Origin of the sequence: Bacillus sp. FSL L8-0099 (assembly GCF_038006385.1) — a bacterium.
Taxonomy (GTDB): domain Bacteria; phylum Bacillota; class Bacilli; order Bacillales; family Bacillaceae_G; genus Bacillus_A; species Bacillus_A toyonensis.
The window spans coordinates 3,044,972-3,102,642 of the sequence record NZ_JBBOVC010000001.1 but is presented as its reverse complement, the minus strand read 5'-3'; the positions used below and the strand labels follow the sequence as shown (position 1 = coordinate 3,102,642).

Annotated in this window: 37 protein-coding genes and 6 pseudogenes (1 of these 43 cut by a window edge); 30 read left to right on the top strand and 13 right to left on the bottom strand. The window is 32.6% G+C overall.

Annotation, left to right across the window (positions count from 1 at the left end):
- Positions 1-168 precede the first annotated feature (168 nt).
- Positions 169-638, top strand: a pseudogene (locus MHH42_RS15660) (MarR family winged helix-turn-helix transcriptional regulator).
- A 224-nt stretch (positions 639-862) separates the two neighbouring features.
- Complete coding sequence (locus tag MHH42_RS15655; protein WP_000423209.1) at positions 863-1,741, top strand: LysR family transcriptional regulator; 879 nt, start codon at positions 863-865, stop codon at positions 1,739-1,741.
- 296 nt (positions 1,742-2,037) lie between these two features.
- On the opposite strand, the gene MHH42_RS15650 is transcribed toward MHH42_RS15655, so the two are convergent.
- The 4 genes from MHH42_RS15650 to ycaC form a co-directional block, all read right to left on the bottom strand.
- Complete coding sequence (locus MHH42_RS15650; RefSeq protein ID WP_340893579.1) at positions 2,038-3,873, bottom strand: amidohydrolase; 1,836 nt, start codon at positions 3,871-3,873, stop codon at positions 2,038-2,040.
- Between the two features lie 13 nt (positions 3,874-3,886).
- Positions 3,887-4,480, bottom strand: coding sequence for an antibiotic biosynthesis monooxygenase (locus MHH42_RS15645; RefSeq protein WP_070173437.1), 594 nt, complete (start codon positions 4,478-4,480; stop codon positions 3,887-3,889).
- The gene (locus MHH42_RS15640; protein ID WP_340893577.1) at positions 4,477-5,121 is read right to left on the bottom strand and encodes a hydrolase; all 645 of its coding nucleotides are present in this window, start codon (positions 5,119-5,121) and stop codon (positions 4,477-4,479) included. Before MHH42_RS15640 ends, MHH42_RS15645 begins: the two co-directional genes overlap by 4 nt.
- 180 nt (positions 5,122-5,301) lie before the next feature.
- On the bottom strand, positions 5,302-5,946 hold the full coding sequence (ycaC, locus tag MHH42_RS15635) for an isochorismate family cysteine hydrolase YcaC (RefSeq protein ID WP_000131223.1): 645 nt from the start codon (positions 5,944-5,946) through the stop codon (positions 5,302-5,304).
- A gap of 512 nt (positions 5,947-6,458) precedes the next feature.
- Here ycaC and MHH42_RS15630 point away from each other — a divergent pair.
- From MHH42_RS15630 to MHH42_RS15620, 3 genes and pseudogenes are all read left to right on the top strand, one after another.
- Positions 6,459-7,295, top strand: coding sequence for an alpha/beta fold hydrolase (locus MHH42_RS15630; protein ID WP_070173435.1), 837 nt, complete (start codon positions 6,459-6,461; stop codon positions 7,293-7,295).
- A 445-nt stretch (positions 7,296-7,740) separates the two neighbouring features.
- Positions 7,741-9,330: a bifunctional metallophosphatase/5'-nucleotidase gene (locus tag MHH42_RS15625; RefSeq protein ID WP_340893575.1), complete on the top strand. Its 1,590-nt coding sequence runs from the start codon at positions 7,741-7,743 to the stop codon at positions 9,328-9,330.
- 179 nt (positions 9,331-9,509) lie between these two features.
- A pseudogene (locus MHH42_RS15620) lies at positions 9,510-9,782 on the top strand (M15 family metallopeptidase); the annotation flags it as partial.
- A 205-nt stretch (positions 9,783-9,987) separates the two neighbouring features.
- Here MHH42_RS15620 and MHH42_RS15615 read toward each other — a convergent pair.
- Positions 9,988-10,407: a DUF1259 domain-containing protein gene (locus MHH42_RS15615; protein WP_001178953.1), complete on the bottom strand. Its 420-nt coding sequence runs from the start codon at positions 10,405-10,407 to the stop codon at positions 9,988-9,990.
- A 713-nt stretch (positions 10,408-11,120) separates the two neighbouring features.
- Between MHH42_RS15615 and MHH42_RS15610 the strand changes: the two are divergent.
- The 5 genes and pseudogenes from MHH42_RS15610 to MHH42_RS15590 all read left to right on the top strand — a co-directional run.
- Positions 11,121-11,462: pseudogene (locus tag MHH42_RS15610) on the top strand (Y-family DNA polymerase); the annotation flags it as partial.
- Between the two features lie 140 nt (positions 11,463-11,602).
- Positions 11,603-12,751: a tyrosine-type recombinase/integrase gene (locus MHH42_RS15605; RefSeq protein WP_340893572.1), complete on the top strand. Its 1,149-nt coding sequence runs from the start codon at positions 11,603-11,605 to the stop codon at positions 12,749-12,751.
- A 9-nt stretch (positions 12,752-12,760) separates the two neighbouring features.
- Complete coding sequence (locus MHH42_RS15600; RefSeq protein WP_340893570.1) at positions 12,761-14,989, top strand: tyrosine-type recombinase/integrase; 2,229 nt, start codon at positions 12,761-12,763, stop codon at positions 14,987-14,989.
- Positions 14,961-16,586 carry a tyrosine-type recombinase/integrase gene (locus MHH42_RS15595; protein WP_340893569.1) on the top strand — a complete coding sequence of 542 codons (1,626 nt, stop codon included), beginning with the start codon at positions 14,961-14,963 and terminating at the stop codon, positions 16,584-16,586. The genes MHH42_RS15600 and MHH42_RS15595 overlap by 29 nt, the downstream gene beginning before the upstream one ends.
- 34 nt (positions 16,587-16,620) lie before the next feature.
- Positions 16,621-17,112 carry a DUF6262 family protein gene (locus MHH42_RS15590; RefSeq protein ID WP_340893567.1) on the top strand — a complete coding sequence of 164 codons (492 nt, stop codon included), beginning with the start codon at positions 16,621-16,623 and terminating at the stop codon, positions 17,110-17,112.
- A 1,179-nt stretch (positions 17,113-18,291) separates the two neighbouring features.
- On the opposite strand, the gene MHH42_RS15585 is transcribed toward MHH42_RS15590, so the two are convergent.
- Positions 18,292-19,143 (bottom strand): chemotaxis protein, encoded by an 852-nt coding sequence (locus tag MHH42_RS15585; protein WP_340893566.1) that lies wholly within the window; start codon positions 19,141-19,143, stop codon positions 18,292-18,294.
- 211 nt (positions 19,144-19,354) lie between these two features.
- Here MHH42_RS15585 and MHH42_RS15580 point away from each other — a divergent pair, with 211 nt between their 5' ends.
- From MHH42_RS15580 to MHH42_RS15555, 6 genes and pseudogenes are all read left to right on the top strand, one after another.
- Positions 19,355-20,848: a hypothetical protein gene (locus MHH42_RS15580; RefSeq protein WP_340893565.1), complete on the top strand. Its 1,494-nt coding sequence runs from the start codon at positions 19,355-19,357 to the stop codon at positions 20,846-20,848.
- A 29-nt stretch (positions 20,849-20,877) separates the two neighbouring features.
- Entirely contained in the window at positions 20,878-21,648 is a 771-nt protein-coding gene (locus tag MHH42_RS15575) for a hypothetical protein (protein ID WP_340893564.1), read from the top strand.
- The gene (locus tag MHH42_RS15570; protein WP_340893562.1) at positions 21,645-22,523 is read left to right on the top strand and encodes a hypothetical protein; all 879 of its coding nucleotides are present in this window, start codon (positions 21,645-21,647) and stop codon (positions 22,521-22,523) included. The genes MHH42_RS15575 and MHH42_RS15570 overlap by 4 nt, the downstream gene beginning before the upstream one ends.
- Before the next feature lie 13 nt (positions 22,524-22,536).
- A complete protein-coding gene (locus MHH42_RS15565) occupies positions 22,537-23,481 on the top strand; it encodes a hypothetical protein (RefSeq protein WP_340893560.1) in 945 nt (314 codons plus the stop codon).
- Positions 23,482-23,879: 398 nt separating this feature from the next.
- Positions 23,880-27,602: a hypothetical protein gene (locus tag MHH42_RS15560; protein ID WP_340893559.1), complete on the top strand. Its 3,723-nt coding sequence runs from the start codon at positions 23,880-23,882 to the stop codon at positions 27,600-27,602.
- A gap of 252 nt (positions 27,603-27,854) precedes the next feature.
- Positions 27,855-28,369 (top strand): annotated as a pseudogene (locus MHH42_RS15555) (hypothetical protein).
- Positions 28,370-29,217: 848 nt separating this feature from the next.
- On the opposite strand, the gene MHH42_RS15550 reads toward MHH42_RS15555, so the two are convergent.
- Together MHH42_RS15550 and MHH42_RS15545 are read right to left on the bottom strand one after the other, a co-directional pair.
- Positions 29,218-30,648: an IS4 family transposase gene (locus MHH42_RS15550; RefSeq protein WP_340893558.1), complete on the bottom strand. Its 1,431-nt coding sequence runs from the start codon at positions 30,646-30,648 to the stop codon at positions 29,218-29,220.
- A 230-nt stretch (positions 30,649-30,878) separates the two neighbouring features.
- On the bottom strand, positions 30,879-32,309 hold the full coding sequence (locus tag MHH42_RS15545) for an IS4 family transposase (RefSeq protein ID WP_199692109.1): 1,431 nt from the start codon (positions 32,307-32,309) through the stop codon (positions 30,879-30,881).
- 605 nt (positions 32,310-32,914) lie between these two features.
- Here MHH42_RS15545 and MHH42_RS15540 point away from each other — a divergent pair.
- The 8 genes and pseudogenes from MHH42_RS15540 to MHH42_RS15505 all read left to right on the top strand — a co-directional run bounded on the left by MHH42_RS15540 (position 32,915) and on the right by MHH42_RS15505 (position 45,427).
- A complete protein-coding gene (locus MHH42_RS15540) occupies positions 32,915-33,340 on the top strand; it encodes a DUF6037 family protein (RefSeq protein WP_340893557.1) in 426 nt (141 codons plus the stop codon).
- 756 nt (positions 33,341-34,096) lie between these two features.
- Positions 34,097-35,170 (top strand): ComEC/Rec2 family competence protein, encoded by a 1,074-nt coding sequence (locus MHH42_RS15535; protein WP_340893556.1) that lies wholly within the window; start codon positions 34,097-34,099, stop codon positions 35,168-35,170.
- Positions 35,171-35,179: 9 nt separating this feature from the next.
- On the top strand, positions 35,180-36,550 hold the full coding sequence (locus tag MHH42_RS15530; protein WP_340894747.1) for an ABC-three component system protein: 1,371 nt from the start codon (positions 35,180-35,182) through the stop codon (positions 36,548-36,550).
- Positions 36,534-37,121, top strand: a complete 588-nt coding sequence (locus MHH42_RS15525; RefSeq protein WP_340893554.1) for an ABC-three component system middle component 1 — start codon at positions 36,534-36,536, stop codon at positions 37,119-37,121. The genes MHH42_RS15530 and MHH42_RS15525 overlap by 17 nt, the downstream gene beginning before the upstream one ends.
- A complete protein-coding gene (locus MHH42_RS15520) occupies positions 37,114-40,248 on the top strand; it encodes an AAA family ATPase (RefSeq protein WP_340893553.1) in 3,135 nt (1,044 codons plus the stop codon). The genes MHH42_RS15525 and MHH42_RS15520 overlap by 8 nt, the downstream gene beginning before the upstream one ends.
- A gap of 813 nt (positions 40,249-41,061) precedes the next feature.
- Positions 41,062-43,344 carry a type I restriction endonuclease gene (locus MHH42_RS15515; RefSeq protein WP_340893551.1) on the top strand — a complete coding sequence of 761 codons (2,283 nt, stop codon included), beginning with the start codon at positions 41,062-41,064 and terminating at the stop codon, positions 43,342-43,344.
- A gap of 815 nt (positions 43,345-44,159) precedes the next feature.
- Positions 44,160-45,089, top strand: a pseudogene (locus MHH42_RS15510) (DinB/UmuC family translesion DNA polymerase); the annotation flags it as partial.
- Complete coding sequence (locus MHH42_RS15505) at positions 45,086-45,427, top strand: YolD-like family protein (protein WP_000786245.1); 342 nt, start codon at positions 45,086-45,088, stop codon at positions 45,425-45,427. The pseudogene MHH42_RS15510 and the gene MHH42_RS15505, both read left to right, overlap by 4 nt.
- A 463-nt stretch (positions 45,428-45,890) precedes the next feature.
- On the opposite strand, the gene MHH42_RS15500 is transcribed toward MHH42_RS15505, so the two are convergent.
- The 3 genes from MHH42_RS15500 to MHH42_RS15490 all read right to left on the bottom strand — a co-directional run bounded on the left by MHH42_RS15500 (position 45,891) and on the right by MHH42_RS15490 (position 50,016).
- The gene (locus MHH42_RS15500; RefSeq protein ID WP_070173432.1) at positions 45,891-47,564 is read right to left on the bottom strand and encodes a ribonuclease J; all 1,674 of its coding nucleotides are present in this window, start codon (positions 47,562-47,564) and stop codon (positions 45,891-45,893) included.
- A gap of 88 nt (positions 47,565-47,652) precedes the next feature.
- Positions 47,653-48,507, bottom strand: coding sequence for a manganese catalase family protein (locus tag MHH42_RS15495; protein ID WP_070173431.1), 855 nt, complete (start codon positions 48,505-48,507; stop codon positions 47,653-47,655).
- 375 nt (positions 48,508-48,882) lie between these two features.
- The gene (locus MHH42_RS15490) at positions 48,883-50,016 is read right to left on the bottom strand and encodes a zinc-dependent alcohol dehydrogenase (protein ID WP_097838142.1); all 1,134 of its coding nucleotides are present in this window, start codon (positions 50,014-50,016) and stop codon (positions 48,883-48,885) included.
- Between the two features lie 252 nt (positions 50,017-50,268).
- On the opposite strand from MHH42_RS15490, the gene sasP reads away from it, so the two are divergent.
- Both sasP and MHH42_RS15480 read left to right on the top strand, forming a co-directional pair.
- Positions 50,269-50,481, top strand: a complete 213-nt coding sequence (sasP, locus tag MHH42_RS15485; protein ID WP_016108716.1) for a small acid-soluble spore protein, SasP family — start codon at positions 50,269-50,271, stop codon at positions 50,479-50,481.
- Between the two features lie 293 nt (positions 50,482-50,774).
- Positions 50,775-51,290 (top strand): DUF3231 family protein, encoded by a 516-nt coding sequence (locus MHH42_RS15480; RefSeq protein WP_000512128.1) that lies wholly within the window; start codon positions 50,775-50,777, stop codon positions 51,288-51,290.
- Between the two features lie 33 nt (positions 51,291-51,323).
- Here the strand turns inward: MHH42_RS15480 and MHH42_RS15475 are convergent, their stop codons facing one another.
- Positions 51,324-51,806 (bottom strand): YndM family protein, encoded by a 483-nt coding sequence (locus tag MHH42_RS15475; RefSeq protein WP_070173430.1) that lies wholly within the window; start codon positions 51,804-51,806, stop codon positions 51,324-51,326.
- 274 nt (positions 51,807-52,080) lie between these two features.
- On the opposite strand from MHH42_RS15475, the gene MHH42_RS15470 reads away from it, so the two are divergent.
- Positions 52,081-52,293 (top strand): alpha/beta-type small acid-soluble spore protein, encoded by a 213-nt coding sequence (locus MHH42_RS15470; protein ID WP_000069658.1) that lies wholly within the window; start codon positions 52,081-52,083, stop codon positions 52,291-52,293.
- A gap of 625 nt (positions 52,294-52,918) precedes the next feature.
- Here the strand turns inward: MHH42_RS15470 and MHH42_RS15465 are convergent.
- The gene (locus MHH42_RS15465) at positions 52,919-53,776 is read right to left on the bottom strand and encodes an MBL fold metallo-hydrolase (RefSeq protein ID WP_070173429.1); all 858 of its coding nucleotides are present in this window, start codon (positions 53,774-53,776) and stop codon (positions 52,919-52,921) included.
- 499 nt (positions 53,777-54,275) lie between these two features.
- Here MHH42_RS15465 and MHH42_RS15460 point away from each other — a divergent pair.
- From MHH42_RS15460 to ppsA, 3 genes and pseudogenes are all read left to right on the top strand, one after another.
- A pseudogene (locus MHH42_RS15460) lies at positions 54,276-55,968 on the top strand (leucine-rich repeat domain-containing protein); the annotation flags it as partial.
- A complete protein-coding gene (locus tag MHH42_RS32445; RefSeq protein ID WP_445661855.1) occupies positions 55,965-56,372 on the top strand; it encodes an LPXTG cell wall anchor domain-containing protein in 408 nt (135 codons plus the stop codon). The pseudogene MHH42_RS15460 and the gene MHH42_RS32445, both read left to right, overlap by 4 nt.
- 432 nt (positions 56,373-56,804) lie before the next feature.
- Positions 56,805-57,671, top strand: partial view of a phosphoenolpyruvate synthase gene (gene ppsA, locus MHH42_RS15455; protein ID WP_070173427.1) — the start only. The gene runs 1,737 nt beyond the window's last position; 867 of the gene's 2,604 nt are visible here — the first part of the coding sequence; the start codon lies at positions 56,805-56,807; its stop codon lies off the right edge, out of view.

Here is a 57,671-nt window from a genome sequence, read left to right as displayed (position 1 = left end):
ACTTGCGTTAGAAAACAAGCTCTCTTTAAAAGAAATAACGTAATTGAGATACTTATATAGTAACAATTGTTTTCTTCAAATTCCATATGTCTTATGTTGAGAAATAAATTATAAGTGGCTTGATATAGTTAAAATGAATGATTGACATAATATTTTGACGATAATATAATGAATCTCGAATTCAAGATAAGTTGTAAAGGATTGGTAATTACAAGCGTGATTAACGATGAGAGCTTATCTTTAAAGTTATTTGTTATATTATCAAGGGATTTACAGTCAATCACTAAGCGTATTGAAGAGGATATAAAAAGTTATGGACTTAATCCAACTGAATTTGCAGTGCTTAAGCTACTATACAGTAAAGGCGATCAGCCTATACAAAAAATTGGAGACAAAATATTACTTGCAAGTAGTAGTATCACGTATGTAGTGGATAGGTGGGAAAAGAAGAGATGAAAACTATGTCCTAAAGACCGCCGTGTCACGTATGCATCAATTACTTCAGAAGGTATTGGATTGTTGGATACTATTTTTCCTCAGCATAAAGAGGGGATTCGGCAAATATTTGGTAGTTTGGACTATATTGAGAAAAAATGATAATTAAACAGTTGAAAAAGTTAGGATATTACGCACAGTAATTGTGAGTTTTTAGAGGTTATTTCTGTTTAGTAATATCCTAATTACATATAAATTAAATAAATAGGAGGAAAAATTAATAAGTGGTAGTAAATATATTGTAATACAAAATTAATAAATCATATAATTTCAAGTGGTATAGTGAGAAATGAGATTGTTATATTAATGTATACATATTATCCTTTTCATTATAAATCTTTCATAAAGCGGAGAGTGGGTATCAAGAATGGAATTACGTCATTTAGAGTATTTTATTCAAGTTTGTAATAATAATAGTTTTACTAAAGCTGCGGAAGTTCTAGGTATTTCACAGCCGACTTTAAGTCAACAAATCCGTGTGTTAGAAGGTGAACTTGATACACCTTTGTTTCATCGAGTTGGAAGAGGTATCAAAATGACAGAAGCGGGTAAGCTGCTATTTGATAAAGGAAAATTTATCATGCAACAATTTGATGACGTTTATAATGAAATTTTTGAATTAAAGGGTGTACAAAGAGGTGTAATTACTATAGGAGGTTTATTAGAGGATCTCACCTATTTAACACCTTATATTATGAAGTTTCAACAACATTATCCTAACATCGTAGTAAAAATTATAGAATCTGAAGTTGCTGTAAATCAAATCGTTGATAAAAATATTGATATAGGCATCACGCGTAGTGCTCAAATTCCAGACACATTAACAAGCACCCTTTTGTATAGCGAAGAGCTTGTCCTTGCCATTCCAAAAAATCATCCTTTGAATGAAACATCATTTGTTTCTTTTCGAGAATTAGTAGGACTGAGTAGAATAATGGTTTCATGTAGTTGTCGTGAATCTATTAAAATATATTGTGAGAGTTTAGGGTTATCTTTATCTGAAGCAAATATAGAAACAAAATCTTCTATTTCTCTATTGAGTCTTGTATACAATGGACATGGGGTTGCCATAATACCTCTTTCACTGGTTAACTTCGTTAATAATGATACTTTGAGCATAGTTCGTATTATTGAACCAACACCAAGTCAAGATATTAATCTTATTCACTTTGATGATAAATTTTTAAGTTTTGCAGCACGTATCTTTATGCAGAAGTTAAATGAACCTAAAAAAGTATTAGTATAATAGAAATAATAATGATTATAGTGTGGGAATTAAAAATGATACATAATTCTTAGGATAAGACCTAAATTACAGTTAAAGGGCAAGTAGATTTATATGTGTGGTGTAGTCGCTTCAAAAGGGAATACCATGGAATTTTACTTAAGGGGAGAAGGCTGTTAAAAACAAGTCAAGTTAATCAATTAACTCTTCGGTCTTATCGCATAGTAATAGATTCCATTAGGGATATACTGCTATTTCTTTTTACATATTCTTATTGCATAAAGAAAACCACCGGGCATTATACCGGTGGTTTTGACTTAGAAAGCAAAGCAAGTACAACCAATACCCCATTTAGTTCCATCTTTTCCTATTATGGTATGAGTGTGTTGATGGAGAGGGTTACTGCAACTATGTAACTTGTGATCATGGGCATCGTGAGAAAGTAGAGTGTGGGCTAGGTTAGCACCACCATAACCATAAACTCCCGTCGGTGACCAATTAGGTGATGCTGGCGGCAATTCAGGTGATAGCCTTTTAAATTCATCATTTCCATAAACAACCTGCCCACCCATAATAGTGAGTAATGATTCAAGGTTCTTGATTTCTTCTTCTGGCACAGTAAAGTAGTCAGCAGACAATACAGCAATATCAGCAAATTGACCTACTGCAAGGATTCCCTTTTTACCTTCATCACCAGAGAACCACGCACTTCCTTTTGAATATAATTCCAGGGCTACTTTTCTATCAAGTTTATTTTTTTCGTCGTATATCGAAAGACCACCAATGGTTTTTCCGGCAACCATCCAGTAAAGAGCGACCCAAGGGTTATAGCTGGAAACCCTAGTTGCATCACTACCTGCGCCAACAGGTATACCTAGGTCTAACATACGATAAATCGGAGGAGTACGCTTTGCAGCTTCCTTTCCGTATAAATCAACAAAGTATTCACCTTGAAAAGCCATGCGGTCTTGGATAGCAATACCGCCATTTAAAGCCTTAACACGTTCCATACTACGATCTGAGATTGTTTCTGCATGGTCAAACCACCATCGTAGACCATTAAAAGGAATTTCTTTGTTGACTTCCTCAAATACATTTAAGAATCGTGTGATTGACTCGTCATAAGTTGCATGTAAACGGAATGGCCAACGGTTTTCTACCAATAGAGAAATTACTTTCTTTAAGTCAGCTTCCATTATCGTAGCTAGTTCGGGCTGTGGCATTTGAAATTTTTCAAAATCGGCTGCCGAGAATACTAACATTTCTCCAGCACCATTCATTTTATACTTATCATTTCCTTGACCTGGAGAAACAATTTTTGCCCATGAAGCAAAGTCTTCATATTCATGATTTGGATTTTGTGTAAATAGATTATAAGCAATACGCAAAGTTAATTGTTCCTTCTCAGCTAAATGTTCAACAACTTTGTAGTCATCAGGATAATTTTGGAAACCGCCACCTGCGTCAATGGCACTTGTAATACCTAATCTATTTAATTCGCGCATAAAATGGCGAGTTGAATTAATCTGGTCGTCAAAATTAAGTATTGGAGCTTTACCCAAACTTGAATAAAGAATAGAAGCGTTAGGATTTGCAATTAAAAGGCCCGTTGGATTACCTCGTTTATCCCGTTCAATTAAACAACCTGGAGGGTCTGGGGTATCTTTTGTGTATCCCAGTGCACGCAGCCCTGCACGATTTACAAGTGCTCTATCGTAAAGATGTAGCACAAAGACAGGTGTGTCTTCAGAAACAGCATTAACCTCTTCCAAAGTTGGCATCCGTCTCTCTTTAAATTGAAATTCAGACCAACCTCCAACTACTCTTACCCACTGAGGAGCAGGTGTACGCCTTGCCTGTTCTTTGAGCATTTCGAGAGCAATGGCAATTGAAGGCACACCTTCCCATCGTAATTCCATATTATAATGAAGACCGCCACGAATAACGTGTATATGAGAGTCATTCAGACCTGGAATAGCTCTTTTTCTTTTAAGGTCTATTTTTTTTGTTTTTTCTGTGGCGCTATCAAGAAGCTCATCTCCACCTATTGCAGTTATTAAACCATCAGTTATGGCGATAGCAGATACCTCAGGTTGAGAGGGATCAAGGGTAGTAATTTTTCCGTTATATAAGATCATATCCGGTAAATTCATATTCACACCTCGTCTACTTCCTATTATTTTGTAACCATGGATGAAATAATTTACCGAAAATCGGCATAACTACCCATGATAGCAAGGACACTATACATACAGAAACAAAAAAAGCGGACATAATAGGATTCATATGTTTTATGATAGGTCCTATCAATTTAGGAACTAACATGCTAAGAGGCCATACACCCAGAAGGGTAACGATAGACATTTTCCATTTTTGCGGTGGGACTGGCGTTTTCGGAGTAACAAACCAATAAGCCAAACTGCTTTCAGTTTTATAACTTGGATTAGTAACTTGAAATTGTTCTGCCGTTTTTAACAAATCTCGGCGAATATCTGATTCTTGCCAAGCACGTAGATGCTCATACGTATCAAAGCGAAAAATAACAGTATACTCTCTGAATTCGTTATTTGGGACTATTAGATTTACACCTAAATGCCCTGGGAATTTAGTAGCGGCAGCTTCGATTTCATGTCTCCATGTTTCAAACTGTTTTTCTTTACCCTGTTGAATTTCCCATGTAACAATCGTTGTTAATGGATCGGCAGCATCCATCGCGTTCCCTGTATAAGTCTCTTCGACAGCTACTCCTTCTTGTTTCATATTTTCCTGCTTGGAAGCGCACCATGCACCATAGTATATGCGTATTCTACACCTTGACCATAAGCACCAGTGTGTTCCTTTACAATCTCCATTACAGCATCATAAGTATCTTTGTGTGCCCAGTCACGTTGGTATTCAAGTAAAACTTGAATTGCTGTCACTGGAATTGCACCAGCTTGTTCCACACGACGCATAGCAGCGTTATGTGCTGTCAAACTAGTACCACCTGAAGCATCATCAACTGCATACACCTCATAGCCAACTTTCATTGCTTCAAGCACAGGGAATGCAAGGCAAACTTCAGTCCAAAGTGCTGCAAATATTAATTTCTTTCTACCTGTTGCTTTAACTGCCTCAACAAATTTTGGATCTTCCCAAGAATTCATTGAACTGCGTTCTATAATTTCATGGTTTGGGAATATGTCAAGAATTTGTGGCCAAAAATAACCAGAAAAGCTACGTGTCTCAACTGTAGTAAGAATAGTAGGTACGTTAAAAGTTTTTGCTGATTTAGCAAGCAACATAACGTTATTAATCAATGTTTGTCTATCAATACTTGCAACTCCAAAAGTCATTTGAGGCTGAAAATCAATTAAAATTAAGGTACTGTTCTCTGGATTTAACAATTCTAAATTACTCATAATAAAACGCTCCTTTTTTAAATTGTTGAAAATAATGTATTTTCTGTTAATTAAAACTGTAATCGTAAAAAAAATTTTGCTATACCTTTTAATTAAAAAGAGAGTGCTGATTTAATCAGCACTAAATGTATACTATCTATTTTTTTGAAAGTGATTTAAAGTCATTTCTTTGAAATACATTTATGCATTTTGTTTACTAAGATCTCGCTGCGCGCCCATATAGCTTCCAATTATATTTTGATAGCCTGGAAGATTACTAGCAAGCAAATTGCCAAAACCTTCGACATCGTTGCGCCAATCGCGTTGTAATTCGCAAGCTACGCTAAACCAGTTCATAAGTTGCACGCCACTATGTGCCATGCGAGTATTTGCAGCATCTGCAACTTGTTTACTGAAAGTTCCCGAAGCATCAGTAACAGCAAATACTTCATATCCAGCTTTTATAGCGGAAAGTGCCGGGAAAGTAACACAAACGTCCGTAACTACGCCCGCGATGATAAGTTGCTTCTTTCCAGTTTCTTCGATTGCTTTTACAAAATCATCATTATCCCATGCGTTAATTTGTCCAGGTCGAGCTATTTTTTGTGCGTGAGGAAAGAGATCAACCAATTCTTGCATTAAAGGTCCGTTAGGTCCGTTTTCAAAGCTTGTTGTTAAAATAACTGGTAAATCAAAAAATTTAGCAGTGTGAGCAAGAGCTAAAACATTGTTCTTAAATTCATCAACACCATAGTCACGTACTAGTCCGGACATAAGACCAGTTTGATGATCTACTAAAAGCACGACAGCATCATCTTTGTTAATACGAGAATAGAGATCAGTCATTATGTATTCCTCCTAAAAATTAAGTAATCGAAGAAAAGTTAAATAGTCGAATACTATCATAAGTTTCTTCGTTTGTTACGATTCGTTTATAACTAAGCTGACCAATAATATTAGTTATAGCACCATTCACAGAACATGAAGTGCTATACAAATTTATAGTATTTGAAAACTGATTCGTTAATCAATTCTAAATTATCTATAATTGGTATAGGTCGTAACTATAGTTGTTTTCACTATAAAATAGATTGATTTTACCTATACATTCTATAGATAGAACGATATTGATAGTCATCTATTTTTGTTATTAGAATTGAATAGGAGGAATGTTCAGCAAATACTTCGTGATGAAAAAGGTAGGAGATGGAGAATTGTCCATAAACAGAAAATGAATTCATCGGAACAGTAGAGTTTCATGCATAGAGTTCACAACATAAACATGCATAAATAGGCTATGAGATTCATCCGGATTATTGAAGAAAAGAATATATTAGAATATTTTTGGAGGTAGAAGAATGGCAAAAATTACTGTAGGAACCGAAAATCAAGCACCAATTGAGATATATTATGAGGATCATGGCACAGGAAAACCAGTTGTACTCATTCATGGTTGGCCGTTAAGCGGTCGATCTTGGGAATACCAAGTTCCCGCTCTTGTTGAGGCTGGATACAGAGTTATAACATATGATCGTCGAGGTTTTGGACAATCATCTCAGCCGTGGGAAGGGTATGAATATGATACCTTTACTTCTGATTTACATCAACTATTAGAACAGTTAGAGCTTCAAAATGTCACACTTGTTGGTTTTTCTATGGGTGGAGGCGAGGTAGCCCGGTATATTGGAAAATATGGAACTAATAGAGTAGAGAAGGCTGTATTTGCAGGAGCTGTACCACCATTCCTTTACAAGTCAGCAGATCATCCTGAGGGTGTATTAGATGATGTAGCAATTCAAGAATTTGAAAATGGAGTAAAAAGTGATCGCCTAGCATTCCTTGATGAGTTTACGAAAGGATTTTTTGCTGCTGGAGATCGAACTGACTTAGTTAGTGAACCATTTCGACTTTACAATAGGGATATCGCTGCGGGTGCATCGCCTAAAGGAACATTAGATTGTATCGCTGCTTTCAGCAAAACAGACTTCAGAGGCGATTTAGCTAAGGTTAATATACCTACCCTTATTATTCATGGTGATTCAGATGCAACTGTACCATTTGAATATAGTGGGAAATTAACACATGAAGCAATTCCTAATTCTAAAGTAACGTTAATAAAGGGTGGTCCACATGGGCTAAATGCAACGCATGCCAAAGAATTTAATGAAGCACTCCTGTTATTTTTAAAGGACTGATTACAACTATATAATTGTTAATTGATAAATTATAAACAAGTAAAAATAAAGTTTTATAAAAGATGCTCTTGGATAAATCCAGGAGCATCTTTTTAAATGCGGGAGTAGTGCACCACTGTAATCATCCATTACGAAATTTCTACTTATTTTTAAATTTTGATATTGAGACGTTAGCATGAAAAATACTCATTAATTTCGAATTGAATAATCTTCTTAACAGCTAAAATTTATTGATTAGAGTTTTTTTTTAGGTCTCTTAGATGTATTGATATATTACTATCAAGATAATATTTTGAATAATCCTCAAAACAAAGAAACGTTTTGTCAGAAAACAATAAAATCTTATTAATTTTTATAATTAGTAGAATTTTTGTAGAAATAATTCTCTTAATATATTAAAATAACATCGTATTATGTCAGATTTTAATTAGGGGAGAGAAATTTTATGTTGAAAAAAATCATTCCAGTTGCTTTAGCATTAAGTACAGTTACTTTTACTAGTGTATTTGCTGCGCCTTCAATCCAAGCAAGTACAGAACAAAACCGCTACATAGATGTACAAATGCTCGGTATTAACGATTTTCATGGGCAACTAGACACTGTAAAAAAAATTAACAATAAAGATGCAGGGGGAATTGAGTACTTAGGGGCTTATTTACGTGATCGTGAAAAACAAAATCCAAATACATTAAAGGTACATGCTGGAGATGTTGTTGGAGCAAGTACTCCTGTTTCAGCATTATTACAAGACGAACCTACAATTGAATTTCTAAATGATTTGAAATTCGATGTTGGAACGATAGGAAATCATGAATTTGATGAAGGTGTTGAGGAAATGCATCGCCTTATTTATGGTGGATACCATGAGAAAACAGGGGATTTTAAAGGAGCAAAATTCCCATATGTTGCTGCGAATTTCTATAATAAATCCACCGGTCGTTTATTTTTACCACCATTCACTATAAAAAAGGTACAAGGAGTTCCTGTTGGCTTTATCGGAGTCGTAACAACGGATGTTCCTAACCTTGTTATGCCTACTATGCTAAAGAATGTAGAAATTACAGATGAAGTTGAAGCTATTAACAAATCCGTAAAGCAATTAAAAAAACTAGGCGTTAAATCTATCGTTGTTCTTGCACATAACGGAGGTACAACAGATGGGAACGGCGTAACAAATGGTGATATCGTCCGATTAGCAAATGAGACTGATCCGGAAGTCGATGTTATTTTTGGTGGGCATAGCCACACTTATGTAAATGGAACTGTTAATAATAAACTTGTCGTACAAGCAAATTCTTATGGTATGGCTTTTGCTGATGTTGATGTAAAGATTGATCGTAAGACACAAGATATTGTTGAGAAAAAAGCAGAAATTGTTACAACTTACCATGAAGGCATGGAGCCTGATAAAAAAATAAAGAAGAAGATGGAGAAATATCAAGCAAAAATCGCACCTCTTGTTAATGAAGTTGTAGGTAAGTCTATTGCTCCACTAGATCGCAAACTCAATAAGGCTGGTGAATCTACTCTTGGAAATTTGGTTGCTGATGCCCAGCGTGCAACAATGCAATCCCCAATTGCACTTATGAATCCTGGTGGTATTCGTAATGACTTAGATGCTGGTGATATTACATGGGGAGAGATATATGGTATTCAACCATTCGGAAATCAATTAATAAAAGTAAATTTAACAGGTCAAGACATTCGTGATATTTTAAATCAACAATGGCAAAAAGATATAACAAGAATGCTTCAAATTTCAGGGATCCAATACACTTGGGATGCGAATAAGCCTAATGGAGAAAAAGTAAAAAGTATTCGCTTAACAAATGGAGAAGAAATCATTCCTTCTAAAACTTACAGCGTCGTTGCGAACGCATTTCTAGCTTCAGGTGGAGATGGATTTGTATCCTTTAAAAACGGTAAAGATGCTGAAACAGGACCAACCGATTTTGAAGCACTAGTAGATTATATAAAAAAATCAAAAGAACCAATTCAGTCTATTATTGATGGAAGAATTCAAAAAATAAATTAGTTTTTTATTAATCTCAAAAACAACTAGATTACCTGTGCGCTATACTTTTTAGTGTACAGGTAATCTATTTTTTTGATTTGAAATAGTCTAACTGTGGCCAATGGGTATACCGTCTAGATGCAGAGTGCCGAAAAAAATTGAAATAAACAAAAGTTGATATCCTGGACGTACAGGGAGTCTTTTTTGAAAAAACGGGACATAGCGAACATCAAACAGGCTTAACGATGGATGTTAAAAGTATAAATAATGAACTAGAGTTATCATTTGCTAAGACGAAGGAAGGGAAATGGCTGAAAGAAAATGTGCATCGTGCAGGATTTATTATTCGCTATCCAAAGGAAAAAGAGAATGTAATTGGTTATGCGTATGAACCTTGGCACATTCGCTATGTAGGGGATGATGCTGAAAAAATATACAAGGAAAAACTAACTTTAGGGGAATATATGAGATAAGAAGGCTAAAGTGAATTGGAAATCTGTATTTTTTGTTTGGAGAATAGTATTTTATAAAATAGTAGGGTACTTTATTTTAATAGATTGAAAAACTGCCTATCTAAAAATTTGATAGGCAGTTTTTTCTTTTGAGCACTAAGTGAAATGAGTTTATTATGTTCGTACATATGAAAAGTGTAATGTGCAAATATATCCCAAACACAAATTATTGCCCCTCATTATTAGTGATAGGATAACTACTTAAGGACAAAAAAGAATTGGCTAACTTTTGTGCAAAATGTAATGGAGGCTCTACAGATTGGATATGAATATACATAATTAAGGGATTCATGTACAGCCAGTGATTATGTAAAGCACTTACAATAATTCCTTGTTGTACAATTGATTTCATAAATGCAGGAGTCTCTTCTTGTAGAATAGCGATTTCGCCTAAATTTAATGCATTACCATTTTGATCCAACGATTCAAAACTTACTCCGACGGGTACTACATAGGTACTCGGTTTTCCTTGAACAAGTACCCTAAAATCGCGGTGAAAAGACACCGAACAACCACCTTGACTTATTTTACTTTTCCCTTTAAGTATTGTAGCAAATTGTTCACAAATGAAATTGAAATTTTGCATAAATTCAATCCCTTTCTCGTACAAAATTATGTAATTAGAGATTTGATTGATGAAATACAGATAAACAATCTTTCTTCAACATTCAAAATACAGGCTATAATTTTAATTTATTCAATGATTATTTTAAAAGAAATGCACGTTGTATTATTTAAATATTTAGAATTTAATCGAAAATGATTAGTATATTCGAGTTATTAAATTTATGATTCATGATAGTCCGTTCGAGATATTGTTATAAAAAATCTATAAAGTATGCAATTATACGCTTTTAGTCTATGTAGGTTAGATAAATATGTGTCTAAATTTGAATGATAAAACTAGAAAAACAACGGTGAGAAAATAACCAATAATATTTTATTTTCTATAAAAAAGTACTGCTAAATAGTATTTTTTTCGAAATAAGTCTTTCTTATATAAGTATATTGCTACTATGAACACATCTATTTAAAAACAAGACTTTTTTGAATACAAAAGAATGGGTTCTAAAATACCTTGCTTATTCACGAAGAATTCAGTTGTTTCTCCTTGTATCTATTTATATTTTTAAGTATAGAAAAAACCTCTTATGAATATAGAAGGGAATTCCTTATGTTTTTCTTAAACAAATTATTAAATTACGGTTATTTTAACCAAAATTTTCATAGAAATACCTTTTAAAAGAACATTAGTTCGTATATAATAAGAACAAATGTTCCTTATTAGGGGTGATAACCTTGTATGATTATTCTCTTTTACCGAATCGTATTATTCTTTGTGTAGACCTTCGTAGCTTCTATGCAAGTGTGTCATGTATTAAAAAAGGACTGGATCCACGTTATACAAAATTGGCTGTCGTAGGAGATGTAAATCGGAGTGGATCAATCGTATTAGCAGTAACACCGCCATTAAAAGCGTTAGGGATTAAGAAAATGGCAAGGTTGTACGAAATACCGAAGCGGCCAGATATTATTATTGTAAATCCGATTATGCATACGTATATGAAATGTTCAACTTTCATAACTAGTTTAGCTTTGCAATATGTTGCGCCGGAAGATTTTCATCAATATAGTATCGATGTTCTGTTATGCTAAAGTAAACCAAAGACAATGGTTTACTTTTTTTATTTATGGCTTAGAAAGAATGTATTTTAATAGTGTACTAGAAAATTTTTGGTACACTATTTATTAAATATAGCAAATGAGGTGAGAATTGTAGGATGAAACATGAAAATATGTATGGATTAAAAGTAAAAAAAGCTAGTAATGGAGAAGTTTTAAGATATTTAATTGTAGAGGATGGTATCCCTGTACCAGAAGTATGTTTATGGCTTGATTTTGTTTCAATAAATAGTTATTTAACAGGAGAGAGATATGCGTATACTTTATTACGGTATCTTAGATATTTAAAAATGATAAATATCCACTATAAAGATGTGACGAGACAAGGAATAATAGAAGAGTATGTGAAGCATCTTTTAGGATTGGGCGGAAAAGTTTTAAATGTTGATACGAATATGACCTACACAGCTGTGAAAATGAACCTAAGTGTTCTAAAAGGTTTTTACTATTGGCTAGAGGATAATATGAATATACATAATCCCATTCCCTACGGAGGTAACAATATAAAAAATAATGAATGGAAAGAAACAAAATTTTTATACGGACAGATATGGGAGTTTGATGTAGAAAAGACAATTTTGAGTAGATTAACTTACAAGCAAAAAAGAAATCATCTAAAATGGTACAGCGAAGAAGAGAAAGAAAGTATTTTTGATTTTTTACCAACTGTACGAGATAAACTTATTTTCCAAATTAGTATCGAAACTGGTATGAGAATCGGTGAAATATTGGGTTTAAGGTTAGAGGATTTTGACCCTCATAATAATTGGCTTTCAATAATAAAAAGAGACAATATTAAAAATTATGCTAAAGCGAAAACAAAAGAAAGAGAGGTACCGATATATGAAACTCTTTCTAAACAAATACAAGTATACAAAGAAAATGAACGAAGAAAATCAGATATTTATTATAGTGAATATTTATTCCTAAATCACAAAGGAAAGTATAAAGGAGAACCATTAAAAGCACGTAACTTCTTACACATTTTAAAAAATGCTGCTGAAAAAGCTGGTATGGAACGTTCTGAAATTAGAACACATAGTGGAAGAAGCACCAGAGCCCAAGAATTAGTTGAGATTATGAGAGAACATCCAGAATTAGGTGTGACAGAGGGGTTAATATTAGAAGAATTAGGTTGGTCTAGTGTGAGAAGTTTAAAAGTATATGAGAAAGGATACACGAAGAAGCAGAGAAAAAAAGTAATGGATAAGATTAAAACTATAGTAGTCAATCAGAGTGATGAATAGGAGCGAACAATGGCTAATGTAAAAGTACTAAGAGACATATCACCAGTACAGGGTGTTTACGAAATTAACGGTTATGAAATTAAACTGTATTGGTCAAAAAAATTATATGTAGATGATCCAGGTTTTATCCCTATGGAGTATCTGGAGGTTCTAGTGGATGATGTAGAGTGTGCATTGAAAAGCACCGATATAAAATTATTTAAATGTGTCATAAGGAGTCCATTACTAGCAAATAATGTATTGAAGATTGCAGAAAAGGTTTTTTATAATGAATTCTCAGCTCTCTTGAAGGAGATTTGTAAAGATTTTTATTCCCAGGAAAAGGTGATTAGTAAGCAAGGAATTATTGAGTTTTTAATTGAAGAATATGTCCATACTGGAAACCGGCATCATATTATAAAAGAGAGTGTAGAAGTATTTTATACTCAACTAAAAAATGATTTGAAAAATGCCTTAGTTGATCTACGAATAAAAGGTGTTAAAAGGATTTTAAATTCATTTCCAGATTATATAAGAAGACAACCTTTATACACTGACTTGAAAGAAGTTTCTTCTAATTATCTAATTCGAATTGGAAAGGTATATATAGATGAACACTTATGTTTTAATAGAAAAAAGTTTGGAGCTTTTGCATTAGGAATTAGTGATATTAATTCACTTGTTATGAACAATATAGATTTTCGATATTTTATGCAACCAATATTTCAACAACTAGAATCTTATTTAATAGAAAAATTGAAAACACACAGATATTCTTTCTCTGATGATATTTGGATAATTGTTGATATAAACATACAAATTCCAATGATTAGAAAATTGGATTGGACATTTTTACACGGTATAGTAAAAGTAGAGTTGAAAGAATATATACATAGTTATATACAAATGGGAGAGAATGTAAGGGGAGTTGCTAGAAGATTTAGGCATATTCAAATGTTAGGAGCTGCATTGCATAAAATGCAATACAATAAATACTCATCCTTATTAGATATAGAGGTAATTCAAGTGCAACAAATTATTGATATTTTACAAAAAATCCATGGCAAAACAGGCATGAACTATAATATTAAAACAATACAAAGCTGTATTTCTGAATGTAGACTATTATTTGATTGGATGGTTAAAAAGAAGGGGAAAAGTTATATAGAAAATCCTTTTAGGACGATGATTTTACATAACGTGGATGCATTTTCTGAAAGCGTTACCTATATCCCTGAAGAAGTTATAAATGCATTAAAAGAAAAATTAAGTGAGCTAGCTCCATTTGTGCAATATGCATGGGTTATTATGATGAACACGGGAATTAGAATTAATGAAGTTATTAATTTAAAAGAAGAGTGCCTTATTTATGACGCTAAAGATAAAATTTATTATCTTAAATTTATTCCTCATAAGACTTTAAAGTATAGAAGAAAGCATGGCCTTGAAGATTATCATTATCTTCCTATTAGTGATGCGAGTTTGATAAAAATTATTAATCAGCAAATTGAAGATACAAGAGAGTTAAGAAAAATTAGTGGAGAAAATAGAATATTTTTAAAGAATACAAAAAAGGGAATCAAACTGTATTCTGGTACAGAAATAGCGCGAGCGATTAATAAATTAATTCATAAATACAGTATACGCGATCGGAATGGTTTATTATGGAAATATACCCATCATCAATGTAGAAAAACTGTAGCAGTTAATTTATTCACAAATGGTGCAACAGTAGAAGAGGTCAGTGATTGGTTAACTCATTTAGATTCAAAAGCTACTATGAAACATTATCATGACATTGAACTTATGAAAATTGCGAAATTAGATGCTGAATATTTCAATGTTGCGTTCGATAATTTAGATTCAGATATTAAGAATATATATAGTCCATCAGAACTAAAACATTTAAAGGATGAAATTATGATGGGATCTAGAAGTACACCTGAAGGACACGGAACTTGTATAAAACATGTATCATTTGGTCCATGTCACAAGAAAAAATGTGTAGGATGCAAGATGTTGATAACAGGTCCGCAAAAGTTGGAAATGTGGAAAAAGCTATATAGCGAACAACAAAGCTATTTAGATGAATGGGAAAAAGTTATGATTGAAAATAATATTGGTGAGTGGAAAGATTATAGAGAATATCAAGCGGAGATAAGTTTATTAAAAACATATGATGATACAGTTCAGAAACTAGAAAAGTTTATAAAAGAGAGGTTATCAGAAGATGAACAAAAACAGTATCTCCATAACTAGTACAGATCCATTATATGATGGCACTCTAAGACGAAGACTTATAGAAAAAATCTCACAATTAGGAGATTTTGATTTTGCAGATGATGTTTGGTATTACCGTCATAAGCATAGAGATTCAAGAGCAAAATCATACTATGTAGTAAGATTTCATAAGTTCAATGAGCCTTATAAAAGTTTATTAAAGTATTATGCATTGATTAAAACTCATTCTGTTTTTGGTATTCAGCAAAAAGTATATTATATTGCAGTTTTTATAGATTTTTTACATGAAAACTATCCAGGAGTTTCCTTGAGAAATATACGTAGAGATATTATTAATGCATATGAATATGCAATTAGTATTGATAATAGTTACAAGCCAAATCATAAAAGTGCACTCTATAGAGCAATTAGTGATTTTTTTAAAAGTCTTAAAGGGTTTCCGGAACTACCTCATACTGTTCCGACGAAATCTATAAATCCTTTTAAACAAGTTCATAATCAAAAAAATAAGATTGTTCCTCTTAATGCTATTCAAATGATGGATAGAGCAATGAAGAATATGAATGTTAATATTCCTTTAGAATTCCGTACGTTTTACTGGTTAATAAGATCATTTCCAAACAGAGGAACTGAAATATTAAGTATGAAAAGGGATTGTTTAAAAGCTTTTTATAGTGAATATACAATTAGTATTCCTACGTTTAAGCAAAATGGCGGGTATTATAATCCTGAAATGAAAGCGATTCCTGTTATCTATTCTGGGCATGGTAAATTTGTGGTGGATCTAATCAAACAATTAAAATTACAAACTGAAAAACTGTTGGAAAATTATCATTTAAATGATGGAGACCAAAAAGATTATTTGTTCATTGGAAGATATTTGACACTACATAATGATGGTAGTGGTAGTGTGGATATTAGATATGATAAGAGATATAAATTTGTAAGAAATTTAGACAATATTGCAATGAATAGGTACTTAAAAAGCCTAGCTACAATTATTGGAATTGTTGATGAAAATGGAAATCCATATACTGTAACTTCGCACCAGTTTAGACATAATGCAGTTACAGATAGAATGTATCCAGTCGGTTACACCATGGAGCAAATAGTTAAGTTAACGGGACATAAAAATATTAACATGCCCTCTCATTACTTACATCAATTGAAAGAGAGACAAAAAGAAGTCCATTTAAATATAGGAGAACTAAAAGGCATAGAAAATAATGCAGTATCATTTAAAGGAAGAATTATGAATCTTGATACCCAAACAATAAACTTCTTATCAAAGGATTTAAACAAATATTTAACATGGGAAGCAAATGGGAAAAAAGGTGTTGGAATATGCGGTGATATATCTGGATGTAACCCTAAGGGAACTTCTATATTTTTTGAATGTTATGCATGTGAATGGTTTATTCCAAGAGCCGATTATTATGATGATTACAAAAAAGAACATGAATACTGGCAAGCTGTCATAGAAAGAATTGGTACGGATACAAGAAGAGCCTCTCAATTAGAGAATGCTATACGAAACATTAGCTATTTAGAAAGAATAATTGAGATATGTGAAAAAGGTATAGAGCAGTATCAAACAGGTGGCATAGATAAATAAAATGTAAAATTTGCTGGAAGATAGAGGGGATAAAATGAATACAGGACTTATGCAGTATCAAGAGAAGAAACGACACGAATCCATTGAAAAAGTAAGGTGGGCTATTCAGACCTTAAAAGATTTAGAAGGTGAATCTGTAATTATTCGACCCGAAAAAATTATAGAAATGACAGGATTAAGCAAAACAGCTATTTATAAACCACATTTAAGGACGATATGGGATCAGCATTGGATAGGACTATCTTTTCATTCGGATAATATGATAAGTAAAATACAACACAATAGAAAAGTTGCAGAGTTAGAAAAAGAGGTGCAACGCGTCAATAAACATTTAGAAAAAGCAGAAACACAGATGAGTAATCTTCAGAAGAAATTAGAACTGGAAACATCTAGAAGTCGAGTGTTTATAAATGAGTATGAGGAGCAAAAGAAAGAAAATGAAAAAATTTTATATAAATATTTAAAAGTGTTAAGAGCGCTTCATGTTAGAGGAATAGAGATTAATGAATTAATAGATAATGAATGAACATTTGGATGTTAGGGAATATTCCAGTATTTTAGCGTATAAAAAAGATTATATGAATACTAGAATTACACAAGAAAATTTACAGAATTTAATTAATCAAGGATTTCGGACGGAGGAACTTTCATTTAATAAATGAATAATATAAAAATTATCAAAAGTCAGAAGGGGATAAAAGTCATAACTACCAATGGCCAAAAAAAGTTAGAGTCAAAATCTAATTTTATATCTTCTTTTAATGACGAACAAAGGCTCCTTGTTTTAAAAGACATTTTAAATCCATGGGTAGACAGGATTTAGAAATAGACCATTAACTTTAAATATATAATTACAATCAATCGGAAATATGGGCTTTTTTGTTATTAAATAACAAAAAAATCTAGCAATACTTTAATTTTAAATATTAATAATCACTTTAATTTGATGTATAGCTGTTAAAGCATTTTTGCATCGTTAGCTACTGCATCATGCTCATTTGGAAGCAAGTAGGTTAACAGTACATAATTAAAATGGTAAAAATTAAACCTAGTCATCAAACGCATATTTCCAAATATTTTTCCTGTCTTAATCATTGTCGTCATGTAGCAGTTTATACAAACTTTAATTATTTTTCTCATTTTGGCGTTTTAGAATTATAATTTGGAGGGACGCTACTTCTCTTTGAGGATTAATTCGATTTAGTAAGTAATGAATGGTCAGGATTAATCGAACTCTATTTCCGTTCCCTTGCTTCCTATACTTTGATCCCCATGGTTCTTTACTATTATTGCGACACAGATTATGCTGCAAAGAGTTCAATTCGCATTTGATAAGAGAAATGTAAAAAAATACAAGATGAACCCGTAGAGAAACCAAGTGCATTTCACTTTAGACAACCACCTTCTACTGATTTATTTACATTCTACGATGGAAAGCCATGAAATGAAATTTTACTCGGTGAGGTATCACTTATCCTTCATGCAAGAATAAATAAAAAACTGAATCAGCGATACCCTCTTCTTTAAGTAATCACTCAAAAGACTTCCTTATAAAATGAAGAAAAGAATGAAATTTGGAAGGGATTTGTCTATAACAAAAAATATACGACGATTGTTTCATACAAGCATCATCTTTTATTTACGCTAACATTAAACTTATGTCGTTGTGTATATGTTAAGAGTCTTCAAGTATTGCTTCAGAACCCTATTTACCATTAATGTGTTTCCATGTTCGCACTAAAGATTCTACAATTAATTTAATTACATCATTATCTAAAAAATATGCATGATGAGACAATGGATTCCAACTTGTCATTAAATTACCTACATTAATTTCTTTATCTTCTGTTACAGCTATTTCATAACTTTTATCAACCCTTTTTAATGGATACCCTAATACGTCATCTTTATCATAAAAATTTATCCATTCTCCCCTTAATCCAGTATAAAAATCATTAAGTTTTGGAGAAGGAATATTAATAGGATGATTAAAGTCATGGTACCTTAAGCTCCAAAGCGGTAGTGTTGTGCCTAATGTATAAAACAACGTTAATGTTTCCCCCTTTTCTAAAGGTGATAACCTTTCTATTTTTGAATCCTGAGAGTTTTGTTTAAACTGTAAATCATAGAAATAGTTACTAGCAATAACAGAACCTAGGCTATGAGAAATAATACAAAGTGGAGCAGTTTCACCTGCTTTGTTACTAAGTTCATTAAGACTTTCTTTTACTTTATTATGGACTCTTTCATAATTATGTTTTGCTGTTTCTACAGGTTGATATGCAATTGCATCACCTAAATAATTAATAACAAATCTTCGTAAATCATTGAAATGTAAATTTTCATCTAACACAATTTTTTGAAAAAGCTCATTTTCTCTTTCGGCAAAGAGTTCAGACCAAAATATAGGCTGAACCACCAATTCTAAATCTGGTTCATCAGTTAGCTTGCTAATCTCTTTTTGAAATTTATCTTTAATCAATGTAATCATTTTATCTGCAAATTCAGGTTTTTGTTCTCCGATTCCATGAATTATTGCTACTGCAATTTTTGACAAGAAAATCACTCCTATAGCGATGATAATATTATTTCATTATGTAAAAGCTGTTTATACCTTGCCACTTCAACTACTTTTTATACATTAAGAGAACGGGTTTGAAAATAATTCCAATTTGTTAATAATAATAACTAGAAAGGAATAATTTTTATATTAAATGAAATGATACTTAATATTACGAATAGGACATAAATGGAGGGGAAAATGGAAAATGAAGTCATCCTATTATGATGATTATCTTGAACAAGCACGTACGGAACTTTTTAGCATACGTTCTAACTCTACAACTGGATTTCGGGATAAAGCTGGATATATCGTTGATTATATTAATGGTCTACCAACTACTCGTGGTGAATCTACTCTGCACACAGCTATTGCTGCTATTGCCATATCTTCAGGGAGTTTTAATCACCTTGATCAATGGGAAATAAACAATGTGAATCGACTACTCAAAGAATTATTAACAACACTTATTTATAATAGTTGGGGGAATAAAGATAATTCAGGGAATGAACATCCGATTCGTCATCCAGATGTAATAGAATATGATGCAAGTGGGAAAAAAATTAGGTGCAGTCCCCTTACAAAAGATAGCTTTGGAGCGATTATTACGGCCGGATATATCGCATACATTTACCCTAATAGTGACAAGGAAGTTAAAGATCTTGCCAATAACTTAATTGTCAAGTGGGCTGATTACTTAACCCAATTCAATTGGTTTACTCATTCGAACTATATTTCTAATGAATTTGAGTCAGAAACGATAAATGGAAAATTGTATTATAAGAATATTTTTAGTGAAAATGAAGGACGTATAATGTACAAGGGTCCGGAATCATATATGTTGATGCCCCACGAAATTTATGCTCTAAAAAATGTAGCTACACTCTTAGGGGTAGAAACGAATGATTGGGATATATTCACAAATAAAATCCCGTCAGATTTAAAACAAATAATTATTAACGATATTGCTCCACTTTTAGCTAATGTTGCAAGTAATACACTTTTTTCTGCATTAAATACAAATGATATCTCCATTTATGCAGAACAAAAAAATAATAAAAAATCTCTTATTAAGATATCAGATGAAATGAGAGACTCACTTACTAAATCTTTTCATACATATATCCTTCACGAGATTCATCAATTTATTATTTCTGATAAATACATAAATTCCACCAAATTTGAAATTTTCATGAATGCAGTTGATTCTATCTTACCATTAACGGATTTAAACCGTGAGCTCATTTCTAGTTATTTAAAAAAAGAATGTTTTTTTTGTGAGGATTGGATTGAAATTGTAGTATTTTTGGGAACACAACAATTACTAAAAATTATGGGTGCTGATGTTATAAGTTATTCTGTTTGGCCCTTTATTAGTGAATGTATGACCAAGCCAAAAATGTATCCTATAATCAATAAATTTTCAAAAGAATTTTTTAGATACTTACACAGAAGCTCTAATTCAAATGGATTATGGGCTTGGTTCTCAGGAAATACTAAAGTGATTCAAGAACAGTTATATCTCTTTAAATCTCAACCTCAGCGTTACTGGTGGAAATTTGCTTATGGTTCTACTAAATTTGAAAAATGGATGATGGAACCTTCTATTGAGCCATCAAATGGTAGAGAATCACCGAGGCTTGACTACTTAGTACTAGATGGGCTGAACGAAATGGGTTATCAGGAATTTACGGAAAAATAAAAATTGAAATTCAGAAAGGAATTATTTTAATGACGATATCAAACGCTGGGTCCGTATTTATAAATGAAGAAGGTTTAAACAGATTAATTAAACAAATGATGAAGCAACGTCCCTCAATGTTTAATTTTGGAACAGAACGGATTAATAGAAAGACAGACTTGTTATGTTTTCAACCCACAGTAGACATCGACCTGCCTCCTGATCAGCCATGGATTACTTGTATTCAACCTTTAGTATTCGAAAACTTTAAACTTGATTTTTGTTATCAAATAAAAGACTTTGAATTTGATTTATTTCCATCAAATTCAGCGCCTACGAATATAGATCAATTCTTAATAAACATAACCTTATTTATAGGAATCGGATTACCAGACTTAGCGCTGGTAGATCCATTTATAAGAAAAAAACTTAATCAAGAGAAAATAATCGAAGATCCTACAACAGGAGAAAAAATTATAGAACTGATAGAAGTCGATAGACTTGAATGCTTTCAACTTAATGCACAAATAACAGGACATTTCAAAATAGAAGATTTAATAGTAAAAGAAGGTGAAAAAGCTACCGCTAAATTCATGGTTCCTAAAGTTGATGCTGTAGATATTATAAAAATTGAGCCTGAGGTTATAAGTAAAACTGCTGAGCTTTATATTTATTTTGCAATATCCACATCTAGAACGAAAATAGAGAGCATCATAGAAAATATCCCTATAATTAGAGGAATTAAATTAATTCCAGTACTTGATCCTAAAATTATTAATAATGAATTGCAAATTTTTTGGGATGCGGAGGTTATTAAATGAGCCATGTAACTCTAAATACCTCCCAAAAGCTGTTTCGTGAAGTATTTAGTTCAATCCGTGACAAATTTGAAATTATTATTGATCCTGTAAAAGATCCTAACAAGTATACATATATACATCGTATTGGGAAATCCTCATTAACTACAAGTTTAAAAGGAAAAGTAAAGTTAGAAAACGGGGAAATAGATTTTGTGGAACCAAATCGAATTCGCATCCGTGAACTTGATGTAGTATTTGAAAAACTTATTGCTACTTTTGTATTAGACATTCAAAAAATATGCTTAGGTGGTGAATGTCTATTTAAGTCAAAGAGAGATATTGTCACCGAAGTTGATTTAGTCCCCCTCTTAAATAGAATTGAAGTATCATTTGATTTAATACTATCTGCAAGAAATGTTAAAGTCCCGAAAAATTATTGGGTTATATCCGGTCAACCTGATTTACCAGATATTGATATAGATTTTGCAGATACTATCGGTGAATTAATAACAAAAAAATTAACACAATCGATTAGAGATACAATTCCAGGCGATTCCACATTTGAAAAAGGACTTATTGAAATGGTTACGGATGTTGGTGAATTTCTTCGGACTATCCTTGATATCCCTGATGATGTACAGGAATGGATACAGAGGATTTTACTTGATGAATTTGGAATAAGTAATATTATATTAGGCTCTATTTTAGACTATTTTAAGGATCAATTAATTGCTACATATCAATTGGAAAATCCGTTTCAAATTATGAAAATAAATAGTCTAAAATGGTGCAACAATACAGACTATACTCTTTCTGCAGTTAAAATACCCTTAAGTAATGTTCACGTTGAAGTTAAGAATAAACATTTATGTATATACATAGATATAGGTGTTTAAGGAGGCGTAACTCGTGCAATTAACAACGAAAATATCACAAGATTTAATACGCGAAATTTATAATGAAATTTTTAAAAATGGATATACTACAAAAATTGAACCAAAGAAAAAGGAACGAAAAGTGAGAGTAACATTAGAGGGGCGAGTAAAGTTAAAAGGAGGTCGCATAGGATTATTAAGTAAACCAAGCCGATTTCGAATTAATGAGGCACAGGCTACTTTTTTACCAGGAACTTTTCTTAAGCTTTCATTAGGTGAACTAAAAATCCCTGGACCTTGCTTTAAAATATGTGTTAAAGCGGATCTTTGGCCTCCTTTTAAGTGTCGAAAGTGGAAAGAAGTTTGTCTAAAAGGAAGGATTCTTCGAGATTTAAGTATCGGAATTGATCTATCTATTCTCCCAAATAGACTAGAAATATCATCAGATTTTGTATTAGATACTGAACGTAAATCCGGACCCCCAGATTATTGGCAAATAATTGGTTATCCATTCCCGTTTGATATTGATTTTACCTTATTTCATGGTTTAGAAGATGTGATAGTAGAAGAATTTAAAAAAGAAATTTTAAAAAGAGTTTCTGGAGATTCATTTGCAGAAGCTATACTTAATCTGTTTGTAAAGAAATTTTTCTCTTGGAAAGAATTTATACTATATATCTTAGACGTTGGTGATGATTTACAGGAATGGATTACAAGTCTTATACTTGATGAGTTTGGAATAGAAAAGCTCATTACAAATCAATTTTATATATATCATAAAAAGTTTGCTGCAGATTTATTTAAATTCCCAACTGTAGTTGAAGAAGAGGATGATAAAGATAACCCTAAAGAATTAGAAGATTGCGACAAGTCAAAACCAAAGCATCCGCTCACTTTAATAAAAGTACCTTTAGAAAATATTTCTATTGGAGTTGAAGGGCATGACTTAATGTTAGGTGTAGATATAAAATCATCATAAATGCATTAAATATTTTTTTTCATTTAAATATAAGTTTCGGTTGAAAAGCTTTTTAACAGATAATAAGTGGTTATTATTGTAAAATGATTATTTATATTTCCATAACAACCCTTCTTTCATGTCTTTATTTATCTTTTTGATTAATTTTACTTTACTTATCTTGATGGCGATGTGGGCTTACAGTTATCCAAAACAATACGAATGTGATCGTCTTCAAAAAGTTTAGTGTAAAACATTTTTATTAAATATTTACTCATAGTTAAAAATGTATATTAAGTAAATTTCAAAATGATAGAGTTTTCTTGTAATTAGACGTAAGAATGAGAGTATAGAGAAACGGGGATATTGTTAGTTAGAAACCAGTTTTAAACTGATTCATATATCGGAGGTGTTGACACATGTATAAACCCACACATCTTAGCTTGTTCGTACTTGGGAGTAATAATGGACCGATTGCCAGCGTGCCTTTTTATGCCGAAGTTGTCTCACCAACTCCAGTACAAGAAGTTCCAATTGAGATTGATGACCGTTTTGCTGAATTCATTTTAGGTCCTCTACATTCACTTGACCCAATTGTTTACACTGACCAAGTTGCGAAGGAACGTATTATAAAAGCTATTCAAGAAGCTATTTCTCGTCTTCTGTCGTCCAGTGCTAGGGATCGTCTAAGAAGTGACCTTAATATGTTGAAGAAGCTGATTGAAAAAATAATTACTGGGGTTCAAGACGCCCATAGTAGTTCACTCAAAAATTTGAGCGCCTCGGATTTACTACAGTCCGTAGAAAAAGAAATAAGAAAAAATGCTGACCGCTTTGGGTTAGAAATAATCTTAATTCCAGGTCGGAATGAGCCAATAAAGACTACCTATCCACTCGGTACCCTAGCAACCGATCATGCAGGATACCTGTCCTTCGATCTTAAACGTCTACCAAGTCACGTGTATCAATCACTTATCGAAGCCGTTAATCGTCGTCAGCAGGATGCCAACGCGATTCTCAACACGTCCGTATGGTTTTATGCTTTAGGACGAGAGGATTTGCGCTTCGACGCACTTGTTCAGGGACGATTTGCTGAAGATGTCATTCTTACGAAGCTTGAACTTGATTTGCCACTTCCATTACCACAAGTAGTACGTTCTGTTGGCTTCTTATCTATGCAGAACCCCAGCCTCACTGATTGGCGTCTCTCCCCGTCTTCTTTTGCAGCAAATCCAACTGCGCTCCTTGGTGAGAATGACGGTTGCGAAAGCTTGCTACCGGCTAATGTCGCACTTCATGAATACCAATTTTATCAAGTGATTAGCTTAATTGATGACGCGGAAGACGACTTTACCGCACAGTTAACTTCAGAAGTTCGTCTTGGAGTAATGCATGAATTTCGTCACAATTGGTATCCGCTCGGTCATTCACTTGGGCAAATACTTTATAGCTTACCACTGGCGCCAGGAGAATCTATCAACTTAGCAGTGATTGACTGGACACGACGTGATGATGCACAACGTAAGGAGCGTACTACAGTAGATGAACAGATAGTACACCATGAACATCGTGATAGAATTATTAGTGAAACTGTTAGCGCTGCAATACATGAGTTTCAAAAAGGTAGCAGCTTTATGGGAGGGATTTCAAGTTCAGCTGGTATAAGTTTCGCTTCTGGAGTGGCTGTTGGTCTTGCTAATTCGTTAGGCGGTAGTACAGCCCGCAGCAGTGGAACACGTGATATTGCTTCTAACACTATGCAGTCCATTAATGATAACATTGCGCAAGCAAGTACTGCTAAGCGTGAATTGCAAAGTACTGTCGTAATTCAATCTAATCAGGCTGAGAAGGAAGCAATAGAAACTCGGACAATAGTAAATTATAACCACAGTCATGCGCTGACTATTCTTTATTACGAGATCCTAAGACATTTCAGAATCGCTACTGAATTCGTGAGTCGTCGCCCCGCATTACTCGTAAAGATGAAAACGGATTGGTTCGAAGAGAACGCTGAACCAGAAAAGAATGTTCGAGAACATCGAGCATCCTTACAAGCAGCGTTGCTTGATTCATCACTTGGGGATGCTTTTGATGCTTTGGAACGTATCGAGCACCGTAAACAGGTTGAAAACATAAAGAATAAGCCATCCCCCACTGCGCCGCCACCTCTAGTAAATCCGAAGGCGACTGGTCCGGCCTTAAGGTTCTTCGAATTCAAAATGAAGACAGGGGGAATTGTAGATGAAAGCAAAAATAAGGGTATCGAAATTTATGCGACGCTATGGCCATCAGGTGATAAGCTTAATGATGGTAAGCCCATAAATCCACCTGGCCTTTTTACATTTAAGCATGCGGATAATTCTTTTACTGGTCTTTTGCCACAGGGAGTACAAAATGGAACAATACAGTGGGGGGATATTCACCTAATAGAGCTAAATGTAGTAATAAAAAATCAATCAGATGGCATTGATATTGCGTTTGAACATATTACAGTAACAGGTATCGACATAGAAGGTAACCCGTTACCAGTTCAGTTGGTGGATCAGGGTTACGAGGGTGGTCATCTCACTCTAGGGAACAGCACTACGCTCAAGTTTCCAACTAAAAGGCCACCGACACCACCGCCCCCACCAGCACCACCGCTCGGAGAGATGGAAGATGAAGTCAAAAAAGCAAAGCTTTTCGAACATCTAAAATATCATAAGGCATACTATAGTCGAGCGATTTTATTTGGACAAGACCCAATTGATCGTGCTAATTATCTAGCAGGAATTAAGCTTCAAGACGGAACTTCAGCAGCCGAACATATCGAGAACCGACCAATTGAAATTATAGGAGATTATGTTGCTTATCCCTGTAACGATCCGAAATTAAATGCTAGTGTGAACAAGCAGCTAGACCAAATTCCGCTAGATAAGCTTTCACCGAATGAGCGACTTGTTACATTACCAACCCGTGGTGTATTCGCTGAGGCTAAGCTTGGGCACTGTAACGCATCTGAAGAAATTGACAATACTCGTTTCTGGGATTGGCAACAATCACCGATTCCGCATCTTGCACCAGAGATTGCACCGATACAAGGTGTGAAACCTGAAAATCAGCAACAAAATTTACAATCCACTCCATTCCCGCAGTCTCTTATTAATATTGTTAGCCCAGCGGCAGCTCCCGATCCGACTGGTCTTGCATCTGCGATGAATGTTCTTGGAACACCTAATATTTTCCGTGATATGTCTGGACGTCAAGAAGTCGCAGATCTTCTGAAAAAACTAGCAGACAAGAGTATCGAGATTACCGAAGCTGCTAATAAAGCGCGCGAGATTCAAACAAAATATATGAACAAACAGGACCAACAGCAGAAAGACTACGACCTTGGAATATATAAAGCCGCCGCGGAGGTGGAAGGCAAAAAAGTAGAAGCTGATGCTCAGCGCGCAGCACAGGCTCAGGCTGCAAAAGTAGAAGCTGATGCCCAAATAGCCGAAGCTAACGCTATGAAAGCTAAGGCTGAAGCAGCAAAAAGCCAATCTGAAGTAGCCACTTATTTTCCAAAGCAAAGCAAAGAGATAAGAGCAAATGGAGCACAAAAAATTATAGATAATTCGACGAAAGATAAAGTTATTGTATTCAAGGCCGAGGGGTATGATGGACAACAAATCCCAGGGCTATTCGATGTTTATGTCCACGATGTCATAAGTGAAAAAGATGTGATTAAAGTAGAAAAAGTAGTAGGAGGGTATTATCAAAAAAAGATTACTTTCTCTAACCCAGAGCCGATGCTCGATGCTAGAGTCTTTCGTCACGAGTATGCAAAGCTCGTCGAGTGGGACATTAGTCTCCCACCAATCAACATCATTACACATGGTACAACCTATAAAGTTGAGAAGAACCATACTGTGATTAACCTAAATTTAACGCAACGCACAGCTGATGTTTCTTTCAAAGCTAAGACCACTAACGATGCCGTAGATGAATTGATGAAAAAGTTGGGTGTTGAGGCTGGAATAGATAAAACGGTAGCACTCAAGATGATTCATAGCTATGAAACGAGAAAAGAAATTGTTCATAGGAATGAAGAGGAACAATCCTATACCCTCAAAGTTCCAACAAATCAATATGAGCTCGTTTTCAAAAGTTTCTAATACTTCATTCAAAACAATAACAAGTCTTTTATGAAATTGTACTTTCGCAGATGAACTAAACTGTAGTATTAGCCCCTTTAAGTAGACAGTGTAAAAAAGACTACATTCTTAATGTGAAATGTTACACTATACTTGAAGGGGATGTTTGTACAAAAAGATTCAGAATTGTTGGAATTACACGCTGTACATTGTATGAAGATGGTGGGAGAAATCACGTGTATTTACTTTATTTTATAATTTATGAGGTGGAAAATGGATTCTTTAGAATTAAATAAATCTAAATATATTGTCTCTAATATCAAAGATATTTTGCATAAAAAGCTTATTCTTGATAAACCACTAACTAATGATGAGGTGAAAAAATTAAACCTAGTTAATCCTACTGTATACGAAAATGAGAAGTATCTTATTCAATCACGGTGGTTTTATAGTATTAATATCGGAGAATGGGAAGATGTAGATATTATTATTCAAGGAAACAATGAAAACCCCAATGTTGAGTTTATCGACATGGCAGAAAAATATTCGATGAACTCCATCTTCATATAAGATGTGCATTAAAATATTCACATGAATTCTTACCTAATCAAGAAATGAAGAACTACTATCTATCCACAATATGTTTTGGAAAGGTGGTTAATTTTGACGATTATATATTTCCAGGTTTTAGTTTAGCATTTATTTATGAAGGTATCTTTGAGTTTCAGTATAAAGTAAAATTTAAAGACAATGGATGGCCTATTGGTTTTGAAGGTGGGCCACTTTAATAATCATAGATTATTTTTTCTTATCGTGTGGATTTAAAATAAAGATTAACCGTTTATAAAAAAGTTGCAACGCTTTTTCTCTTACAAAATAAAAAGTGTCCACTATGTGAACACCTCATGTTATTATAGGTAAGCTGTATTAATTCAGATTGATATGTAGGTGAGACAATGGAAAATAAAGATCCTAAACAAGAATATGACCTAAGCAAGATATACACATACATAGAGTTCTCTGATAAAATTAGCGATCGCTTTAATAATTGTGGTAATACCTCATTTAAAAGTTCTGTTAAAGATTTCATCTTTTTGCGAGAATGTCGAATGTCGTCAATGCGGAATGAAGAAAGTCATATAGCCCTATCCAGGGCTTTTTTTATTACAAAATAAATGCACCCGAATGGATATTTAACTATACGCTTCTTTTCATGTACTGCCATACACTTATTAAAGATTTATTTTTTGAATCTTCAATACCTAAGTATTCCCATATTGCTTAAGCAAAAAACTTCTCAGTAAAATTTTTACTTATTAAACGGTAGTCAGTTCCTCTTTAAGCACCAAAAAGCAGGTTCCTACTTTAATCAATCTCTTGTCAAAATGGATTCTTTTTGGTAGGTTCATTTGTTATGCACATTTTTAGTGTAGTCGTAGAAATTTCAAAAAAATACACTCGCATATACCTTCTTGATACACTTAGCTTGATAGCGATGTGGTGATACCCCACATCCATCAACTTAAGGTATATTTGTATACAAAATGCGGTCTTTCCATATAGTTTTTTATTATCTTTTATAGATTTTATAAAAGTAGGCATATCAAATAAACCCTGACGGGCTTCAATTTTTTTACTATGCTACCTGATGAGTAGAAGTGGTATACTCATAAACAACACCCAAAATATCAAAGACTGTCTTTTTCTCATATCGATGAGATTTTCGTCCGTTGTGCTGTAGGAGGTTAAACAGACGAAGGAGAACCTTTGATAATTCTTGGGTGTTTTTGTGTAATGCTTGGTAAAAAAGTAAAAAATAATCCTTAATTATGTACATCGCTTTATATTCACTTAGCTCTTTCTGTTTCTTACGTAACAGGAGTTCTCGCATTTTAAACATAGTAGAAGAACATAATAGAATACTAATGAGTTGCCCATAAAGGTGACATTCTAATCGTTCTTGTTTAATAGATTTACAATGATGAATTTGAAACCAAGATTTCCATATTTTAAATAACAGCTCAATTTGCCAACGCAGTGAATATAGATCATAAATTTTCTCTTTTGGTACCCATTCCGTAGGAATGTTTGTCATATATACCGTAATACCTTGTAAAAGTTTTGTACGCTCTGTATATGTAATTCCTTTTTTCTTTTCGCGAATAGCTCGATCACGTAGGCGTTTCTGTTTTTGCTCCTCGGTACATCTATAAACTACAATTCGAGTAGGCAGTTTGTCTTTACTCCCTACATATACATCATGTAATTCATACACTTGGCCAGGCTGCAATTGTTTCATGATGTCTTCCAAATGAATTTGTATATATACGGGTTTTAATTGAGCGGGTTTTGTTTTAAATACTACTGTTTCAAATTCTTTTCTATATATTTTAGTTGGTAACTTTAGACGTGATAAATAATATCCTTGCTTATCTTGAATAGACTTAAAGTCTTGTAGACGAAAATATCCTAAGTCACGAATATATAGTTCATTCTTTTGTGCCATGCCTGTTCGAGTCGCACTATATGCCTGATCACTTCGTTTTCCTGGTTCAATTTCCACATCAGAAAATTTTCCACTCAACAAGTCATACTCTAGTTGAATTTTCACACCAGCTGTATGACTACATCCTCCGGCACCAGGATAAGTAGTTGCGAATCGATCTGGAACTTGGAAGGTTGTAGAATCAAGGACGAGAATCCGTTCAAAATAAGAAGAAAGAGAATGAGAAATCTTAGATACTCCTCCAATTTTAGCTTGTAGAAGTGTAGTAAATACAGTGCGAAAGAAGGCTACTGAAGCCGAATTAAATCGTCGATTAAGTCCCTCCGGACTTAATAAAATTCCTGTTGAAGTTTCTAATTGACTACAAAGTTGAGTAAGAGAGGTAGTAGCGATTTGTTGATTTAACCATACACACAAAGATAAGAAATGGTGCCCGTGGCACTTGCGTTTTCGTTTCATTCCGCCTGCTTCTATAGCTAATTGATTAAGTGTAGCGGGAGACATATATCGATATAGCTCTTCGGCAAATAAAGATAACTCTTGTTTTTGATGCATATTCATAAAAAGCACGTCACCCTTTCTCATTAACATAAGAAAATAGTAACGTGCTTTTAACTTCAAAAATAGTCTAAATCCTTAAGTTGATGGATGTGTGGTGATACCCCACATCCATCAACTTAAGGTATGTTTTTACACAAAATGTGTTCTTTCCATAGAGTTTTTTATAATCTTTTCTGGATTTTATAAAAGTTGGCATATCAAATAAACCCTGACGGGCTTCAATTTTTTTACTATGCTACCTGATGAGTAGAAGTGGTATACTCATATACAACACCCAAAATATCAAAGACTGTCTTTTTCTCATATCGATGAGATTTTCGTCCGTTGTGCTGTAGGAGGTTAAACAGACGAAGGAGAACCTTTGATAATTCTTGGGTGTTTTTGTGTAATGCTTGGTAAAAAAGTAAAAAATAATCCTTAATTATGTACATCGCTTTATATTCACTTAGCTCTTTCTGTTTCTTACGTAACAGGAGTTCTCGCATTTTAAACATAGTAGAAGAACATAATAGAATACTAATGAGTTGCCCATAAAGGTGACATTCTAAGCGTTCTTGTTTAATAGATTTACAACGATGAATTTGAAACCAAGATTTCCATATTTTAAATAACAGTTCAATTTGCCAACGCAGTGAATATAGATCATAAATTTTCTCTTTTGGTACCCATTCCGTAGGAATGTTTGTCATATATACCGTAATGCCTTGTAAAAGTTTTGTACGCTCTGTATATGTAATTCCTTTTTTCTTTTCGCGAATAGCTCGATCACGTAGGCGTTTCTGTTTTTGCTCCTCGGTACATCTATAAACCACAATGCGAGTAGGCAGTTTGTCTTTACTCCCCACATATACATCATGTAATTCATACACTTGGCCAGGTTGTAATTGTTTCATGATGTCTTCCAAATGAATTTGTATATATACCGGTCTCAATTGAGCGGGTTTTGTTTTAAATACGACTGTTTCGAATTCTTTTCTATATATTTTAGTTGGTAACTTAAGACGTGATAAATAATATCCTTGCTTATCTTGAATAGACTTAAAATCTTGTAGACGAAAATATCCTAAGTCACGAATATATAGTTCATTCTTTTGTGCCATGCCTGTTCGAGTCGCACTATATGCCTGATCACTTCGTTTTCCTGGTTCAATTTCCACATCAGAAAATTTTCCACTCAACAAGTCATACTCTAGTTGAATTTTCACACCAGCTGTATGACTACATCCTCCGGCACCAGGATAAGTAGTTGCGAATCGATCTGGAACTTGGAAGGTTGTAGAATCAAGGACGAGAATCCGTTCAAAATAAGAAGAAAGAGAATGAGAAATCTTAGATACTCCTCCAATTTTAGCTTGTAGAAGTGTAGTAAATACAGTGCGAAAGAAGGCTACTGAAGCCGAATTAAATCGTCGATTAAGTCCCTCCGGACTTAATAAAATTCCTGTTGAAGTTTCTAATTGACTACAAAGTTGAGTAAGAGAGGTAGTAGCGATTTGTTGATTTAACCATACACACAAAGATAAGAAATGGTGCCCGTGGCACTTGCGTTTTCGTTTCATCCCGCCTGCTTCTATAGCTAGTTGATTAAGTGTAGCGGGAGACATATATCGATATAGCTCCTCGGCAAATAAAGATAACTCTTGTTTTTGGTGCATATTCATAAAAAGCACGTCACCCTTTCTCATTAACATAAGAAAATAGTAACGTGCTTTTAACTTCAAAAATAGTCTAAATCTTTAAGTTGATGGATGTGTGGTGATACCCCTAATACTACTAATAATGTTATTACTTTTCTAACCTGTATCATAGTTCAATAAGAATTAAACATCTTAGTATTATTAAAAAGACTTTATTAGAAATTAAATAACTTTAATGTCCCTTTACAACAAGAACATAGAAATTCATTACTAAGCATAAAAAAGCTAATTTCTTCATTATTTTTTTTATGAATCCCCACCAACTAAAACTAATTGTAGTTGATCATAAATTTCCTGTGTATCAGGTGTACTTTTTGCTTGTTTACGTTCCCTTTGTAATAGTTCATTCTTTCGTTTAAGTAATTCTGAATTCTATATTGATAGAAACGTTTGCTTCTTATATAAACAAAATTAAACGTATAGTTCACTTGTATGTTTTATGATATACCTATTGAAACGTTGAATAATATAGGAGGGGATATTATGTGTAGGTTTAAAAAATTAGTGATAATTAGGGATGAACTAAAAAAAGGGGAAAATACCGAAAGTCTTAATTATGCTGCAGGTAAGTGGAATTTAATTTTCTAAATATTACGGCCTTTAAGGTGTTTTTGGGGATTGAGTACAAAGAAAATCTATATAATCTTCGTGAGGAATTTGCACAATACTTTTCTACGTGTATTCCCAATGGATTAATCATTAACAAAGAAGATCTATTAAAAAATTCTATTACAGATTACTTGAATAGATCAGATTCACAATCGTCTCCAGGTATCTACTATTTTGAAGTTCAGAAAAATAGAAATAAAAAAGATGGTAGTCCAGGACAGAGAAGTCCTGAAAATAACCAAAAAGCAGTAATGTTAAGGTCAAATTTATATAGTAAATTGAATGATACTACAATTAGTTTTCGATTTTCTGAAGATTTTAAGAGATTACGTACAGACGAAGAAATACTTAAAAGGTGGGCAGTAAGAAATAAAAATTTATTTTAAAGGTTGCCTATGAAGGAGTTAAACTACTGCAAAGAGCTATATAACTTATATATTTTTACATTGTTTACAGATAGGTTATTGTTCTTTCATTGTGGGGATTGTAAAATTAATAATTAAATAGGATAAATAAACCAGTGAAAATTTGAATATTGGTTTATTTTTATGAATAAATAGCTTGAAATTAGGATTGTTATATCTAATTTTCCACAAACAGTAATGTCAAAGTGCCAAAATAAAAAAAAATTGACTAAAAAATGAGTTAAAGAGCTAGTCACATAAAGCTACTCCACATTTTAATTTTTCTTCAACATAAGCTGAGGTAATGAATTTGTATATTAAGGGAGGGATATTTTCCCTTGTGTAGCTTCATGTTTTTTGATTAAGGAAGCAGCAATATCTGTAATATTGCTGCATATAATTTGTTTTTTTATTACCACAAAAAATTGATTATACAACAGTGATTCATACACTAATTGATAGTAGAGAAATGTATATAAAGAGAAAGAAGAGATTGTAGGTATAAGGTAATTTTTTTGACATAAGAAAGGTGAACAGATGGATTTAACTAAAGGTTAAAAAAATGACAAGATGTTTAATGCTAAATTAGAACTAATAGAAAATAATTTGTGATTTTCACTTGGAAAATAAAAAGAAGAAAAGGTGCTTTAATTTTTTTTTTATGAAATTTAAAGTTAATTGAATTCATATTAGGAATTTTGATAAGAAATACAAATAGAGTGATTAGAAGGTGATTCAATGAGTATGAAGATTAAGTCTTTACCGGCACATGATGGAGATTGTTTTATTATAACTTTTGGGGAAGGCGAAGATATAAAAAATATTATTATTGATGGTGGAAGAAGAAAACCTGTGTTAAAAAGGTTAAAAGAAGAATTGCATTTTATACAAGGAAAAAATCAAAGTGTTGACTTATTAATTGTAACGCATATTGACGAAGATCATATACAAGGGATTTTAAAATTGTTTGAAGATGATAAAGTTGATAAAAGTATTTTTAAACAAGTATGGTTTAATTCTAAGGAAAATCTAACAAGTTTTTTTGATGGAGAAGAAAAACAAGATGAGAGATTATTAATTGAAGATAAAAGTAATGGAAATATTAGCTACAAACAAGGGATTTCTTTTGGGAAATTACTTCATAATCTAAATCTTACGAGCTTTAAATTGATAACAGCAGGTGAGAAATTAGAAATAGGGGGAGCTGTTATCAAGGTTTTATCTCCAGAAGAGAATGCATTAAATAGGCTACATAAAGATTGGGAAAAAGAATTTCCAAGTGAAATTATTGATGGAGAAAACGTTTCTGATAATGATTCTAGAGACTATAAAGAGTCTATTGGAAATTTAATGAAAAATAGATTCAAAGAGGATAGGGATATTGCTAATGGGAGCAGTATTGTTGTTTCAATTGAATATCAGAAGAAAAAATTGCTGATGTTAGCAGATTCGTTTCCTTCAGTGGTATTACGGAATATTTGTAAATTATATCCGGATGAAAAGGACAGAAATTTTGATTTAATTAAAATAGCACATCATGGTAGTAAATTTAACACAAATGATGAATTGTTTAATTTTATAAAATGTAAAAGGTATATAGTGAGTACTAATGGAAAAACACATGGTTTCCCGACTAAGGAAGCCTTAGCGAGAATTATTGTTTCAAGTTTTAATCATAGCGCATCTAAAACATCTATTTACTTTAATTACCCTCAAATCTTTGAATCTATGTTTTGTCAGGAAGAAATGATTAAATACAATTTTGAATGTGTAAATTTAGGGAACAATACAGACGATTTTCTGGAGGTGTAGTTTTTGGAAGTGTTTAGACAGTTAGGAGTAAGAATTGAAGGATTAGGACAAGCTAAGGGAAGTGGCTGTATATATGAATTTTGTAACGGCGAAGAGGGGATTAAATATATACTAACCGCTCAGCATTGTTTAATAGATGATCAAAATAAAAGAGAGTTTAGTAAGGAAGAGTATGCAGAAATAAAAATATTTGATTGTAATAATGAGAAATTAGAAGTCATAGCAATAAATATACCACAGGAATGTGGTTTAGATTTTGCAGTTATAAAAGTACGTACATTGAAAAATTATCAAAGTATTAAAACCTTAACTCCACGGTCTGATATGGAGTGTACATATTTTGGTTTTCCAAAATATCTTAGTAATGATAAAAATCCAGGGGAACCAATGAAAGTGAAAATTGTAGAATTGTTGGATGACGGTTATTTGACTCTACAGAATATACATGGTCATTTAGATGATGGTGAAGGGGATGCAAAGGATAATACTGTAGGATTCTCAGGTTCCGGAATTTACTTTTATGATCAAACGAATTTTTACTTAATTGGCTTATTAGTAAGGCTAAGAGGATCAAAGGGAATTCATGGGAAATTACAAGCCATAGGAATTGATATAGTTAATAATTTTTTGAAAGAGCAAAATTTATGTGAATTAATACCGTATGAATTGAGTCAATTCGAAATATATTTAAAAGAAGTTTTAGATGAACAAGATGATGACGTTAAGAGGATAATTAGAAAGCATTTTAGAGAAAAAATAATAAACATAGATCCATTATTTATATCTAAAAAATTGAACGAAAAATTATTTATACCATATAACCCAAATGGAAATCTTACGAATGTTAAATTATGGGAAGGGTGGTTAAGGGTTATTTTGTATATATGTTTATACAAAAATACAATTTTGAATGCTGATAATATAAATCAACATATATTTTTAGAGGAGGGTAGTAAAGCAAATAAGAGATTTTATTATTCTGAGGCAAAAAGAATGGCTACGTTTGTAAGGGAATTATATTCCGGAGCTTACAAAGATATACAAAATAATGACTTAATATTTGTGAACGGTGAAGCAATTAAAGGACCTCTAGCACCTACCCAAGATGTTATTCAGAACATGGTTTTACAAATAGATGATGTAATGTTTGATCAAGGAATCGATATTTTATCGGATACTGAATACAAAGAAATAAATGTTATTCATATAGATTATATTTTTGAAAAATTAGAAACAGAATTAATACAATTCATGGCATGTAAAAGAAGGCCAGTAGAGATAGAGACGAAATTTATAGATTGTTTGATAGATGTATTTAAAGTTTATGAGGATATTATGGAGTCAGAGGAAGAGGTCGAAAAAATTGAAATTGATAATTAAAGAAGATATAAAAGAGATTTTAAGTTTAGATGGAGAAAGTCAATATGATAAAGTAAAGTGTTTTCAATATATTGATGATCAAGGGAAATATAAATTTTATATTTTTACCTGTTACTATGATTTGGAGGAAGAGTTAAAAAATGATTTTAGAATTTTAAATGATATCATTGCCTATGATTTCCAAAGAAAATTGATGTTAGATATTGAAAAGTGGAATATATATATATTCTTCTTTGCAAAAGAAATAATATCGGAAGAATTAAAAAATTTAATTGAGCAAAATAAATATGCTACACGGAAAATTGTTTTTGATAATATATCTAAAGAATTATCTAATAGTGAAATCGAAAAAATAATTTTTAATAAATTATTTTTCTTGGACTTATCTCCTGAAGAAAAAGTCCAAGATCAAGGTACCAATGCTGTGCAAGACATTATTTCGAGAAAAGACCTTTTATTGATGGATTTAATTACAGAGATAAAAGAAATTGAGGGGACTAATAAAAAAGAATTTAATCAAAAAAAAGTAAAGGCTATAAAAAAATATTTGGAGATGAAAATGGATGAGTAGAAAAATAGAAAGAATAGAAATTGAGGCATTCCGGGCTTATAAGGAAAAAGAAACATTTGATATGAGTGTTGATGGACAAGTAGCAAATCTTATTGTGTTATATGCACCAAATGGTTCAGGAAAAACTTCTTTTTTTGATGCCGTAGAATGGGCGATATCAGGAGAAATAAAAAGAATTTCGGAAAATCATCGCGTAAAAGAAATAGCTGACATGGAAAAAGGACATATACTAAAAAATAAGTATAGTAATGCTTCAGTAGGAGTAATTGAAATAAAATTTTCAGACCAAGAAAGAATTAAAATTGCAACTAAAGAAATAAAAGGCAATCGTAAAACGGATTATGCAGCAGGTAATGAAATCTCTATAACTTCTCAAATTAAAACATTAAAAGATAATAAAATTGCAAAAGCTATTCAAAAGAATATTTTAACTCATGATCAGGTAGATAAATTTTTAAGATTTCAGACTTCTAGGGAAAGATATGAAGCTTTAAAAATATTTTGGGATGTTAATGATGATACAGGAGTGTTTAAAAATTTAATTATTATCTTAAATGAATTGGAAATTCAGAAGAAGGAAGTTAAAGAAAAATATGACAGTATTGTGAAAGATTTAGAGAAATTAAAGATTGATCGAGAGGTACTTAACAGAATAAATACTAGAATTTCTGAAATAAATGATTCATTTACTAATACAGATGAAAAAGGAATATATTTAATTGCTGTGGAAAGTGATGGGGTATTGGAAAATATTCTAAGCGAATGTATAAAAATAAAAACGCAGACAGATGGTTCTTTAGGTGAGGTGAAAAATAACCTTAATATAATACAGTACTTATTTAACAATTATTCCAAGAATTATCGACAGCCAAATGAATATATAAAAAATATTTATGAGCTAGAATTAAAAAAGGCAATTATTGATGAAAATAATTTAAAGACATTAACAAAGAAAGAAGAGGAAAAACAAAGAAAAGTAGTAAAGCAAAAAGATTTAGAGAGAAAGATAACAGATATTTCAGTTTTAATGGATAATTTTAAAATACTATCGGATTTAGGAAAAGAAAAGAGTAGTTTAGAAAAAAGTGAAAATAAGTTACTTATGGACAGAGAAAGTACAGGTACGAATCTAATTAAAATCGAAGAAGAATTATTTAAAAAAAATAATTTGCTAGTTGAAAAACAGCGGAATTTAAAAGTAAGCATAGAAAATATGACTGACCTAGATTTTCTGAAAGAAAAAATTAGTTCAGCGCAACAAAAAGAGGAAGTTACTAAAGAAGCCCAAAAACTTGAATTTAAAATAAACGATAAAAAAGAGTTAGTGCTTAACTATGAATTAGAGAAAAAGAAGTACATAGAAATTTTGCAAAGGGAATTGACAGCATTAATAAAAAATAATATTAGTTATACTCTATCTAATAAAGTGCAAGATAGTTACATGCGCTTAGTGCAAATTCATACTGAGATAGATGGGTTAAGTAATAAAATAGTAAACCATGAAATTAAAATTGAAGTGGCTAAAAAAATTGGAAACGATATTAGCAAAATGAAAAAAATGGCTGTTGATATATTGAATACTTCCAAAAACAATGTGTGTCCTTTATGTAATAACACCTATAAGGATTTTGATATTCTTTTAGAAAGGGTTAATCAAAATAGTGAAGAGTTAATGGAAATAAATAATTTAATAAATGAAGTTAATAGTCTAAAAAAAGAAAAGGCAATTTTACTGTTTGAGGCAGAAGAGATATATGATTGCTTTGTAGCTAGCATAAATAATGAAATTCGAATTTTGGATGACATTTTAATTGAAATGAATTCTCAAATAAAAACTGATGAGTTATCCTATTATAATGCAATGCAGAAATTAAATGAAATTGAAAAAGATATAAAACAACAAAAAATAGTACTTGAAAAGTTACAAATTAGTAATAAAGAAACAGAGATAAATAACTTATACAATGTTCATAGAGAACATAAAAAGAATTTACAAGAAGATATTGATGTAACCCAAAAAGAGTGCATATTAATAGAGGGACAAGTAAAAGAAACACAACATCAATTGAAAATCAATGATGAACTGTTGAAACAAAATAAAGTATTGATGCAAAAATTATTAAACAATCACTTATATACCACATATGTAAATGTAAGTAGTGAACTGGGTGTCAAAGAACTTAAAGATATAAAAAGCGAATATTCAAAATTAAAAATAGAACTTGAAGAAAGTAACATTGAATTAAAACATGTAAACATGGAAATTGATAATTATAAAAATAAGGTAGGAGATTTGAAACTTGCAGATGTCAAAAATGATATAAAAAACATCCAGGAAGAAGGTCAAAAGGTACAGGATGGAATTGATTTATACATTGAGAGGTTTATTAAATATTTTGGACATGAGAAAATTAGAGAAGAGATTCTAGAGCAAGAAGTATATTATTTGAAAGGTCGAATAGAAAGGTTAAGTAAGAAGGCTGAATTGCTCTTAGAGATTATAAATATATTAAGTCCATATTTAACTAATAGCATGAAGCGAGATAAGCAAAAAGAGTATAAGTTATTAAAGGATAAATTAGATTACTTTAAAACTATTATAGAAGAATTGACAGTTTTAAAGGATGAATCACATTTTTATATAAAAGAAAAGATTGAGCAAGTGTTTAATTTAAAAAGCGTTAATAAAATATTCCAAATGATTGATCCACATCCTAAAATGACAGATATAATATTTAAACTAGATGAATCTGTAAAAGATAGTTTAGGGTTAAATATTATGTGTAAGGATCATAAAAAACCAGAGAACATTGAGGCGCCTATTTTATATTTAAGCTCTGCTCAAGTCAATATACTGTCTCTTAGTATATTTTTAGCAAGTGCAATTGAGAATTCACAGGAATTTAATACAATATTAATGGATGATCCTATACAACATTTAGACGGACTTAATATTTTGTCATTTATTGATTTATTGAGAATCATTTGCTTTAGTTTAAATAAACAAATTATTTTATCCACTCATGATGAGAGATTCTTTAAGTTATTACAGAAAAAAATTGATTCGGAATATTTTCCTGTAAAATATGTAACTTTGAATAAGAGAGGAAGTATAGTTCATCAATAAAGCGTAGAATATTTTTTTATGTAGAGTTGAAATTTTAAAGGTAGTTTTATTAGGGTGGGATGTTTATTTTAAGAATATAAGCATCTCACTTTTATTTGATATCTTAAATAGAAGATAGATTCTACTTGTATAATAAATAGTTAATTGCAATGGAGATAGATTATTAAGTAAGTATATGTAGGATCAAAAGAAAAATAAAGATATTTTTGCCTATAAAGTACTTCAAAATATGAATTATTTAGTCATATGGTAATAATAAAGATGTTTAATTTTCATTTAGAAAAAAATAGTCTTACTTACACATTGAGTGTAGTAAGACTATTTTAATTTTTTTAAAACAACCTATCTGAAGTGATTTGCAATAAATGATAATAACGTTCTTTAATTTCAATCTGACCTCTTAACTAGTCTATTGGATGAAAATCTCTATTAAGATTGTATAATTTATTTGAAATTCGTGATAGTTCCTTTTTCAATTAAGTTGGATCATTAGTGATATAAGCATTGTTTGGTATTTTTAAGGAGTTTATTGTATTAAAAAACTTTATTATCTCCTAATATTTGCGTAATTAAGTTAAAATATAAGTATACTTGTCTGTAAATTATACGTGTATTTAAAATAAAGCTGACCTGATGTATCTATATAGGTACATCAGGTCAACTGATATCTAAATCAAAAGTAAAAAATTTTATTATTAAGAAAAACTAAAAAAGAGATAAGAACTTCTTTTTTACACAAAAATGAAGTTCAAAAACTATTTTATAAAGAGTGTTTTAAATTAACAACTTTTTTATAGGAGGGCTTTAGGAAAAATGAATGAGGCTACTTTTGAAGCAAGGGCCCAGAAGGCCATTAAAGAAATATTTCCTAGCTATGCGAATTTAGAGCTTACGCACCAGTTAATTTTTTCTGTGAATTTGGGGCATAAAGTTATAGATGTAAAACCAAGTGTTAAGAAACCTCGTTTAGATATACTAATTAAACAAGAGGAAAAAAATTTAGCAGTATTGGAGCTAAAAAGACCTGGACATTCATTGCGGGATGAAGACAGGGATCAAGGTGTGAGTTATGCACGTTTACTCACACCGATGCCACCCTTGGTAATCGTGTCTAACGGGAAGGAAACTCGGTTTTATGAAACAACTTCTGGAGAGCCTTTTAATACCCTGAACTCTGATGCTGAAGAATTAAAGAAACTATTTGTTCGAGCATTAGAAATTGCGGCATCACAAAAAGATCAAGCTGTTCGTATTTTATTAGGGAAAGATCCGTTAATTTGGGAGAAAGTAATTGGGGATTTGAATCGGATTAGTTTTCAAGATCATCTTGGATCTGTAGAAACCTTATCTCAACCGATTGCCAAATCTTTTAATTTACCTAGGGAAGCTACTGAACAGATTGTTGACTTAGTTAGTGGTAACAATCCTGTGATTGCTGTCACTGGAGCACCATTAGTTGGAAAAACTAACGTTTTATACGAATTATGTCAATTAAAGGGGGTTTCATTTGTCCCAATTTATATTAATGCAGAAAATTGTCAATCCGGTATCTTGCAGTATTTGGCTAATCACTTTACCAAACATTTTTTTTCTATCAATTCGATAGATGATGTTCGTTATTGGTTGCAACATGGCATTGTTAATAATCCACATCCAGCAGGGAAGATTGTAATCATTATTGATGATGTTTGTTATTCCGATGATCATCTTATCCGTGAAATTAATGAACTTATTGAGTTGTGTTCTTGTACTCGATCATGTTCGCTTGTGATTGCCTGTGATAGCAGCAATTATCACTTAATGACTCATGTCCCAGGGCGCCCAAAAAAGAAGACCTTGTTTGGGAAGAGGGCATTGAAGGTGGAAGTTAATAATTTAAGTGATGTGGAGTTCGATATGGCTAAAGAATACATAAAAAAGCATTGGTCTGCAGATTTTCACCAGGGTGCGCAATATAGTAGGGAGTTAAGAACTCCGCGGCTTCTTCGCATGATAATATCCAATTTTCCGCGAGAATTAAATATAGAAACTCGCTTATTAATTCCGAGTTTTTTGCCGTTTCGTGCCTTGAATTGGGTTTTAAGTGGATTCAGTAGCGATCGTAAGTTCATTGGTGATATGGTAAAGTTGGTAAAGGCGTTTATAGAAGAGGATAATCAAGATGTACCATCTCCTATCATAGGGGAAATGGTATCTTATGGACGCGGTCATGTTCTTTATGACAAAGCAGAAAATCTCTTAGGCGAAACTCGTATAGATCGTTTGCTTCAACAGGGACATATAGATTGGTTTACAGATAAAGAACAAAACCAGTATATTGTCCCGAAAGTACCAGAACTTTTAGCAGCATCAGCAGTAGAAGCTTTGATTAGCAAGGCAAGCGGAATGAAGTTTAAAGAGGCTATTGATTACGTTCTAAAGCAAAGCGAAAGGCTTCCTTATGGTGACTTAATTGGTGCCAACGTATTTGAACGGCTTATTCGTGAAAGGCACTTTCCGTTATATGAACTCATAGTTTACCTAATTAATAAACCACCAAAAATTGAGAAAGTACTAGAAAATTTCAATGGTGCCGTGTATTTTGACCAAACAGGTCTAGTTGCAATTCCTCGACAAATGTTGGATACATCAGAGGAAATTAGGATGTTTTCTAATCTATTTCCATGGCTAGTACTTTCACAATTGGTGACAGAGTTAATGAGGGTGGAAGATAGTGAAGATCCTTGGGAAGTGTATCGTGAGATTTTAATAGTTGTTGGGGGATATCAGAATGTCCTCAGGCGTTTTGAACCAGCTACCACTCCAGAAGATATAATGGGATATAAAACTCATGCTCTTCGATCTAAGGATGGAAAAAAAGGGGAGGTACTATGTGGTGAGGTAGGGATTATAGAGCCGATTACATATGCTATGCAACGCGGTTTTTATGATATACCTGGTGAGATGTTAAAAATCTGTCAATATGCTGTGCGAGAGAAAGATCCATTCCTCAGTCATCGTCTCCATAATGCAGCCAATAGCATGATTGATGTAGCTGACGAAAACTCTGCAAAAATCATAAAAAAGGTACTGAGAATGCTAAAGGAAGTGTACTGAATAGTGAAGAAAAGACTGAATAAAGAAGGGGATTTGGAATTTGAAAACAGGATATAAATACTTTACAAACTTGCAGATTAAAAGCACAACAGATTGTATATGTCTTTATAACTGTGATTACCCTGGGTAAGGATGAACCCCCTTAAAGAGGGACTCTTTTTTAGGAATCGCGCTTTCTATTTCATAGAATGTTTACTTACAATAAAGTTGTTTAAAACGCTTCGAAATGGTATCTATTTCATCCACTATATTATTAATTAGAACAATAAGGGATTGATTGGATTCACTGTGATTTCTAATAAATGATTTCTTAGTTTAATAAGGGAACCTTAGATTAATTAATATTTAGGTAATAAAAACACTATGCCATTTATAAAAATAGCGTAGTGTTTTTTATATTAATCACCAAAAAATATAGTTAAGCTTGAAGAAGGTTTATTAATATAAATTTAACCTCTATTCAAGTCATTTTCTTTTTATGTTTGTTAGAATTATCAGGAATTACAGATTCATATTATTGAACAATTTTTTGTAGATTGCAGATAGTATTTTCAGGATTTTTGATTGTTTTTTTACTTATTCATTTTTTATTTGTTTTTATAAAGATTGAAAAAACTTCAGTTAGATTAATTATAACTATATTTGGAGTCGTTAATATTATACTATCTGAAACATACGGAATAATATTCTGAGTATTTTTAAAAAATTATCTTGTAATTTGATTTGGTGTTTATTGTTGTATAAAGATTTTTAAGGTTGGAATTCAGCTTAGAATCCAAATAGTGTATTAGAACTAGAAATATATTGACAACTGAATTGATGAGTTTTTCATGGATATGACTGCAAGTATTCATTTGTTTGCGAGTAATCCGCTCGAATTCGCATTAAAGCTCAAGCGAGAAATATATGAACGTACACGGATTGAAAGTACGATTGGTATAGGGCCTAATTTATTATTGAGTAAAGTAGCGATGGATATTGAAGCGAAAAAGAGTAAAGATGGAATAGCACACTGGACGTATGACAATATACCCGAGAAGTTATGGAGTATTAGACCAATCAGTAAATTTTGGGGTATATCGTACAAAACTGAAATGAAATTGAATCGAAAAGGTATACATACAATTGGAGAATTAGCTCAGTATCCTTTGAAATATTTAAAGCAATCTTTCGGTGTAATAGGGGAAGAATTACATTTACATAGTAACGGGATTGATTTTAGCAGAATAGCAGAGAAATACGTTCCAGCGACAACATCTATAGCGAAAAGCCAAATATTATTACGGGATTATTCGATAGGAGAGTTCGTAGTTATTTTATTAGAGCATATAGAAGAAGTTTGTTATAGGTTGAGAAGAGAAAAGAAATATGCACAAACAATTCATTTTTCAATTGGGTATAGCAAGGAATACGGTGGGGGAATAAAAAAGGCGCATACGTTAAATCGGGCAACAAATGTAACGATGGATATTTACAATGTTTGTACATATTTTTTATATGAGCGCTATACAGGAGAACCGATTAGATCGTTAAGTGTCTCATTAACAAACCTTATTAATGAAGGTGAAGAGCAAATTTCGCTTTTCGATAACATTGTACAAAGGGAAAAAGAAATCCGATTAACGAAAGTTATGGATGAAATTCGAACACGGTTTGGTAAGAACAGTATTTTACGTGGGATTTCCTACACAAGCGTCGCAACATCAAGATATAGAAACACATTATTAGGAGGACATAAATCGTGAAGAATGCTAATATGCCAAAAGGAAGAGGGATGGTAAAGTGGCAACCGTTCGCTAGTATGCCAGAGCAATTCGCAGTTATTAAAGAAATGATACATGCGAAAACGAAAGTCACGCGTCCGATCTTAACAGAGGATGCAAAAGAAGTGCTTGAAAATAAGTTGTTATGTTCCTATTTAGGTGAGGAAGAGATTTTACTTACATATTATAAAGGTGGCTACTTATATAAAAATTACATAACAGTAGTTGATATTAATCCATTAAGAGAGGTGATTGTGTGTACTGATGCTTTTAGTACTAAGCGTACTTTTAAGTTTGTTGATGTAATTGAGATTAATTAAAGTATGTTTCTATGCAGTAGGATTATTTTTTAGCCTACTGCATAGAAAGGTCAGTTACAGTACTACACTTATACTAAAATAGCTTATCCTTAACTTCCTACTGCTTTTATCCCGCTATTTGCCGGGCAGTAAGACCCCCACCTCAAAATTCAGCGGAAGCAAAGAAGTTAGGTGGGGGTCGGGCTGCCCGTAAACGCCCGATTGGTGAAGGCTAATAATCAGTGGGGATGAACAAAACCCCCACTGATTAAAGTTTCACTTTATTACCGTTAAGGATGATACGATAATGTGGAAAAATGATGAACTCTCTAAACGATAGAATTAGTACTACCAGAAGTTAAAGGGTTTCTTGAAATTACGAATACGAGCTGTTAGGTAGTACTATATTCATTTAGAAACAGCCGTTTTAAATAATAGTAGACATAATCAAGGCAATACTTAATAACTAAAGAAAATAAGTAATTTAAACTTCAATTATGATAGGAAGGATCATTGGCTTTCTTTTTGTATGTGAGTATATAAAATGGCCAAGTGTTTCTCTTATTTCTCTTTTTAGAACATTCCATTGGTAAATATGTGCTTTTTGTAATTTGTTGATAGTTTCCACAACTAATTGATTAATTTTCTTTAAGAAATCTTCTGAATCGCGAACATATACAAACCCACGAGAAATTGTGTCTGGGCCAGAAATTATTTTTTCTTCCGTTTTACTTAAGGTGATAACTATTACAAGCATGCCATCTTCAGAAAGTTGTTTACGATCGCGCAATAAGGCGTTCCCAACATCTCCAATACCTAATCCATCTACATATATATTACCGGCAGGTATACGCCTAGTTTGCATGGCGGTTTGATTTTTAATATCAACAACATCTCCATTGCCGATAACATAAATATTATCTTTCTTGACACCAACGGATTCGGCCAATTGACGGTGATGATGTAGCATTCTAAATTCACCGTGTATTGGAATGAAATATTTAGGTTTCATTAAAGTAAGCATCAATTTTAATTCCTCTTGATATGCATGTCCAGAAACATGCATTCCCGTTGAACTTCCAGATCCATAAATAACATTTGCTCCTAATAGGAATAGGTTATCTATAATACGTGAAACATTACGTTCATTTCCTGGTATAGGGGATGCAGACAAAATGACTGTGTCACCCGGTAAAATATCAACTTGTCGATAATTTCCACTAGCCAACCGGGCCAGAGCGGCCATAGGTTCACCTTGACTACCAGTGCAAAGTATAGCGACTTTCTCGGGCTCTAGCTGGTTAATTTCATTTGCTTCAATTAACATTCCTTCAGGTATATTCAAATAGCCTTGTTCTAAGGCAACAGAGACTACATTTACCATGCTTCTTCCAAGGAGGGCAAGCTTTCTATTTGTTTTCAAAGCGGCATCTACTATTTGCTGTACACGATTCACATTAGAAGCAAAGGTAGATATAATAACTTTTCTATGAGCCTTGATAAATGCTTCTTCAATTTTTCCACCTACTAATCGCTCTGATGGAGTAAATCCAGAACGTTCGGCATTTGTACTTTCTGAGAGGAGAGCTAAAACACCGTTACTTCCGATATTAGCCATTTTGTGGATGTCTGGATATTGATTGTTTACAGGAGTTAAATCAAATTTAAAATCACCTGTATGGACTACTGTACCCTCTGGTGTATGAAAGGCAATCCCAAGGCAATCGGGAATACTATGATTAGTTTTGAAAAAGGATAAATTTATTTGTCCAAACTCAATTAAAGACTCAGAGTCAATAATAGTTAATTGTGTCGAATCTTGAAGTTTATGTTCTTTTAATTTAATACCGATTAAGCCTAAAGTTAATTTTGTTGCGTAAATTGGCACATTCAATTGCTTTAAAAAATACGGAATACCTCCAATGTGATCTTCGTGTCCGTGTGTAACAATTAAGCCTCGAATTTTATCTTTATTTTTTTGCAAATATGTAATGTCAGGAATTATTAAATCTATTCCTAATAAACTCTCATCAGGAAATTTAGAACCACAATCAATGATTACAATGTCATTTGAATATTGTATGACATACATATTCTTACCAATTTCATTAACACCACCTAAAGCAAAAATAGATAGTTTTTCATTTATTGTACTCAAATGAATATCCTCCTTTTTAAAACAAGTTTACTTGAAGCTATGTAAAGGGTTATGACCAACCATTGATAAATAATTGGTCATAATTATCTTATAGATCCATATCTTTTAATCCGGGACTATGCTCATTTGGCATTTCAGGAAGTTCTGGTACAGGAAAACCTTTTGGTGGGTCAGTTACTGTTAATGTTCCTTTGTTTCTACTTGGTGATTCACCTTGGAAAATTTCTCCCATTCTTGTTGGATCTAATCTAAAATTAAATTGTGCATTATGAAATCCCATATCTACATACTTTCTGCACTCTGGGTACTTATTAATATCATAGTTCGGCACAGGGAAAAGTTTCCCCCACTCAACACCCAATGTCTCTAATGCTTTTGCAAAGGCGTTTTGATGTGCATTATCACGTACAATTAAAAATGCAAGTGTCTCTCTAAAAGTTTGATTTGAACTCATTTCATAAATTCTAGTCTTTTGAAGTACACCTGTTGATTCAAGTACTACATTATCTAGTAAATCACTAATTAAATTTCCATGACTGTATACCCAAGATCCATTCCATGGGTTTCCAGCCGCATCCACTGGCAATGAACTTTGAGCACCTACAATAAAGTGATGTGGGTTTGCGTGCTTAACTGCCTCATCAAGAGGTGCTTTGTCAATACCAGCATTCCCTGGTGTAGGTTCACCAGCTCCATTTAATAGTTGATTAATTGTATTTTGTACAAGTTCTACATGGCTTATTTCTTCTAAAAAAACACCTCGAAGTAAATCACGATATTGCTTCTCTTTACCTCTGAAGTTTGAGCTTTGGAAGAAATATTGCATCATTGTACGCATTTCACCATAATGCCCACCTAATATTTCTTGTAGAACTTTTGCAGCAGCTGGATCTGGTTTATCTGGCTTAATAATATTAATAAGTTCTTCTTTATAATAAAACATGAAGTACACCTCTTTTTATGATAGTCAACATTGTTATGATGTCCGCGATATGGTCATTAAATACTGTAATTCATTTTTTTTCCATACGAGGGCTATCTCAAAATGCGTAGATTTAAAATAATCATTTTAGGTGTGAGAGGAAGGGGGAAGTTATGAACTTGCATTTTTTATTTAATTAAGAAAGTTATAAAGGAAAGTATGTTGTAATCAAAGTTAACTACTAGAATTTAATAAAAGAGAAGATAATTATTAGGCTAGCCCTGAGAACGTGGATTTGTTAAGTCAAACTGAAATGTATATTTGAAAAATAAAAAAAGATAAGACATGGAATCTTATCTTTATCATTAATAATAATGAATTAAAAAGGATATAGCCTCAAGGCTTCAGAATGACTTTTATACAATCATCTTCACGATTATTAAAAATTTGATAACCGTAGCTCGCTTCTTCAAGGGGAATTTTGTGTGTAATAATCTCTTTTGGATCAAATTCATTATTTGTTATTTTTTCAAATAGTTCTGGCATAAAATGAATGACAGGTGCTTGTCCCATTTTAAGATTAATATTTCTAACCCAAAATGCACCGAGTGGAAATGCATTATAGTTGCCACCATAAACGCCTGTCATTTGAACCGTTCCATATTTTCTTACTGCTTTCGTAGCGATTTGAATAGGGCCGAGGGTTCCACCTTGTAATTTTAATTTTTGTTCCAAAAACTCTAAAGGTGATTTTTTTCCATCCATTCCTACGCAATCAATGACTACATCGGCACCACCATGTGTAATTTCCTTTAAATGTTCTCCCATATCAGGAAATTTTGTAAACTCAAACACCTCAACATTGTTAATCTTTTTTGCATAATTTATTCGGTAATCTAAGTAATCGACTGCGATTACGCGCTTAGCGCCTTGCATCCAAGCAAATTTTTGTGTCATTAATCCAACAGGTCCACAACCGAGGACGATAACAGTATCACCTCGCTTGACACCTGCATTTATTACACTCCAATAGGCTGTTGGTAAAACATCTGATAAAAACAGTAGGGATTCATCTTCAAGTTCGCAGGATTCTGGTATAACAAATGGAGTGAAATTTCCAAAAGGAACTTTTAAATATTCAGCTTGTCCACCAGGATGGTTACCAAATTTTTCTGTATAACCAAAGTATCCACCAGAATCATAATGAGGATTGGAGTTGTCACATTGGCTCTCCATTTCATGTTGGCAATAGAAACAATGTCCACAAGCAACGTTAAAGGGAATCACAACACGATCGCCTTTTTTCACTTTAGTGACATCTGGCCCGACCTCTTCAACGATTCCCATTGGTTCATGGCCGATAATGTATCCTGGAGGTAAAGGCATGTTACCTTGATATAAATGTAAATCAGAACCACAAATAGCGGTTGAAGTAATTTTTACAATAATATCATCTTTTTTTTCTAATTTTGCATCATCAACTTGTTTAACCTGTACTTGGTTTGGTCCTTGATAGGTCACAGCTTTCATAATTTCATATCTCCTTTTGAATCATTTCTCAAAACATACTGTATATTTATTCTTTGGCAAAACAGAAATCTTTATTAAACGGCGGTCTATACCTAGTGTTGTTATGAAAGTACGTTATAGCAGCTTTTCTTTCTTAAGTCTTTTGTCCTATTTTAAGAAGAAAATCAACATTTATACATAATCTACTTTCCATAAAAAGGATAACTATTATTTCATAGTTCGTAGCATATTAAAAACATCGGAGGTGAAAATATGGCAAACAGTAATAGTGGAAGTCGTAATGAATTATTAGTTCGAGGAGCTGAACAAGCTCTTGATCAAATGAAATATGAAATTGCACAAGAGTTTGGTGTACAACTTGGTGCAGATGCAACAGCTCGTTCAAATGGATCTGTTGGTGGTGAAATTACAAAACGTTTAGTAGCAATGGCTGAACAACAACTTGGTGGTAGAGCTAACCGCTAAGTGAATTAGTGAAAAATATAGCAAATCTTTAAATCAATTTCTTTTGTATATTTATAAAAAATAAACCCTTATAGTAAGTGGATTCTCACTCAAAGATTATCGATAATTTTTTTTCATAATCTTTGGGTATTTTATTTGTAAACTACTTTCCTAAACAATAAACACGCAGTGTTGGAAAGGTGTTTTCCATGCATAGTAGAAAATCTTTTGCAGGAAAAAGCATACTTAAAAATTTGATTTCAATATTGAAATCAATATTCATTATGATATTTTCGAAAGGGAGGAATTTAAAAATGGGTATATTAAGTGGAAATCCTCAAAATGAGCCTTTACATTACGGAGAGGTATTTGACATTTGGAGCTATCTTCTTGCTGCACAAGGTGCCATTGCAAGTCATCAAGTATTTATGAATCATACAGGTGATGAAGACTTGAAGAAGTTTTTAGAAAGCCTAATTGAAAATGATATGAATTCGGAAATAGAAGAATTAAAGGCGCTTTTAAAAGTTAATGGGGTCGCTTTACCGCCTGCTCCTCCAGAACGACCAGTTGCATCTATTGAAGACATTCCTCCGGGAGCACGTATTAATGATGTTGAAATTGCAGCTGCTGTTTCTACAGGGTTAGCAGCTGGCCTTGTGACATGTAGTCAAGTAATGGGGAAATGTCTTCGAGAAGATGTAGGCATGCTATTCGGACAATTCCATATGAAAAAAGCGCAGGCAGGTGTAACGTTGCTACGTTTAAGTAAGAAAAAAGGCTGGGTAGTTCCACCTCCATTACATGTAAGAAATTCTGATCAAGCTTAATAAACAAAAATAAAAAGTGGCCAACGCCACTTTTTATTTTTGTTTATTAGATTTATCCTCAAGTTTGGATTTATTTATTGTGGAAGAATTTATATATTCATCTGACATCTCCATAGCATATTTATCATGGTGAATAGGATTATGTTCTCTTAATTCATTGTCTTTATGCAGTACTAACTTCTGCATATAAATGTGGAAAAAAACTTCTATTCCGCCAATAATTAAAGCGGCTATAAATGAAGATAATCCAATGTTACGAGTGGAATCTAAATCAGTAAACAACGATGTTAGCAACCAAATTCCAAAGAAGGTTAAGCCAAAATCTGCAATGGTGGCAATCATATTTCCGTATTTAGGTAAAATAAAGAGATCTCCAATTAAATAGGCAGCTCCTGTAAGAAGAAGAGAAATCAGTAATATTCTAGGAATTGAAATGTCTTGAAAAATACCGAGTATGATTAATAATACTGCAGTTATAGCTGTATATTTAATTAATAAAGCAACAATATGTTTCATCATTTTCCTCCATTGTTTAAAGGTATATAGAATAAAATATTTCATTGAAAACGGGTTATGCTTTTATATAGCGTAACCCGTTTCATTTTGTGATGGAGGCATATTTATGATATCCCATGGCACGTATGTTGCATTTCGGTCTCCTACACACTACTATTTTTGGATAAAAGTGCATGAATTATACCTTCGAATGCGTGGTCATAATTACCAGTTAATTAGATATATATTTTGGCATGCAATTTAACATATTAAAGAAAGAAGGGGGTGAAATAACATGTCAAACAATAATAGTGGAAGCAACAATCAATTATTAGTACGTGGCGCTGAGCAAGCTCTTGATCAAATGAAATATGAAATTGCTCAAGAATTTGGTGTACAACTTGGTGCAGATGCAACAGCTCGTGCAAACGGATCTGTCGGTGGTGAAATTACAAAACGCCTAGTATCATTAGCTGAGCAACAACTTGGCGGTGGGGTCACTCGTTAATTTTATATGTTGAATGGATATAGAGGAGAGGCATATGGCCTCTCCTTTTTCATACATTTCTTTTTCAATTTATATTTAATATTTACAACTATAAAATATTAGAATTTGAAAATCTGAAATCTTATTTATATAGGTACTACTTTTAGCTATTGATGCCTTAAATATTTAACTGAAGAGGATTAAATCTTTTATGAAACTAGAAGCTCATTTAAAAAAATGAATTTTTAGTACATGGTTAAAGATATATAGTGTTGTATAAGTTTTAAGAATTATAAATAAAAAGCAGTTAGCAAAAGCTAACTGCAATGAGAAAGTTACATCCATGAATTTAAGGAGTATAACCATTTCATGGGTTAAATATAGTATGAATAAAGAAACTAATTTTATGTAAAAAAATTAAAAAAGAGCAGTTATTTATAATGACCGCTCTTTACTGGTAAGAAGTACAACCTGGGTAAGAAGCAGATTATACTCCAGATATTATTTGTAGAGTATCGAGTTTTATTCACAAAGGTAGGATGAGTCAACATCTAAAAATAGGTTGCAATTTTTCAAAGAACAAGATTTTGATTTTTTATTACATTTTAGTTCTTGAATGTGAAAAGTATACAAAATATTTCTTTGTTTAATACATCTTTCGGTCCACATATTTTCCGTAATCAGGTACAGCAATTTTATCAAATTCTTGAACGAGTGTTTTGAGGTTTGTTGATAGCACTTCACCTGACATCGGTAGCCCATGTCCAGTAACAGCGACCAGAGGCTTTAATTCTTCTAATTTAATGACGGATTCTTTAGCAGCTTTCCAGTCTGTTGTTAAATAACGAGGCGGACCGCTTATTTCCTGTTCCTGAGTAATTACCTTATATAGATATTCCTGTTTCACTGTAACAAAAGCATCGCCAGCAATTAAAATTCGGTCTTTTTCGCGGAATAACGAAATATGCCCAGGGGTATGACCTGGTGTATGAATCCATTTAAACCCTGGCATATGTGGAACAGTTCCATCAGTAGGTAGTGTTTTTACGTTATTCCCTAAATCGATTGGTTCGTTAGGGAACAGAGGGGATATTTTCGCTATCATACCACCTTCAACTGTAGGATCTGGTTCAGGGTAGCTTTGTTGCCCAGTCAGGAACGGTATCTCCATTTGATGAGCATAGACTGGAACATCCCAATGTTTGACGAGTTCAATTATTCCTCCAACATGATCAAAATGTCCATGAGTTAAAATAATTGCTTTTGGGCGGTTATTTGCACCAAAGCGATCTTCAGCGACAGAGATAATTTCATCTGCAGATTTAGGCATTCCAGTATCTACTAATACAAAATCATTTGCTTGCGGAATTCCGAATAAGCAGATGTTGACGATTTGAATAGTGTAACAAAATAAATCAGGTAATACCTCGATGCCATGACCACTTCCAATTGAAGTTGCCGGAATAAACTTGTAATCACTTCCATAATTCATTTCATTATCCACTTGTCATCCCCCTAAAGTTATTTTAATACCACATTATAGTTCCCTAATTTTGAAAATCCATTTGTGGGGATTTGGTAAAAGGGATTCAGTGTTACAAAAGTCAATTATTTTAGTCTTAGAATAAGAGGAGAGACTTTAACAAATATATATCACCTTATATAAAGTAAAACTAAAAGTTTATTGATTTTAAAGTCGCAGTTGCTACTATTTTTTGAGGAAAGCCATAATCAATTCCACTAAAATAAAAGATAACGGCATTTTTATAACGGAAGGAAAAATTTTGGCATGCGCCGAGGCTAATTATGAAAAAATTAAGGCTGGAATGAAATAACTCATCGGATGCTTTAGAACAAAGTAATGTATGTTATACGATTAAGAGTGTGGACTTCAAGAAATAAAAAGAAAAGATCCCATTGACAATGATAATGAAAATCATTATCATTTATTTGAGAGATAATTTATTTGTATAAAGGGAGATATTGCTTTGAAAAAACATAATATGAGAGCGTTAGTAGTAGCTACAACATTAGCTATTCCTTTTGCTGTTTATTCTAGCCCAGTGCAAGCAGCGGAAAAAATAGCAGAAAATAAAGCAGGAGTTATGGTAACAGATCGTGTATATAATGTTGAAATCAAAATATATAAAGATCAAAAAGATGAGCCATCCATGGTGTCTCAATACATAAAAGATCCCAAAGTTAAGATTGAAAATGGGAAAAAAGTTGTTACTGCAACAGTACAAGATAGCGATTATTTCCAATATCTTAGAATAGAAGATAAAAATCAACCAGGTGTATTTCACGATGTGAAAGTATTGTCAGAAGATAAGAGGAAAAATGGGACGAAAGTAGTTCAGTTTGAAATAGGAGAATTTTCGAAGAGATATAATATGCAAATGCATATTCTCATTCCTGCTATTGGATATGATCATAAATATCAAGTTCAATTTGAAATTTCAGATTCGACAGTAAATAACAAAGAAACTGAGAAACCAGATGATAATTCTAATGCAGGTGATAAGGAAACGGATCATCAAATTGATAGTCAAAATATGATAACGGACAAAAAATTAAGGGAACTTGTTAATAAAAAAGTATTTAATAGAAAAGATTTAAATACACCAATTACGAAAGAAGAGTTATTACAAGTAAAAAACTTATTTTTAAATACGAATGAGATCCTCGACTATAGTGGATTGAAATATATGCCAAATTTAAAGTCTTTAACAGTTGCTAATGCAAAGATAACAGATCCGTCGTTCTTTGCGAACTTAAAACAATTGAACCATTTAGCTTTGCGCGGTAATGAAATTGTAGATGTAACACCGCTTATTAAAATGGATAATTTAGAATCTCTTGATTTAAGTAATAATAAAATTACGAACGTTGCACCACTAACTGAAATGAAGAATGTGAAAAGTTTATATGTAGCAGGCAATCAAATTGAAGATGTAACAGCATTAGCAAAAATGGGACAATTAGATTACTTGAATTTAGCAAATAATAAAATTACGAACGTTGCTCCATTAAGCTCGTTAAAAAATGTAACATACTTAACTTTAGCGGGTAATCAAGTTGAAGATATTACACCGTTATATGCATTACCTTTAAAAGATTTAGTATTAACGCGTAATAAGGTTAAAGATGTATCGGGCATTGACCAATTGAATCAATTAGATGAATTATGGATTGGGAAAAATCAAATTGAAGACGTGACACCACTTACTAAAATGACTCATCTTAAAGTATTAGATGTACCTAATAATGAGTTAAAGGATATTACTCCATTATCAAATTTAGTAAACTTGCAAAAACTTGATTTAGAGGCAAATTATATTTCTGATTTATCACCAATTAGTCAGTTGAAAAAACTAACGTTTTTAAGCCTTGTAGCGAATGAAATTCGTGACGTTAGACCTGTTATTGAATTAAGTAAGCAAGCATACATTAATATTCAAAATCAAAAAGTCTTTTTAGAGGACGTAGAAGTACATAAAGCAGTGAAAGTACCTATTTATGAAAAAGACGGTGAAATCTCTACAAAAATCCGTTTAAAAAGTGATGGCGGCACTTACAATAATGGTGTAATTACATGGAATACGTTAGGTGAGAAAGCATATGAGTTTGGAGTAAAAGATCCATTTGCTGATACAGGCATCTTTTACACTGGTACAGTAATACAAAAGGTTGTGGATAAAGTATCAGGAGAAGTGACAGAACCAAAAGGAGAAGTGACAGAACCAAAAGGAGAAGTGACAGAACCAAAAGGAGAAGTGACAGAACCAAAAGGAGAAGTGACAGAACCAAAAGGAGAAGTGACAGATCCAAAAGGAGAAGTGACAGATCCAAAAAGTGAAGTGACAGATCCAAAAGGTGAAGTGACAGATCCAAAAGGTGAAGTGACAGATCCAAAAGGTGAAGGAATAGATCGAGTGAATTCGCAAATTACTAAAAATAACGCATTGAATAAACAAATTGTTAAGAAGGAACAGATATTACCTGCTACAGGACATGATACGAATTGGTTATCCGTTTTTGGTGGGGGATTAATGTTGATAGGAGCTTATTTATATAGAAGGTTAAAGAGAGTTAACTAAAATAAAAACCTTTTTGCTAACTAATGAATTGAAAAATCGAAGTAATCTGTGCGATACAGTTATTTGAAGGGATTAGCCTAAATATAGGATTCTTTCTTTGAGCAAAATTAGATGTGTTATCCTGAATTTTTAATAATGGTAACAAAAATAAGAACAGCCATTCAACGAAGAAGGCTGTTCTTATTTTTATTTCAATAGATATTTTTACATTATCAATCTGTCTGGATTGTCTTTTTTCTTTTAGTAACTTTATATTTTAATAAGAAGCTTCTTAAATAAATAATAGTAAGTCAGCTTAGGTGAATCCATTTTTATTTTCTATATCTCTTCCTAACTTAATTATATCATGTAATTAACGTTCGAAATAGACTGTTTATTCTTATTGACTACTGCTACAATCAAGAACACATGACTAGTAAGGAGAGATGTTAAATGAGTTCTTTCGTTCTCGATTTTCAGGAAATAGAAAAAACACAGCTTTTTCTCGTTGGTGGAAAAGGATTGAATTTAGGGGAGTTATCAAACATTCAAGGTATACAAGTGCCAGAAGGATTTTGTGTTACAACAGTAGGGTATGAAAAAGCCATTGAACAAATTGAAGTGTTTCATACTTTGTTGAATCAACTAGCCATACTAAAAATTGAGGACCGAGATCAAATTAGTGAAATTAGTAAGAAAATTAGAGAAGCCATTATGACAGTGGAAATTCCAGTTGATGTAGTGGAATCAGTAGCTCATTATCTCTCGCGTTTTGGAAATGAACATGCATATGCAGTGCGTTCTAGTGCTACTGCTGAAGATTTACCGTATGCCTCGTTTGCTGGTCAGCAAGATACGTATTTAAATATCATCGGAAAAGAAGCGGTTTTGCAGCATGTAAGAAAGTGTTGGGCTTCTTTATTTACAGATCGAGCGGTTATATACCGAATGCAAAACGGCTTTGATCATAATCAAGTTTCTATATGTGTTGTCGTTCAAAAAATGGTTTTCCCTGTGGCTTCAGGGATTTTATTTACTGCGGATCCGATTACTTCTAATAGGAAGGTGTTATCAATCGATGCCAGCTTTGGACTTGGCGAGGCGCTAGTATCTGGATTGGTTTCTGCCGATAATTATAAGGTAAAAGAAGACGAAATCGTCGAAAAGGTCATCGCAACGAAAAAATTAGCCATCTATGGACGAAAAGAAGGCGGAACAGAGACAAAGAAAATTGCTCCTAATCAGCAAAAAGTTCAAACACTTATTGAACAACAAATTTTACAACTAGCACGCATCGGAAGACAGATTGAAGCTTATTTT

Excerpts from the sequence above, each read along its gene's own strand:
- ycaC (WP_000131223.1), bottom strand. The coding sequence starts at position 5,946 with ATGACTGATCTCTATTCTCGTATTAACAAAGATGATGCTGTCGTGCTT.
- MHH42_RS15480 (WP_000512128.1), top strand. The coding sequence starts at position 50,775 with ATGGGTATATTAAGTGGAAATCCTCAAAATGAGCCTTTACATTACGGA.
- MHH42_RS15630 (WP_070173435.1), top strand. The coding sequence starts at position 6,459 with ATGGCAAAAATTACTGTAGGAACCGAAAATCAAGCACCAATTGAGATA.
- MHH42_RS15595 (WP_340893569.1), top strand. The coding sequence starts at position 14,961 with ATGAACAAAAACAGTATCTCCATAACTAGTACAGATCCATTATATGAT.
- MHH42_RS15645 (WP_070173437.1), bottom strand. The coding sequence starts at position 4,480 with ATGAAACAAGAAGGAGTAGCTGTCGAAGAGACTTATACAGGGAACGCG.
- MHH42_RS15515 (WP_340893551.1), top strand. The coding sequence starts at position 41,062 with ATGAATGAGGCTACTTTTGAAGCAAGGGCCCAGAAGGCCATTAAAGAA.
- MHH42_RS15605 (WP_340893572.1), top strand. The coding sequence starts at position 11,603 with ATGAAACATGAAAATATGTATGGATTAAAAGTAAAAAAAGCTAGTAAT.
- MHH42_RS15615 (WP_001178953.1), bottom strand. The coding sequence starts at position 10,407 with ATGCAAAATTTCAATTTCATTTGTGAACAATTTGCTACAATACTTAAA.
- sasP (WP_016108716.1), top strand. The coding sequence starts at position 50,269 with ATGGCAAACAGTAATAGTGGAAGTCGTAATGAATTATTAGTTCGAGGA.
- MHH42_RS15580 (WP_340893565.1), top strand. The coding sequence starts at position 19,355 with ATGAAGTCATCCTATTATGATGATTATCTTGAACAAGCACGTACGGAA.
- MHH42_RS15625 (WP_340893575.1), top strand. The coding sequence starts at position 7,741 with ATGTTGAAAAAAATCATTCCAGTTGCTTTAGCATTAAGTACAGTTACT.
- MHH42_RS15600 (WP_340893570.1), top strand. The coding sequence starts at position 12,761 with ATGGCTAATGTAAAAGTACTAAGAGACATATCACCAGTACAGGGTGTT.
- MHH42_RS15490 (WP_097838142.1), bottom strand. The coding sequence starts at position 50,016 with ATGAAAGCTGTGACCTATCAAGGACCAAACCAAGTACAGGTTAAACAA.
- MHH42_RS15470 (WP_000069658.1), top strand. The coding sequence starts at position 52,081 with ATGTCAAACAATAATAGTGGAAGCAACAATCAATTATTAGTACGTGGC.
- MHH42_RS15495 (WP_070173431.1), bottom strand. The coding sequence starts at position 48,507 with ATGTTTTATTATAAAGAAGAACTTATTAATATTATTAAGCCAGATAAA.
- MHH42_RS15545 (WP_199692109.1), bottom strand. The coding sequence starts at position 32,309 with ATGAATATGCACCAAAAACAAGAGTTATCTTTATTTGCCGAGGAGCTA.
- MHH42_RS15570 (WP_340893562.1), top strand. The coding sequence starts at position 21,645 with ATGAGCCATGTAACTCTAAATACCTCCCAAAAGCTGTTTCGTGAAGTA.
- MHH42_RS15560 (WP_340893559.1), top strand. The coding sequence starts at position 23,880 with ATGTATAAACCCACACATCTTAGCTTGTTCGTACTTGGGAGTAATAAT.
- MHH42_RS15640 (WP_340893577.1), bottom strand. The coding sequence starts at position 5,121 with ATGAGTAATTTAGAATTGTTAAATCCAGAGAACAGTACCTTAATTTTA.
- MHH42_RS15575 (WP_340893564.1), top strand. The coding sequence starts at position 20,878 with ATGACGATATCAAACGCTGGGTCCGTATTTATAAATGAAGAAGGTTTA.
- MHH42_RS15590 (WP_340893567.1), top strand. The coding sequence starts at position 16,621 with ATGAATACAGGACTTATGCAGTATCAAGAGAAGAAACGACACGAATCC.
- MHH42_RS15535 (WP_340893556.1), top strand. The coding sequence starts at position 34,097 with ATGAGTATGAAGATTAAGTCTTTACCGGCACATGATGGAGATTGTTTT.
- MHH42_RS15655 (WP_000423209.1), top strand. The coding sequence starts at position 863 with ATGGAATTACGTCATTTAGAGTATTTTATTCAAGTTTGTAATAATAAT.
- MHH42_RS15650 (WP_340893579.1), bottom strand. The coding sequence starts at position 3,873 with ATGAATTTACCGGATATGATCTTATATAACGGAAAAATTACTACCCTT.
- MHH42_RS15520 (WP_340893553.1), top strand. The coding sequence starts at position 37,114 with ATGAGTAGAAAAATAGAAAGAATAGAAATTGAGGCATTCCGGGCTTAT.
- MHH42_RS15475 (WP_070173430.1), bottom strand. The coding sequence starts at position 51,806 with ATGAAACATATTGTTGCTTTATTAATTAAATATACAGCTATAACTGCA.
- MHH42_RS15550 (WP_340893558.1), bottom strand. The coding sequence starts at position 30,648 with ATGAATATGCATCAAAAACAAGAGTTATCTTTATTTGCCGAAGAGCTA.